The sequence below is a fragment of the Microcoleus sp. BR0-C5 genome (genome assembly GCF_036705045.1).
Lineage (GTDB): Bacteria > Cyanobacteriota > Cyanobacteriia > Cyanobacteriales > Microcoleaceae > Microcoleus.
The window spans coordinates 1-40,790 of record NZ_JAUBTR010000063.1 but is presented as its reverse complement, the minus strand read 5'-3'; the positions used below and the strand labels follow the sequence as shown (position 1 = coordinate 40,790).

General features: G+C 45.2%; 35 protein-coding genes, 1 tRNA gene and 2 pseudogenes. 19 read left to right on the top strand and 19 right to left on the bottom strand.

Annotated elements, in window-relative coordinates:
* Positions 1-72 precede the first annotated feature (72 nt).
* Together QUB08_RS24335 and QUB08_RS24330 are read left to right on the top strand one after the other, a co-directional pair.
* Positions 73-768, top strand: a pseudogene (locus QUB08_RS24335) (ISKra4 family transposase); the annotation flags it as partial.
* A gap of 269 nt (positions 769-1,037) precedes the next feature.
* Positions 1,038-1,109: transfer RNA gene (locus QUB08_RS24330), tRNA-Leu, on the top strand.
* 456 nt (positions 1,110-1,565) lie between these two features.
* Here the strand turns inward: QUB08_RS24330 and QUB08_RS24325 are convergent.
* The 6 genes from QUB08_RS24325 to QUB08_RS24300 form a co-directional block, all read right to left on the bottom strand.
* Positions 1,566-2,624 (bottom strand): potassium channel protein, encoded by a 1,059-nt coding sequence (locus QUB08_RS24325; protein ID WP_333227858.1) that lies wholly within the window; start codon positions 2,622-2,624, stop codon positions 1,566-1,568.
* A 125-nt stretch (positions 2,625-2,749) separates the two neighbouring features.
* The gene (locus QUB08_RS24320; protein ID WP_333227856.1) at positions 2,750-5,563 is read right to left on the bottom strand and encodes an AAA-like domain-containing protein; all 2,814 of its coding nucleotides are present in this window, start codon (positions 5,561-5,563) and stop codon (positions 2,750-2,752) included.
* A 19-nt stretch (positions 5,564-5,582) separates the two neighbouring features.
* The gene (locus QUB08_RS24315; protein WP_333227854.1) at positions 5,583-6,125 is read right to left on the bottom strand and encodes a type IV pilin-like G/H family protein; all 543 of its coding nucleotides are present in this window, start codon (positions 6,123-6,125) and stop codon (positions 5,583-5,585) included.
* 354 nt (positions 6,126-6,479) lie between these two features.
* Positions 6,480-7,001: a type IV pilin-like G/H family protein gene (locus QUB08_RS24310; protein ID WP_333227852.1), complete on the bottom strand. Its 522-nt coding sequence runs from the start codon at positions 6,999-7,001 to the stop codon at positions 6,480-6,482.
* A gap of 113 nt (positions 7,002-7,114) precedes the next feature.
* Positions 7,115-7,675, bottom strand: a complete 561-nt coding sequence (locus tag QUB08_RS24305) for an SPFH domain-containing protein (RefSeq protein WP_333227850.1) — start codon at positions 7,673-7,675, stop codon at positions 7,115-7,117.
* Between the two features lie 145 nt (positions 7,676-7,820).
* Complete coding sequence (locus QUB08_RS24300) at positions 7,821-8,366, bottom strand: NfeD family protein (RefSeq protein ID WP_333227848.1); 546 nt, start codon at positions 8,364-8,366, stop codon at positions 7,821-7,823.
* Between the two features lie 175 nt (positions 8,367-8,541).
* On the opposite strand from QUB08_RS24300, the gene QUB08_RS24295 reads away from it, so the two are divergent.
* The 5 genes from QUB08_RS24295 to QUB08_RS24275 all read left to right on the top strand — a co-directional run bounded on the left by QUB08_RS24295 (position 8,542) and on the right by QUB08_RS24275 (position 14,132).
* Positions 8,542-10,335, top strand: a complete 1,794-nt coding sequence (locus tag QUB08_RS24295) for an AAA-like domain-containing protein (RefSeq protein ID WP_333227846.1) — start codon at positions 8,542-8,544, stop codon at positions 10,333-10,335.
* Positions 10,336-10,825: 490 nt separating this feature from the next.
* A complete protein-coding gene (locus QUB08_RS24290; protein ID WP_333227844.1) occupies positions 10,826-11,461 on the top strand; it encodes a type IV pilin-like G/H family protein in 636 nt (211 codons plus the stop codon).
* A 23-nt stretch (positions 11,462-11,484) separates the two neighbouring features.
* Positions 11,485-12,255, top strand: a complete 771-nt coding sequence (locus tag QUB08_RS24285; RefSeq protein ID WP_333227842.1) for a sterol desaturase family protein — start codon at positions 11,485-11,487, stop codon at positions 12,253-12,255.
* The gene (locus tag QUB08_RS24280) at positions 12,245-12,859 is read left to right on the top strand and encodes a rhodanese-like domain-containing protein (protein WP_333227840.1); all 615 of its coding nucleotides are present in this window, start codon (positions 12,245-12,247) and stop codon (positions 12,857-12,859) included. The genes QUB08_RS24285 and QUB08_RS24280 overlap by 11 nt, the downstream gene beginning before the upstream one ends.
* 172 nt (positions 12,860-13,031) lie before the next feature.
* Positions 13,032-14,132, top strand: a complete 1,101-nt coding sequence (locus tag QUB08_RS24275) for an iron-containing redox enzyme family protein (RefSeq protein WP_333227838.1) — start codon at positions 13,032-13,034, stop codon at positions 14,130-14,132.
* A gap of 348 nt (positions 14,133-14,480) precedes the next feature.
* Here the strand turns inward: QUB08_RS24275 and QUB08_RS24270 are convergent, their stop codons facing one another.
* Entirely contained in the window at positions 14,481-15,200 is a 720-nt protein-coding gene (locus tag QUB08_RS24270; RefSeq protein ID WP_333227836.1) for an SAM-dependent methyltransferase, read from the bottom strand.
* A 248-nt stretch (positions 15,201-15,448) separates the two neighbouring features.
* On the opposite strand from QUB08_RS24270, the gene QUB08_RS24265 reads away from it, so the two are divergent.
* On the top strand, positions 15,449-16,081 hold the full coding sequence (locus tag QUB08_RS24265; RefSeq protein WP_333227834.1) for a hypothetical protein: 633 nt from the start codon (positions 15,449-15,451) through the stop codon (positions 16,079-16,081).
* Between the two features lie 226 nt (positions 16,082-16,307).
* Here QUB08_RS24265 and QUB08_RS24260 read toward each other — a convergent pair whose 3' ends face one another.
* A complete protein-coding gene (locus QUB08_RS24260; protein WP_333227832.1) occupies positions 16,308-16,550 on the bottom strand; it encodes a ChaB family protein in 243 nt (80 codons plus the stop codon).
* Between the two features lie 1,153 nt (positions 16,551-17,703).
* On the opposite strand from QUB08_RS24260, the gene QUB08_RS24255 reads away from it, so the two are divergent.
* Entirely contained in the window at positions 17,704-18,594 is an 891-nt protein-coding gene (locus QUB08_RS24255) for a hypothetical protein (protein WP_333227830.1), read from the top strand.
* Positions 18,595-18,665: 71 nt separating this feature from the next.
* On the top strand, positions 18,666-19,460 hold the full coding sequence (locus QUB08_RS24250) for a DUF4142 domain-containing protein (protein WP_333227828.1): 795 nt from the start codon (positions 18,666-18,668) through the stop codon (positions 19,458-19,460).
* Positions 19,461-19,940: 480 nt separating this feature from the next.
* On the opposite strand, the gene QUB08_RS24245 is transcribed toward QUB08_RS24250, so the two are convergent.
* A complete protein-coding gene (locus QUB08_RS24245) occupies positions 19,941-20,309 on the bottom strand; it encodes a Lin0512 family protein (protein ID WP_333227826.1) in 369 nt (122 codons plus the stop codon).
* A 326-nt stretch (positions 20,310-20,635) separates the two neighbouring features.
* Here QUB08_RS24245 and QUB08_RS24240 point away from each other — a divergent pair, with 326 nt between their 5' ends.
* Complete coding sequence (locus QUB08_RS24240; protein WP_333227824.1) at positions 20,636-21,550, top strand: branched-chain amino acid transaminase; 915 nt, start codon at positions 20,636-20,638, stop codon at positions 21,548-21,550.
* A 338-nt stretch (positions 21,551-21,888) separates the two neighbouring features.
* Here the strand turns inward: QUB08_RS24240 and fghA are convergent, their stop codons facing one another.
* Complete coding sequence (fghA, locus tag QUB08_RS24235) at positions 21,889-22,743, bottom strand: S-formylglutathione hydrolase (protein WP_333227822.1); 855 nt, start codon at positions 22,741-22,743, stop codon at positions 21,889-21,891.
* Between the two features lie 91 nt (positions 22,744-22,834).
* Complete coding sequence (locus tag QUB08_RS24230; RefSeq protein WP_333227821.1) at positions 22,835-23,944, bottom strand: S-(hydroxymethyl)glutathione dehydrogenase/class III alcohol dehydrogenase; 1,110 nt, start codon at positions 23,942-23,944, stop codon at positions 22,835-22,837.
* Between the two features lie 77 nt (positions 23,945-24,021).
* Between QUB08_RS24230 and QUB08_RS24225 the strand changes: the two genes are divergently transcribed.
* From QUB08_RS24225 to sppA, 3 genes are all read left to right on the top strand, one after another.
* Positions 24,022-24,705, top strand: coding sequence for an SDR family NAD(P)-dependent oxidoreductase (locus QUB08_RS24225; protein ID WP_333227818.1), 684 nt, complete (start codon positions 24,022-24,024; stop codon positions 24,703-24,705).
* Between the two features lie 144 nt (positions 24,706-24,849).
* Positions 24,850-25,899 (top strand): type 2 isopentenyl-diphosphate Delta-isomerase, encoded by a 1,050-nt coding sequence (gene fni, locus QUB08_RS24220; protein WP_333227816.1) that lies wholly within the window; start codon positions 24,850-24,852, stop codon positions 25,897-25,899.
* Between the two features lie 282 nt (positions 25,900-26,181).
* Positions 26,182-28,002 (top strand): signal peptide peptidase SppA, encoded by a 1,821-nt coding sequence (gene sppA, locus QUB08_RS24215; RefSeq protein ID WP_333227814.1) that lies wholly within the window; start codon positions 26,182-26,184, stop codon positions 28,000-28,002.
* Between the two features lie 229 nt (positions 28,003-28,231).
* On the opposite strand, the gene QUB08_RS24210 is transcribed toward sppA, so the two are convergent.
* Positions 28,232-28,504 (bottom strand): GlsB/YeaQ/YmgE family stress response membrane protein, encoded by a 273-nt coding sequence (locus QUB08_RS24210; protein ID WP_333227812.1) that lies wholly within the window; start codon positions 28,502-28,504, stop codon positions 28,232-28,234.
* Positions 28,505-28,802: 298 nt separating this feature from the next.
* Between QUB08_RS24210 and QUB08_RS24205 the strand changes: the two genes are divergently transcribed.
* The gene (locus tag QUB08_RS24205) at positions 28,803-29,990 is read left to right on the top strand and encodes a tetratricopeptide repeat protein (protein WP_333227810.1); all 1,188 of its coding nucleotides are present in this window, start codon (positions 28,803-28,805) and stop codon (positions 29,988-29,990) included.
* Between the two features lie 109 nt (positions 29,991-30,099).
* On the opposite strand, the gene QUB08_RS24200 is transcribed toward QUB08_RS24205, so the two are convergent.
* Positions 30,100-30,810 (bottom strand): carbonic anhydrase, encoded by a 711-nt coding sequence (locus QUB08_RS24200; protein ID WP_333227808.1) that lies wholly within the window; start codon positions 30,808-30,810, stop codon positions 30,100-30,102.
* Positions 30,811-31,044: 234 nt separating this feature from the next.
* Here QUB08_RS24200 and QUB08_RS24195 point away from each other — a divergent pair, with 234 nt between their 5' ends.
* Positions 31,045-31,860, top strand: coding sequence for an MOSC N-terminal beta barrel domain-containing protein (locus tag QUB08_RS24195; RefSeq protein WP_333227807.1), 816 nt, complete (start codon positions 31,045-31,047; stop codon positions 31,858-31,860).
* A 19-nt stretch (positions 31,861-31,879) separates the two neighbouring features.
* Here the strand turns inward: QUB08_RS24195 and ylqF are convergent, their stop codons facing one another.
* Together ylqF and QUB08_RS24185 are read right to left on the bottom strand one after the other, a co-directional pair.
* Positions 31,880-32,734 (bottom strand): ribosome biogenesis GTPase YlqF, encoded by an 855-nt coding sequence (gene ylqF, locus QUB08_RS24190; protein ID WP_333227804.1) that lies wholly within the window; start codon positions 32,732-32,734, stop codon positions 31,880-31,882.
* Positions 32,735-32,969: 235 nt separating this feature from the next.
* Positions 32,970-33,383 carry a universal stress protein gene (locus tag QUB08_RS24185; RefSeq protein WP_333227802.1) on the bottom strand — a complete coding sequence of 138 codons (414 nt, stop codon included), beginning with the start codon at positions 33,381-33,383 and terminating at the stop codon, positions 32,970-32,972.
* A 183-nt stretch (positions 33,384-33,566) separates the two neighbouring features.
* Between QUB08_RS24185 and QUB08_RS24180 the strand changes: the two genes are divergently transcribed.
* Complete coding sequence (locus QUB08_RS24180) at positions 33,567-34,766, top strand: phosphoglycerate kinase (RefSeq protein WP_333227800.1); 1,200 nt, start codon at positions 33,567-33,569, stop codon at positions 34,764-34,766.
* 191 nt (positions 34,767-34,957) lie between these two features.
* Positions 34,958-35,674 carry a pentapeptide repeat-containing protein gene (locus tag QUB08_RS24175; RefSeq protein WP_333227798.1) on the top strand — a complete coding sequence of 239 codons (717 nt, stop codon included), beginning with the start codon at positions 34,958-34,960 and terminating at the stop codon, positions 35,672-35,674.
* Positions 35,675-35,900: 226 nt separating this feature from the next.
* Here QUB08_RS24175 and QUB08_RS24170 read toward each other — a convergent pair whose 3' ends face one another.
* Positions 35,901-36,677: a response regulator transcription factor gene (locus QUB08_RS24170; RefSeq protein WP_445300951.1), complete on the bottom strand. Its 777-nt coding sequence runs from the start codon at positions 36,675-36,677 to the stop codon at positions 35,901-35,903.
* Between the two features lie 202 nt (positions 36,678-36,879).
* Positions 36,880-37,311, bottom strand: coding sequence for an IS200/IS605 family transposase (gene tnpA / locus QUB08_RS24165; protein WP_333151877.1), 432 nt, complete (start codon positions 37,309-37,311; stop codon positions 36,880-36,882).
* A gap of 51 nt (positions 37,312-37,362) precedes the next feature.
* Between tnpA and QUB08_RS24160 the strand changes: the two are divergent.
* Positions 37,363-38,511 (top strand): annotated as a pseudogene (locus tag QUB08_RS24160) (RNA-guided endonuclease InsQ/TnpB family protein).
* Between the two features lie 42 nt (positions 38,512-38,553).
* Here QUB08_RS24160 and QUB08_RS24155 read toward each other — a convergent pair.
* Together QUB08_RS24155 and QUB08_RS24150 are read right to left on the bottom strand one after the other, a co-directional pair.
* A complete protein-coding gene (locus QUB08_RS24155; RefSeq protein ID WP_333227796.1) occupies positions 38,554-39,897 on the bottom strand; it encodes an EAL domain-containing response regulator in 1,344 nt (447 codons plus the stop codon).
* A gap of 386 nt (positions 39,898-40,283) precedes the next feature.
* On the bottom strand, positions 40,284-40,790 hold a 507-nt coding region (locus QUB08_RS24150), incomplete at its 5' end, for a transposase (RefSeq protein WP_333227793.1).

The following is a 40,790-nucleotide window of genomic DNA, read 5'->3' as shown; positions in this document are numbered from 1 at the left end:
CTAAGTATTTTTACTCACTCATGCCAGGGCGGGGTATGATACACTATGTAGTGCTTTTGAAGTGCGGAATGTGGGATAAAGATAGCGAGTAAAACGCAGCAAAGATTAGTACATCGGCAAAAATTCGAGCCAAAAACGATGGATAAACCAGTCAAAGAATTGAGTGTAGATGGAGGAAAAGTTCGGCTGAGAACGGCAAAAGGAGCAGCCTGTATCTGGCGTGATTACAAGGCAATTAACTTAGATAACAATTGTGTAGAAGCATTTTTCCAAGACAATGATGCTCTGATTAATTGGGTAAATCAACAACATCTTGATGCGGCGGTAACCTGTTTGGGAGATGGGCATGATGGGATTTGGAATATCATCAGTCGTATTGGTAAGGATAGTCAACGAATAGAGATTCTAGATTGGTATCATTTAGTCGAAAACTTAGGCAAAATTGGCGGTTCAAATCAACGGCGAGAGCAGGCATAATCATTGCTTTGGTCAGGAAAAGTAGCTGAGGCTAAAGCTTTATTTTCTGAGGACAATTCCCAGGCAGCTAAAAATTTTTGTAATTATTTAGTAAAACATCAGCATCGGATTGTTAACTACCAATATTATCAAGCTGAAGAGATTTGTTCAATTGGTTCAGGAGCAGTCGAGTCGGCAGTTAAACAAATTGGCAGACGAATTAAAATTTTGGGCGCGCAATGGCTACCAGAGAATGTGCCACAAGTCTTAGCCCATCGTTGTGCATACCTGAATGGTCTCTTCACCATTTAATTTATCTACAAAGGTGACATGCTCCCGTGTCGGCTAGCCCCAGCGTCAAATACTTGTTTTTGCCTCCGTAAAATTCGCGGGGGAGGTGAAGGCGCAGCCTTCCCTGAAAATTCTCAATACTGACGGAACCCTTAGAGGCTCTGCCCGTGAAAGCGTTTGAGTCCATAGCCGTCTTGGGTAAAAAGACACTTTTATCCTACCCATTTGTCTATGAATTGTCTATGATTTCACAAGTTTGCAGTCCACTAACAGCCTAAGACCATTGTACAGCCTTAGATATAGCTATTAGCTCAGTTCGATTACCACTCGAACGGTCGTGGGTTCAAATCCCACCATCGGCTTAGGGTTTCAGCGATTTTTGATACTACACATTGATGGGGTTGCTATCAAACTGTGATCAAAACGCAGTTTAACTGCTCAAAAATGCTCTCGGCAAAGTAGCCGAGAGCATTTTTATTGGCCCTAAATCCTTGTGTGGTGGAGATTATGAATTTTTTAAATCATATCGTTTCCGGTTGCATCGGTATTGTTCAAATGTCCAAACAGTCAGTTGTCATATCAATTCCGGTTGTATCGGAATGATGAAACCGCTCTTGACACAGAGGATACAGAGAGAGGGAAGAGAGAGATGAATAATTCCGATGCCAAGGGATTTGATCTCATATCGTTTCCGGTTGCATTGGAATAATAAAATCGAGTCAATATTTAACACTCCACAATTCAGTTTTTCGACCCAGAGTCAACAGTTAACAGTCAACAGTCAACAGGAGTGCAACCGGAATTGATATGACATCGTATTAGTTCGGGGGCCGGGGGAGGCGAAAACTCAGGGGACTGAGGATTTGATTGAGGGTACGCAGTTGTTCAGCGGTACCCAAACAAATCAGCGTATCTCCTCCTTCGATCGCAGTTTCTCCGGTAGGCCCCACAATCAAAGTCCCGCCAGCGCGCCGTACTGCTAAAACCAAAGCCCCCGATTGCGATCGCAACTTGGCATTTCTCAAAGTTTCCCCAACGTAGACACAACTATTGGGATCGACCAAAAATTCCTCCATGTAAAAAGAACTCTCGGTGCCCGTCAAAACACCATCTAAAAAATCCATAACTTGAGGCCGCAAAGCCGCCGCCGCCATGCGTTTTCCCCCGGTAATGTAGGGGGATACAACGGCATCGGCGCCGCCCCGCTGCAACTTCTTTACCGCCTCTTCTGTGGTGGCGCGGGCGATCGCCCGTACCTTCGGATTCAGAGTTTTCGCCGACATGACAGTGTATAAATTCTCGGCATCCGAAGGCAAAGCTGCTACTATGCAAATTGCGCGCTCGATCCCCACACTCAGCAAAATTTCGTCCAGCGTCGCGTCTCCTTGCACAGCCGTGTACCCCAGTGCCAAGGCTGCCTCAACCGACGGCACTGCCGAATCAATCACCACAAAAGGAATATTTTCTGCCTGAAATTCCAAAGCAATCTGACGGCCAGTGCGCCCAAAACCGCAGAGAATGTAATGCCCGATCAAAGAATCTACCAATCGTCGCTGCTGCCTAATTCTTGCTCCTTCTTGAAAATATCCTTCAATCAGCGCTTCTGTAAAGCGGTTGACGATGAAACCAATCACAATCACGCCCATCAAAATCAGGCATATGGTAAACATTCGCCCGCGTTGACCGAGGGGCTGAAGTTCACCGTAGCCGACAGTTGCTAGGGTAAATACTGTCATGTAAGCGGCATCGAGCAAAGACCATTTTTCCACCTGCCAATACCAGAGAGTACCTGTGCAGAAAATGCCGCCCAGGGCGATGACTCCGCCCGTTAAGTCTTTTTGCAGGCGCTGGTACTTTTGTTCTAGAGTTGAATACACCGATCGGGCTGACCTATTACCTATTACCTGCTACCAATTTTAACGATATCAGCCCTAGACGCAGAGGATCTCAAAAAGCCAGTTTCTGCCTAGATACTTTGCTGCCAAACTCAACATTTTGAATCTTAACCCGGTTTTTTTTTCGTGAGTTCCGACTGAGTTCCAATCCCGTCGCAGAGGTGGCGATTGTTTTGATTTGCGATCGGATTTGTCGGAAAATAATTGCGGGCTCGATCGCAACCCTGCAGCAACAAATCGTCAAGATTAAAATTCCACAGCATCACCGTACCGTCAGCACTAGCACTAGCGATCGCCTTGCCGTCTGGACTAAAACTCGCACTCCAAACAGCATCCTTATTACCTTTTAAAGTTTTGAGCAATGTACCGTCAATGTTCCACAGCCTCACCATTTTGTCTGTGCTTGCAGATAGCAACATTTGACTGTCGGGACTAAAGCTGATATTTGTCACTCCACTTGTATGCTTTAAAATACTTAGCGGTGTGCCGTCTTTGCTCCAAATTCTCGCAGTTCCCCCAGCATTTGCAGTCGCCAGCATTGCTCCGTCTGGACTGAAAGTTACACTCATAATTTTATCACTTTCCATCTGTAAAGTTCGGAGCAATTTGATATCGTTGCTTGCTTCGATTGACTGCTGTTTTTTTAACTTTTCCACAACCTTTCTCAAACTCCACAGTTTAACAGTGCCATCAGTGCCAGCCCCAGCAATTATCTGGCCGTCTGGGCTAAAAATCGTGCTGGTTATCCAACCTCGCTCCACTTTTAAAGTTGACAATTCTTCCCCGTTTATTTTCCATATTTTAACTGTCCCATCGGCACTGGCTGAAGCAATAATTTTACCATCTGGACTCAAAGAGACGGTTGTTATTTTACCGTCATGTCCTTTTAAATCATGAATTAAGTGACCATTTTTCTGCCAAATCTTGACAGTTTGGTCGTCGCTGGCCGAGACAATTATCTGGCCGCAAGGACTAAAAATTGCCCTGATAATTTTATCAGTATGCCCTGTCAATGTTGCTTGCAAAGTTCCATTATTTTGCCAAACTTTAATATAATTGTCATCGGTAGCAGTCACAATTGTTTGACTGTCGGGACTGAAACTCGCGAAAGCCAAGGTACTGGCTTGAGTCTGCAAGCGGCGGCGTTCCCGAAAGTTGTAAACTGCCTGTTCGAGGGCGATCGCCACTCGCATCTGAATATCTGAACTCACTCCGAGCGATCGTTTCATTTCTGTAACAGCTCTAATGCTTTCTAGCAAAGCTTCTTCTTTTTTATCGGCGGCAAATAGTGTTTCTGATAGCAAACTGAGAGTGAGAATTTTGTAGTTTCTTTCTTCGATTGACGGTTTTACCCAAAAAGCTACAATCAAGATTGATATTAATATGACTGCGGAGCCGGTAACTGTTTGCACTCTCAGTTGTTGCTCGCGCCAAAGTTTAACTGCAATCACTTTTTTCTGCTTTTGTGCTTCGCTTAGTTCCTCTAGTAACTTTTTTTCGCGGCGCAGTTGTTCCATTTCAGCTTGAGTTTGTTTTTCGCGATCGCGCAATTTGGCAAACTCCGCTTCTTGACTCGCACCTAAAAATTGATAATCTTGGGTGTTCAAGCTTTTATTGGCGGCCCACTGTTGGGCATCTTCCAGTGCTTGACCGCGCAACAAGCGAGATTCGTCTTGACAATTTGTAGCTACCCATGCTGTTAGGGATTCAGCATAGGGGCGCAAGTCGCCGAGCGCTTTTTCTACCCAGTTATGGCTGAATATAGCTGCGTAAATGCGGTTGGATACGGTTAATTTCCCTGCTCGTTTTACTACTAATCCGCTCAGCCGCAATTCTGTTTGTTCGGGAGTATCATCCGCCCCTATTCCCCCTACCAGGGCGGGCACGGGGGCACCGCCCCTACAATCGGGGGGTTCTGAAAGTGGCAATATTTTTTGATATAGTCCTAATAACCTACTGGCGCGGTGCGGACTTCTGAGAAGGCGATCGCGAATTGTTTTGATGTGTACCGGTTCATCGGATGATTCCCAATTATCAATAATATGAGATTGCACGATCTCGCTAATTAATAATTGATTTGTACTAAAATTTTCAGTTTTGCTTTCATCCGTTGAATCTGATATAATAGAAGCCGATGCTAAGCTTTTTACATGGTGCAAAATCAGCTTGCAAAGCTTTTGAGTCAGAAATGGCTGCCCTCCAGTCCAGTCCAAAATCTCTTTTAAAACCTCTTGAGGATTCTCTACTTTTCCCTCAAATCCCTTTGCTAAAGGCAGAGCTTCTTGTAAGTTAAAACCGTGCAATTCAATAGGTAAACCGATATTAAAGGGCGTGCGAGTTGCATCGCTAATTAAATCCGATGGCGTAGCTACTCCCAGCAAAGCAAATGTAAGGCGCTGGTATTCTGAATTGTGAGCGCGTTTATTGTAGCAACATCTAATTAATGCAAAGAAATCGTCTAGCGGTTCTTGGAAACTCAGAACGCTATCAATTTCATCAATAAAAATAACCAGGTTTTGAGAAATTTTGACCAGCAGCACTTCTTCAATTAACTCTCCTAAGCGCTGCACCGGCGACATCAACTCTCTCTCCCGCCACCAAGCCATAAACTCGACGGGGTTAAACAGGTTGAAGCTGCACAAGAGTTTGTAAGCGACGCCGCCGTACCACTTATCTAGAGAGACTTGCTGGTTGCCAATGTCGGAAAGGTCGATCGTAGCACAAGCAATCCCATCAGCCGATAGTTTTTGTACAGTTCGCACTAGCAAACTGGATTTGCCCATTTGTCGGGAATTGAGCACGTAACAAAACTCTCCGGCTTTTAGGGCTTGATAAAGTTCTGAGTCAGCTTGTCGCACTACATAAGTAGGTGCATTTTGCGGGAGACTGCCGCCGATTTGATAGTGGTAATCGACTTTCATTATATTGCCTATAATTGGATTATTTGGTCACTTCAATTGTGCCTTTTCCACAAGCAATTTTACCATTCTCATAGGTAGGTTCGGCTGGTTTAATTATACCGGGAGAATCAGCTTCGCACAATATGGCTGCTGTTCTGATTTCATTCTTAGGAGCCTTAGCATTAACTTGGCTAGCAGGAACTAAAAAAGCACCGCCGATATAACTTTTCAGTTCTTTTTGATTCTTGGAGACTCCATAATTAAATGCTGCTTGCTTGGTTGCACGAGTTGAATATTTGTAGTGTAGTGTTTCAGTTTTAAGGCCAAGCCCCAGTGCTTCAAATGAATTAGAAAAACTACTTTTATCTACCAAGTAGGTTTGCTGAGCTTTGTTCATTGAGCTAATATACTGTTTTGCTTCAGATTGCTTTGCTTTATTGGCGCTCTTCAAGAATGATGGAAGCTCGAAAGCATAATATGTTAGTAGTCTTAGTAGTGGCAAAAGAAACATCAAAAGCACTAAACATCCACAGCCAGAATAAATAGGTGAATTTCTATCTGAGTTATAATTTTCTTGACTCATGGTATTCTATCCTCATTGTTGGTAATTTTACCCAATTTTTCCGGTTAAAGTCCCTATTTCGTGACTTCCTTTGTTCCCTTACTGCAGACAGGGTAGCCTTTTTGCAGCTTGGGTAACTGGGGTTTAATAATGCCTTGTTTTTCAGCTTCACAGATGAAAGTTATACTGGTCTTTTGATTAGCAGGAGCCTTGTTATCAAAAAAAAAATTGAGGTGGAACCCGGAAGTCTCCAGCAGTAGAGCTTTTAAAAGCGTTAACCATTATATGCAATGCTAGCTGGCTTAGAATATTGTTGACTCATGGTATTGTATCCTCTCTGTTTGTAGTAAGGACTTTATCTTGCCTAGAGTTAGATTATTTGGTTACTTCAGTTGTGCCTTTACCGCAAGCAATCTTACCATTTTCATAGGTGGGTTCTGCTGGTTTACTTGTACCAGCAGAATCAGCTCGGCACAATATAGATGTGGTCGTTGTTTTATTTGTAGAAGCATTTGACTCAACTTTTGTAGCAGGAATTACAAAGACACCACCCACAAAGCTTTTAAGGTCTTTTTGCTTTGATACTCCATAATTAAATGTTGCTTTTTTTGTGGTCATAAGGGAATATTTGTAATTTTCTGTTTCGGTTTTAATGCCAATTTTTACCGCCTTAACAGAAGTGCTAAAAACACTTTTTTCGGCCAAATAGGCTTGCTGACCTTTGTTGATTGATCTAACATAATCTTTGGCTTCCGCTTGCTTTATGTTCCAAACTTTCTTGAGATATGATGGCATAGCGATCCCACCAATTACTACTACAATTCCCATTAGAAGCAATAAGCATCCGCAACCGTTATAAGCTGCATTTTTAATACTTAATTTTTGATATTTACTCATGGTGTTGTCTACTTAAATGGTATATACAATGCGAATTAAAGTCGGCGAGCCAGAGCCTCTGAATCTGCATTCCCAGGCAGAGCCTGGGAACGAAGAACGAACAATACTCATCTCTAAGCTCGCAGCTTTTGTACTTCTTTTCGGTCAATGGATGTTGGCTGAACCACTTTACTGCCGATCGCAAAATCCCGCAATTCCACTCTCGTAAACTTCACACCCCAAGGATCTGTCGTTGTATCCAACTCTTCCACTAAAGCATTATTAATCTCATGTCGAGCCGTGTAGAGTTCCTCAACAGATAATTTAGCAAGGTGAGTCCGAATTGAAAGAATCAGCATATTTAACATCGCTTCCTTGAGATTCTGCACTTTGTAAGAAGCTTTTTCTAAGTCAATGATTCGCCAGTACACAATAAAATCAACGGTGACGGCAACCCGATCGCGCGTTGTGCATTCTTGCGGTGGCAATTTTAAAATTTGCTCGCGCAGAGTTTGTTTATAGGCCACTGTTTCGACGAAGGGAATCAAAAAAGTCAAACCAGGTTCGAGTTTCTTGCGATCGTACTTTCCGAAAATTTCAACTAACGCCTCATCTCCTTGACGGACTATTTTTACACTGCTGGCTAAGGATACTCCGGTGATGGCAAGCAATACCGTCAAAAAATAGTGATACATAGTGAATCTCCTGGTAAATAGTTGACAGTTGACAGTTGACAGTTGACAGTTGACAGTGGATAGTGATTTATTAGTCTCTTAGAGAGGAACTTTGTTTGGCAAGAAGCGATTTCTATCGCCGAGTCATAAAACAGCTAACTGAGATTTAGCTGTTGATGTGAATTAATCTGTCAGGTACAACAATCAGCGTGTTTCCTTCGCGGCGCAAAACATAAACTTTTTGTCGGGGTGCGATCGCCCCTTGGGAATCTTCATTGCGGGCTTTCCACGAAGCCCCTTCATAAATCACCATTCCGGTTTCTCCGGGGAAAATTTCGGAGATAGTTGTCGCTTCCGTGGCTTCGGGAATCACAAACTTTTTGCGAACAATAAAAATTGGTCGAATCCAGATGCTCAGCGCGAGGGCTATCCCCATCCAGTAGAAGATTTGCCAGTCAAAATCTTCATACATTATGTTCGCCCAACTAAACTGAAATGCTACCGAACCTCTCCACAAAATAAATGATTCAATTAAAGCCGAAGCTCCCATCATTAGCACGTAAAACCTGTATTTCTGGGGCTGAGTTTTGATGATTAATAGCTCGATCGCACTAAGCACCATTCCAATCAGCAACCACAACATCGGGGGGGTGAAAGCGAAACCTGGTTGATTAGTGGCTGACGCCAGCGACAAAATTAGGATAGAATACACAATGCTTTTACCTCGTTTTGATGGGATTCAACCTTGTTATTTCTAATCTAATCAGGCGACTATTTGAGTTAGCGACTGAGTTATTTGAAAAATCATCGACTTTTCATCGACTTTTCATCGACTTTAGGGCCGGTTGCCATTTATGATGGTTTCAGTGTCCTGATTGTGATAAGCAATGCCACGATCGCTAAGGGTGCGCGAAGAGTGCATTCGCGCAGTTAAATCCTGTCTCCTGAGAAATGGCTTTCCCAGTCAGAAAATCCTGGCTGAGGATTTAGGGATGGCGCAATCTACTGTCAGCCATTTTCTGAATGGCAAACCTGTGGATTATGCCAATTTCATAGAAATTTGTCGCGGATTGGGGCAGGAATGGCGCGATATAGCCGATTTTGAGGCGAATTCAGAGCCAGAGGAGGTAGTGCTGGTGAGGGCAAAAGTGGCGATCGTCTTTGAGGGCTTTCCTTCGGATCGCTTCGCTAACGCCAACGCCCGATCGACCTCACACAACACCCTTTCCCAGCAGTTACACCAAGCTTTGAGTGCGGGAGGCCACGAAGTCTTCTTTATTCACAACAGTAGCGACTCAGGCTCATATTTAAAGCATTGCGATTATTTGCTGTTGCTGATTTCCGAAGAATCGGCCGCTAGCGAAATGGTATTGGAACAAGTGCAGCTAGCCAAGGAATTGCACAATCTAACTGCTCATAAACCCGCAATTTTACCGATTTTAGTTGAATTAAATACACCGCTTTCCTTTGATTTACTGAGCTATTTAGCAGGAATTCAGCCCTGGCTGTGGCGCGGTGTTGGCGACTCATTTACGTTATTATCACAAATTTTAACGATTATCAAAGAAGGTCGCACATCGTTAACTGCCGACCATGAATTAGCTGTACAATGGCACGCAATTAGTAGCACAAAACAGTCAATAAGTCAACCCCTGCCAGCAGCGCCGCCAGAATTGCCGGGAGGACAAGTTGAAATAGCTTCTCGTTTTTATATCGATCGCCCTCCCATCGAATCCCGGTGTTACGAGACGATCGCCCAACCGGGAGCGCTAATCCGCATAAAAGCACCCAGACAAATGGGCAAAACTTCCTTGATGGCAAGGATTTTGCATCACGCCGAACTGCAAGGTTCTCGCACGGTAGCGCTGAGTTTTCAGCTAGCAAATAGGAAAATATTCGCTAATTCCGATACATTTTTGCAGTGGTTTTGTGCTACCATCGGTCAAGAGTTAGGAATGCTGGAGCAGTTGCCCAAGTGTTGGGAATTAGCCGATTTGATTGGCAGCAATCAGTGCTGCAAGGCTTATTTTGAACAGTATTTGCTGTCAGAATCCTCAACACCTCTGACATTAGGCTTGGATGAGAGCGATCGCCTGTTTGAATCGCCGGAAATTGCCGACGACTTTTTTGGGTTATTGCGAGCTTTACACGAAGAAGCAAAACGGCGAGATATTTGGAAAAAATTTCGTTTAATTGTGGTGCATTCTACGGAAGTATATATCCCGCTGGATGTGAACAAATCACCCTTTAATGTGGGATTGCCGATAGACTTGCCAGAGTTTAATTCCCAGCAAGTGCAAGATTTGGCAAAGCGGCACGGATTGAATTGGAGTGGGAATGAAGTTGCAGAGTTGATGGGGTTAGTGGGCGGAAATCCTTATTTAGTGCGGCTAGGAATGTATCATATTTCGCGTCAAGATGTGACGTTAGATCGGTTAGTGAAAGAATCTGCAACTGAAGCGGGAATTTACAGCGATCATTTGCGGCGACATTTATGGAATTTAGAGAAATATTCGGAATTAATGGAGGCGATGAGAGAGATTGTTAGTGTTTCCCAGCCAGTTAGATTGAGGTCAGAATTGGGGTTTAAGTTAAATAGTATGGGGTTGGTGAAATTGGATGGAAATCATTGCATTCCGAGATGTCGGTTGTATCAGGAGTATTTTGGCGATCGGCTATAAGCCCAGAGAAACCGGGTTTCTGAGGAAAAATCTCAGGTTGATTGCCTAGTCTTGGCCAGAAACCCGGTTTCTAACCCTGGGATAACTCCCGAGAAACCGGGTTTCTGAGGAAAAATCTCAGGTTGATTGCCAAGTTTTGGCCAGAAACCCGGTTTCTGTCACAGGTGTGTGTTGCGTAAGTCCCAGAAAAGTCGATGAGAAGTCGATGAGAACTCACTCAACTTCTCAAATAGGCAGGTGATTTAATAAAAATAGAGCAGAAGCAAGGCGCAGTAGGCGAGGTTTGCAAGCCCCACCGCACTCAATGGACTGGATGAAAACGACGCTAAAAATAACTTGCTTGTGTTTCTTGGCATCGACTGTTCGATTAGGCGATATTAGACAAGCTACGCCTGCACTAGCTGTTTGACTCTAGAATCCCCATGTGTTTACGCTGGGGAGTATGTCAATCACTTGAAAACTACTCTGCTAACACATTTGGACAACTACCATGCAGCTTAAAAAAAATCCTCAACTCGATGTACTCAACAAACAAGCAGTATCGACAACAACCAACCAGCTTAAGACAAACCCTCAACTCGATGCACTCGATAAAAAAGCGGAATCTTCAGAAAAAAATATTCTCCCTGACAAAAAACGTAAATCATGGGTAGGAATCTTACTGAGGATCACTTTTATTTACTTTCCTCTGGGCAGCATAATACTTGGTGCGATCGCCCTCCCTTCTGTTGTCGGTTGTGGTGGCAAGGCGAAGCTATCAGAAGCTAAACAATATGTTAGCGCAATGAACAAAGGTCAACAAGCAATATACGTCGAGGATGGCGCATTTTCCAATTCCGTTAATGCTCTGGGTCTCGGCATTAAAACTCAGACAACCAACTATAACTATTCAACCATATCTACCAAAAATGCTGCTTTTAGTTATGGTGTAGCCCGCAGCAATAATCTTACTAGCTATGTCGGGGCTGTATTTTTAGTACCTGTTTCCCAAGCAGCTAACAAAGGGAAGACTACTGTATCCATTCTGTGTGGAGCAAATTCTCCTGGAAATACCCAACCGTCTGCTCCTATCCTTCAGAATGGTAATCCTGTCTGCGCTGCTGGTAGTAGCGACGTGCTTAAGTAAATATTGACATTAATGATAATCTCATGTTACCTGAAATTGTCAAAGGATTCATCGTCTTAGCGAGCATCTTCATTCCCCTCGAAAGAATTTTTTCCTTGCACAAGCAAAAGATATTTCGTTTCGGATGGGAAACCGATGCCACATATTTTTTTACAGGTCACTTTATTGGTAGATTATGCGCTATTGTTGTGACTGTAATTTTGTCGCTAATGACTAATTTACTAAACCCGGAATTGCAAAGCAAAGTAGCCTCTCAACCTGTATGGTTGCAGTTAGCAGAAGCAGTTATCGTTTCCGATATGGCATATTATATCGCTCACAGACTACTGCATGAAGTACCCTGGCTTTGGCAATTCCATGCAGTCCATCACAGCATTGAACATATGGACTGGTTAGCAGCAGTGCGGGTGCATCCCTGCGAGCAACTCTTTACTCAGATTTGCAAAATTATGCCTCTTTACTGGTTGGGATTTACTAAGGAGAGTTTGGTAGTTTATGCTCTTTATTCTGCGGCAATCGCTTTCTTAATTCATTCTAATATGAAATTAAAATTTGGCATTCTAAAATGGTTCGTAGCAACCCCACAATTTCATCACTGGCATCACAGTAAAATTCCCGGAATAAACAACAAAAACTTTGCTGTTCAGTTGCCACTGTTAGATTTGCTATTTGGCACTATCTATATGCCAGCGAAAAAAATGCCTCATAAATATGGAATCTCTGATTCTATACCTGCTGGATATATCGGACAAATGTTCTATCCATTTTCAAGGATGATGAAAAATGCTAGATAAAAATGCAAAACCAGGTATTAATCGCTATTCTCGCTTTTTGCTGGCAATTATGGGTTTTGGCTTGACGAGTGTGGCTTCTCTGGGTGCAGTTTCTCTATTTCATCACATGGATATCTTAACTTTTATCGCCAGTTTAAATACGAAACAAGTAACTGTTGCCCAATTCCAGCAGGGTAAGTTGAAACCAGTGATTTTGATCGATGTGCGATCGCCCGAAGAATACGCCGAAGATCGCATCGATGAAAGTCCGCTGGTTCCCCTAAGTGATATTGAGTTAGGGTTCGGTGTCAAGCAGGTGCAATCCATTGTCAAAGCAAGGGTTAAATCCGATAGACCTCAGCCGATAATTGTACTTTATTGTGCCAGAGGAGGGCGATCGGTTAAAGCATACAAAGAGTTGGAAAAAATCGCTCTGTATTCCCAAGAATCTGGAGGAAATGAGACTAATAAGATTAAGGATATTAGCCTGAATGTTGTTGTCCTTTCAGGCGGGATCAAAGCGTGGCGGCAAGCAGTGCCGGCTCCAAAAGATGCCCAGATATTAGCTCCAATTACTTTGGGGAGTTTGATAAAGTCTCCGTCAGTCACCCTGCTTTCGGAATGAATCGGGGCAGTTGTGACCAAATTGATTTCTGTCAAATCTCTATCAATGGAAGGGTGTATCGTGCTGACAGATTAGCTATCTTCAAGAAAAGTAGCCATTATCCTCAGCAATCTGCAACGGTTGGCTGTTTTGGCAGGCAGCACAATAATTAGAGTTAGCATAACTTGATTCCATGCAAAACACGATAGAGATACTTCCTTCTTCAGACTCGCGGACTCTTTCCAAAAAGCAATCCGTACTCCCAAATTACGAAGCAGCCGATCGACAATTTGTCAATTTGCTAGAAGTCGAGGATTTAGACAAGACGGTGGCGACAAAACCGTTACTTGTTAGCGATTTTGAAAGCGCGATCGCCTATGCAATTCAAGCAGCTTACCAACAGGAACCGGGCGATGAGGCCGCTCACCGCTTCTTGCAGCGCGTACTTTACCGCATCAACCGCCTCAACTTGTTTTGGTACGACGATTTGCGCCGCTACAACAATGAACGATCGCACTATTTGCGTTCTGTGCGCGATCGCATTGAGGAACCTTGGCAGCAGTGGGAACTCGCGCAAATCGACGTTGCAGCGCTGCAAAAATTGCCGGATGTCAAGCAAGCCCTGCGCGATCGCGCGGCCGCCGATGTCGATCCTCCGCTAACTGAGATCGATCGCTACCAGCGTGAACAGATGACTGAAGAGGGATACAAACACCTGCTGGCGATCGCCTCTTTCGACGGTTTAGTGGAAGCCAGCCGCCTTTCTCGCATCCTCGGCGGTGCCGGCAACGAAATTCAGTGCACCCTTACGCGGGTGCTGATTGAAGAATACGGTGGCGGTCGTCTCCCCCGCAAGCATTCGACCTTTTTTGCTCAAATGCTGGCTGAATTCGATATGAGTACAGAACCAGAAGCGTACTTCGATTTAGTGCCTTGGGAAGTGCTCGCAAGCATTAATCACAACTTCCTGCTTACCGAACGCAAGCGCCATTTTCTGCGCTACAACGGCGGACTCACTTATTTTGAGGTGGCGGGGCCCGTCGCTTACCGCAATTATCTAGCCGCCGCCCAGCGTTTGGGCCTCTCGCAGGCTGCGATGGGTTATTGGGAACTGCACATCAAAGAAGATGAACGTCACGGCCGCTGGATGTTGGATGAAGTGGCGATCCCGCTGGCTGATAGATACCCGCAGGAGGCTTGGGAATTGGTGTTGGGGTACGATCAGGAGAAGTCGATCGGCGATCGGGCTGGGGCTGCTGTGGTGCGATCGATCCAAGCCACAGAAAGGAATTAACGGCTATATAGTAGGGTACGTCAGAGACTGATGCACCCTAGATCTTGCACCGTTCTCAATAAGCCTTTTAGGAACAGGCAAGATGCCTGTTCCACAAAGAGTAGACCTCTTGCAAAAATCCTTTTCCTCAATTGGTGGGACGGGCAAGATGCCCATCCCACAAGAGTTATTTTTTCTTGTGGGATGGGCATCTTGCCCGTCCTAATTATTTTTGCAAGAGGTCTAGTGTATTTCTTGTGGAACAGGCATCTTGCCTGTTCCACAAAGAGTGTATTTCTTGTGGAACAGGCATCTTGCCTGTTCCTGACAATGGTGGAACAGGCATCTTGCACTTACCAGCGCTGTATTTTAAAATGCTGTCATTAACTGAATTAGCTCGATCGACAAATCTCTTTGCGACTTTTGGTGCTTCTTAAACAAAACTCCAGCCAGCAGATAGATATTTTCCGAATAAAAAGCCATTCCCTGTTCTCGCAGACTGGCGATCGCACTTTTCACCTTGGGTTCCGAACTATAATAGCCAAAAGTTAAAGGTGCAATCTCAAAATTCGCAACCGAGTAGCCTCGATCCAAGGCATAATCTATCAAACCCACAGGATTAGAATAGCTAGAAACCATCAGCAAAACTTCATCGCAGCCCAAAGATAAAAGTTTCTTAGCAATTGTCGAACCATCACTCCCGCCGTGCAACAGCGGCTGGTAAATCTTATCATCCACCGCCGGCAAGTAAGGGGGATTTGAGATGACACAATGCGCCGACTCGTATAAAGGCGAATCAAAAAAAGAGCAATTGTTGACAGTGTATTTTTCGCTCAGTTGATATTCTTTAATTTGAGACTGAGCAATTTTCCAAGCTACATTATTTAGCTCAAATCCCTGTATTGTCCCATCAAAATCACTTCTCAGCAAAGACTTAATAACTGGACTTCCCTCTCCTGAACCAAACTCTACGATAAGTCGAGAATTGTCACTAGCATTTAACACTAAACTTTCCAAGCAGTGCGCGTAAAAATCCGATTCTTCCGGGCAGTGGAATACCTGTTTCAGAGGATGGGATGAAGTGAGCATAAATTCTGTAACAAAGTTGACTATTTTTAACTTATCGGACAACTAATAGTGCAGCAATCTGTCGCAAGAGCTATTTTATCAACTTGTCCAATCTCTCTCTTCCTGTTTTATCTGGTGCGCTCAAATAACTATTACTGCCGATAGATTCTCAAATTAACTAGATTAATCCGATTGACAGATTGCAATTATAGCGATTGCTGGTGAGATAGTACCTAAGCAAATAATTGTAAGTTTTAATAGTGTCAGATATGACCTTTTTTAATTATTCAGTTCCGCCTCTGCGCCGGAAACCGCTTAAGATCGAGGTTCAGGATTTAGAAGGGCTTTGGCAGGTTCAGTTTCCCCTGGGCAAAGATCGATTTTATTCACAATTTTATACTTGTCTCGATCGCACTTGCCTGCTGTGGAGCTTGCTGTTGATACCCATCTTCGGCACAGCACAATTTTTTTCTGTGAGTTGGATGCTGCAAGCAGGTTTGTGGTCAGCCCTCAGCCTCGTAGGTACAGCAGCAATGGTAAGCATGACATACTCTTGGGTCAAAATAGAACGCCTGATTTGGGTGCTTTACGGTTGGGTAATACTAATGTTATTAGGATTGCTGCTGACCGATTTAGCAATTTTTCTCAGTTGGGGAAAAGTGTTGGCGAATCTCTGTCCCCTGTGGTTGGGAATGAGCGGAGTAGGGTATTTGGGGACGGGATTTGCAGTGCGATCGCGCGCGCTTTTAGCAGCAAGTTTACTTCACCTGTTGGGGATTTTGATTTTGCCTTTCACGGGCGGTTGGTCTTTCCTATTTACGGGAACCGTAATGGTATTTAGCTTGCTCGTTTTAGCCGAATTGCAATGGGATATGCGCCAGCCTATTAACAGGCTGCATTAACTGCTGTTTCACCGCGATTCCAACAGCTATCAACGTAAAGCATTAACCACAAGTGATGAGTACATTGCTAATGACTGAGGAGATCATGCCCGCTAGAATAACGTCACTGCAATTGGTTGGTAGTGAGAATTCTTCGTTCTCCAAATCAAAATTTGAGGAATGAAGGCCTCACTACACAGCGGATAGGGGTTATGTTAGCGGACACGATATTACTAATGCCTGATAACTAATTGCCACCAGACTGTACAGATTTGCGGGTTTGGTTAGTATCGTCGCCCTTGTGATGCCAATTGCCACCTTCGCCTTGAACATATTCAGATTTTACGCTGTTCCAAGCAACGCTAGTAGCACCATCGGCGCTCATTCCATCTTCACTAGCGCTCTTAAAAGCCGCCTGAAAAATTTGTTTCGCCCCTTGGGGGAGTTCTTGTGCTTCCGAAGGTAAGGTGTCAAATTGTTGTTCTGGCATAATGACCTCTAATTATTAAACATAAATTTAATCTTATATACGAGAAGCAACTACTTTCCTCTCTCTAAAAGCAAGTTTTAAACCGCATTTTTCTCATTCCTAGGACAGATGTAATATTAAATTTATTCTGAGCCGATAAGGCAATGGGCTTGCGGTTGCTGGTTGGGCAGGATTTGGGTAATTTCCTTGCTCAAACATCGATTAATCTGATTTCGGCTTTTTAACTTGCGAACTTAGAAAAAGCGATGAACATTAGATAGCCAATTCTGGCAATAATTCGATACAGCATACTTGATGTCTGCTTGTGAAATGTGTTAGGGAATAAGCGCTATCGGGCATAGTTTTGGCTTTACTATATGAGAGTTTAGCCGATCGCACTCACAAGCAATTCTCACGAGTGCGCCGCCGCTGGTTAATTTAATCTCGCGCGGGCAGGACTCGGATAGCCCTCAGTTCGCCTTGCTGTTTGAGGCAAGTCAAAGCCCCGTCAAAAGCCGTGCTGTTGCGGGGTTGTAGGCGCTCTGGGACTATGAGCGAGCGATCGGGCGTTTTGAGATAATTTAGTTTCCTGAGAAAGTTTGAGCTGTATGCTACCAGGGGCAAAATTGCCAGCAGCAAGTTAAGGAAAAATAGCGCTCAAAAAATTTTTAAACTAACTCATCTGGCGGAGTGCTAAGCCAAAATTGATGGTGACAAAATCAATAATTTCTGGCTCAAAGCACCTGCAGCCGGGGAAAATTTATAGGAAGAAGCGGCCGCTTGTCTGACAAACCCGGTTGATGCGTATATGTCTCGTTACTCAACCCCAAATTTTTCAGATCAACCCGCTTTTTATCCCCCGTACACAAATTTTGAGAGAGCTAGTCTGCCGCTCAATCAAATTTCATCCACCACCTGAAATAAAAAGCCATTTTGTCAAATATTCCTAAAGATGAATGGCGAACTTGAAGCATACGTAATAGCTTATAAACTGTTAACGTAGCGGTGTAATTAATCAGGGAAAAATCATCTAGGGAACGGGACTAAATTTGCCCCCTTACCTTCATTATCCCGCAGCAAAGGTTATAAAATTTGCACGTTACGCTGTCAAGTTGACCCGGCGGTTTTGGCATCACAAGCGATCGCAGCACTCTATGCAAAAGCAAGCATTACCATGAAATCTTCTAAATTGTTGAAAGTTGTTTTAGCAAGCGCTTGTACTTTAGGTTTAGCAACGGTTTCCTTAGCAGTGCCTGCTTCAGCCCAGTCGGGCGGTACGGGCGGCGGTGCTGGCGGCGGTGCCGGTACGACAGGTACAAGCGGTACGACAGGTACAAGCGGTACAACCGGTACAAGCGGTACGACAGGTACAAGCGGTACAACCGGTACAAGCGGTACAAGCGGTACGACTGGCACGGACACAACGGGTACAACCGGTACGACTGGCACGGATACAAGCGGTACAACGGGTACAAGCGGCACGGGTACAACGGGTACAACCGGTACAACCGGTACGAGTGGCACCGGTACAACGGGTACAAGCGGTACAACCGGTACGACTGGCACGGATACAAGCGGTACAAGCGGTACGAGTGGCACGGATACAACCGGTACAAGCGGTACGAGTGGCACGGATACAACCGGTACAAGCGGTACAAGCGGTACGACTGGCACGGGTACAAGCGGTACAACCGATACCACTGGCACCGGCACAAGCGGTACAAGCGGTACAAGCGGTACGAGTGGCACCGGTACAACGGGTACAAGCGGTACAACCGATACGACTGGCACGGGTACAACGGGTACAACCGATACGACTGGCACGGGTACAACGGGTACAACTGGTACGACTGGCACGGGTACAACGGGTACAACTGGTACGACAGGCACCGGCACAACGGGTACAACCGGTACAACCGATACCACATCGACGCCGGCTGATACTAATTCTGGAGTTTTGAGTGCTCGGCGCGATAGCCCCAACAATTTCGGGTGGCTGGGTGCCTTGGGCGCGTTTGGTTTGATCAACTTGTTTCGGAAAAACAGTACACCCTCCCATCGGTAGTTTGGGGCGATTCCCTACGGGATAGCTTCGCTTGACGTACTTTTGAAAACAACTTAGAGGCTTAGAAATTCATGACTTCACTCAATCGCAAAAGTTTGTTCAAAAAATTGGTAACAGTTGCCGGAATTGCCGGCGTTAGTTCCTTGATAGCTGTGCCAGGGTTCGCAGAATTAAACCGCCAGACTAACGGCTTCAACCAGTCGGGCGATCGAGTTTTTGAGCTTGCTGATAACGACTTAAACGATCCTAATTCTCCAGGACCTCCTGTTACAGATCAAAACAACAACAACAATCCTGGCGGTTCTCCCAACACTCCAAATACCCCCACCAACAACACTCCCGGTCGTTCTCCAAATACCCCCACCAACAACAATCCCGGCCGTTCTCCCAACACTCCAACAGGTGGCGAAACCTCGCCTAATTCTCTCAGCAGCAAAGACAGAACCTTTGTCATGCAAGCAGGTCAACTTAGTATGATGGAAGTAGAGCTCGGCAGATTGGCAGTGCAGCGCGGTTCTAGTGCTGGCGTGAAACAATACGGGCAAGAAATGGTTGAGGAACACACTCAAGCAAATAAAGAACTGATGCAGTTAGTAATGCAAAAGCAGGTTGAATTGCCAACCGAGATGAGTACCCAGAACACAGCTTTGATGGAGCGACTTTCGGGACTCTCCGGTAGAAGTTTTGACACTGCTTACAAGCAGGCTATGATCGAGAGCCACAATCAGGCTATTGCTCTGTTTCAGGCTCAATCTCAACAGGGACAAGATCCCGACTTGAAGGCTTGGGCCACCCAGAAGTTGCCGAACCTTCAAGCGCACTTGCAAATGGTTAACCAAATGTTGGCAGATACCAGTCAGCCGTAATATTAGGTAGATGAGGTAGAGTCCGATCGCCTAAAACCCGATCGGACTCTACCTTTTGTGTTCGGAGAGGGAACAGCAATAAATTCTTTGAAACCCTATAATTTTTGAGAACAATGGAAGATTTTCTCCGCAACTTGTTGGGCAGCAATATTACAGCGACGTGGCTGTTATTAATCGTAGGGTTTTGCTGGCTTGCTTACATACGCGGTCGCCTGAGAAATTAAAAATTATCAATTAAAACTTCAAAATTAACGAGGTAGGCGACAATAAATCTTAGCGTGCAACAGACCTATTCTAGGGTGCCTCAGAGCATCATATTTTCTACGGTATTTCATGCGATCTCTCCGGGGCACCCTACAACTTAGTCTAAATAAATCATTTTTTAACAGACAAGTGTTCGATCGCCCGATCGCGGAAACAAGCAAGTGCGATCGGGCGATCGAACTTCACCGCAGATTTATTCAAACAACACAAAATTAATTAGTCCTCAGTGTCCACAAAAACAGTCACAGCCGCCACCGCGATTAGCATTTCATCATTTTTATCATTCAGAGAGGCGATCGCCCTTCCTGCCACAATCATGCCCCCTTGCTCCACAATCAGAGTTTTGCTGCCAAAAGGGAGCACCGCCAACACCTCCTCTTCCCGCACTTGTTCCGGGTAAGGAACAGCCACCTTCACCTCAACAATCATCTGATTGGGGTCAGTCAAACCCGCCACTTCCCAGACGCCTAGGAGAGCATTATGGGCGATCGCATTCCGTACAGCCCTTGCACAGGCTACAGTCGGTTCCTGCCCGTGCTGGTCTATACCCATCCCCATCTCAATGATGAAACATTTACGTGCCATAGTTGCCCCTTGGTTGATTTTTATTTTTAGTCGTTAGCGAAGCCCGCCCCTACGGGGGCTACGCCAACGAAGACGATCGCACTTTTTCCCCAAACAATTATCAACCCAAATGACCGCATTTTATATTATTTTATCACTCCCTCGAATCACACAATAATCATCTCATTTAATAAAACAAGGTAATTTTAGACTACCTCCAAAATTCTATCTAATCAGTCATTGTAAATCTAAAATCTAAAATCTAAAATCTAAAATGGTATAACTTATGGTAATATAACCAAATTCACCATTCCTCGCGGACTCATTACTCATCGCCAGCTTGAATCATGGATAGTTTTCTACCAATTGCCTACTTTCAAAACCAATTTCTCCCATTTACCGACGCCAAAATTTCCATAGCAACCCACGCACTGCACTACGGAACCGGAGTTTTAGGCGGGTTACGGGGAATTCCCGACCCCCAAAATGCCGATCGAATATTGCTATTTAGATTAGACCGCCACTGTCAAAGATTAAGTCAAAGTGCCAGCTTCCTCCACTGCGATTTGCCAGCTAGCAAAATCCAACAAATAATTATTGATTTTGTCCAGAAAAACAAACCAACAAAATCATTTTATATCCGCCCTTTTATCTACACATCCAGTTTAGGAATTGCCCCCCGACTGCACAACGTAGAAACCGACTTTTTTGTCTACGGATTAGAACTTTCCGACTATTTGCCCAAAGAAGGAGTCAACTGTAGAATTAGCTCTTGGTATCGCCAAGAAGACCGCAGTTTGCCCTTAAGAGGTAAAATTAGCGGCGCATACATCACCTCAGCTTTAGCCAAAACCGAAGCAGTAGAATCCGGCTTCGACGAAGCAATTATGATGAACACTCAGGGAAAAGTCAGCGAAGCTTCAGGAATGAACATATTTGTCGCCAGAAACGGTAAATTAGTTACTCCCGGTTTCGAGCAAGATATTCTCGAAGGAATTACCAGAGACAGCGTAATCACAATCGCGAGAGACTTAGGAATTGAAGTCATAGAAAGACCAGTTGATAGATCAGAACTATTGATTGCAGACGAGATTTTCCTCTGCGGAACCGCAGCCAAAATCACGCCAATTAAGCGAGTAGAAAACTATCACTTGCCCAAAAACCGACCCATCACCGAAAAGATTTTGGACAAACTAACCGGGATTATCGAAAATCGCGACAGCAATTATAAAGAATGGGTATTTCCGATTAATCTTAATTAACCGAAAATACCTGTGCTCGTAGAAGCGAGTTCACTCGTTACCAGGCTCTGCCTGGTAAAGCAGATCAGGAGGCTCTGCCTCCACATTTTATCTGTTCTAGGGCTGCAACGAAGTAGACGCATGAAAAACCAGGTTTCTGGGCCCCCGTGCGTAATTCCTATTTTACTTGTCACTCGTTGTACTCGTTACCAGGCTCTGCCTGGTAAAGCAGATCAGGAGGCTCTGCCTCCACATTTCATGGCAGCCATTCGAGGCAGAGCCTCTGGATATCGGTTCCCAGGCAGAGCCTAAGAACCAGTTGTTGTGGAGCAGGCATCTTGCCTGCTTCCTGCTAGGAACTACCCGCACAAAACAGCCGCGTGATGCCGAATGTGATCTTCCATAAAACTAGCTATAAAATAATAGCTGTGATCGTAACCTTCCTGCATCCTTAAACTTAGCGGCTGTCCCGCTTTTGCACAAGCCTCCGCGAACACTTCCGGCAACAACTGCCCGTCAGCCAGATACGAGTCAGCAGTGCCGCAGTCAATCAGAATCGGAGAGTTGTATTGCGCCTCAAGCACCAATTCGCTAGCATCCCAAGCCTTCCACCTCTCTTTGTCGCCACCGAGGTAGTGTCCAAATATTTTTTGTCCCCAAGGGCAGCGCATTGGCGCGGAAATAGGCGCAAAAGCGGAAACTGAAAGATAGCGATATCCATTTTTCAAAGCGCAAATTAAAGCCCCGTGTCCGCCCATCGAATGACCAAAAATTCCCTGTTTTTCCGGTATCGCTGGAAAATTTTCGGCGATTAAATTCGGCAATTCATCAACCACATAACTGTACATTCGATAGTGAGCATTCCAAGGTGCGGCTGTCGCATCAACATAAAAACCCGCACCACTTCCTAAATCCCAATCGTCATCTTCGCCGGGGATACCAGTATTGCGGGGGCTAGTGTCGGGCGCAACCAGCATTAACCCGTATTTTGCCGCAAATTGTTGCGCCCCCGCTTTTGCCATAAAGTTTTCTTCCGTGCAGGTTAAACCTGATAGAAAATACAAAACTGGTACGGGTTGAGATAAAGCTTGGGGGGGCTGATAAACTGCGAATTTCATCTCGCTGTTGCAGGTTGAGGATTGATGGCTGTAAAAGCCGAGTTTGCCACCGAAACTTTTCTGTTCTTTGTGCAGTTTTAGGGATTCTGATATCATGTTAATTCTATTTCATTTTTGAATTAGATTTTTTTTAACCGCAGAGGGCGCAGAGGGCGCAGAGGAAGAGAGAAGAGAGAAAGATTTTTGTTCAAAATGTCAAAACTGTGCGAATTACTTCGCCTTTGTGCATCAAATCAAAGGCTTCATTGATTTTGTCGATCGGCATTACCTGAGTTACCAGACTGTCAATATCAATTTTACCGTCCATGTACCAATCAACAATCTTAGGAACATCAGTTCGGCCTTTGGCGCCGCCAAAAGCCGTTCCTTTCCAAACCCTGCCAGTTACTAGCTGAAACGGGCGGGTGCTAATTTCTTGACCGGCTCCCGCTACCCCGACAATTACGCTCACGCCCCAACCTTTGTGGCAGCATTCCAAAGCTTGGCGCATCACATTAATGTTGCCGATACATTCAAAACTGTAATCAGCTCCGCCTTTGGTTAAATCTACCAAATAAGGCACTAAATCGCCTTCCAATTCGCGGGGATTGACAAAGTGAGTCATGCCGAATTTTTCCGCCATATCTCGCTTGTCGGGATTCAAGTCTACACCGACAATCATGTTAGCTCCCACCATGCGAGCCGCTTGAATTACATTCAAACCCACGCCGCCCAAACCGAAAACTACCACATTAGAACCAGGCTCTACTTTCGCAGTATTGATGACAGCGCCGATGCCCGTTGTTACGCCACAGCCGATCAAACAAACTTTATCAAAAGGAGCATCTTCGCGAATTTTTGCTACTGCAATTTCTGGCAATACTGTATAATTAGCGAAGGTAGAAGTTCCCATGTAATGGTAAAGTTTCTGTCCGTCTATGGAAAACCTGCTCGTGCCGTCGGGCATAACTCCCTGGCCTTGAGTCACGCGAATTGCTTGACAGAGATTTGTTTTGCGGCTCAAACAATATTCGCAGTTGCGGCATTCAGGAATGTATAGAGGAATTACCCGATCGCCCACTTTGACACTCGTGACTCCCGGCCCCACTTCTGCGACAATCCCGGCTCCCTCGTGGCCTAAAATAGCCGGAAACAAGCCTTCAGGATCTGCGCCGGAAAGAGTGTAAGCATCAGTGTGACAAACACCCGTGGCTTTAATTTCCACCAGCACTTCTCCAGCGCGCGGCCCATCTAGATCAACCGTTTCAATGCTCAAAGGTTTGCCGGCACTGCGAGCAACTGCTGCTTTTACTTTCATGCTTTCTCCTGCGATCGATTTGTCAATTCACCAGTCAATATGTATTGTATTACTTAATGTCAAAATTCAGCAAATCTATGACAAAATTAATTGTAATTACCGGAGTCAGTCGCGGTCTCGGTCTTGCCCTGACCGAAAATTTTATTGAATTGGGACATACAGTTGTGGGATGCACCCGTTCTTCCGAAGCGGTGGAAAAACTCAACCAAAAATATAGTGCGCCCCACCATTTTACTTGTTTGGATGTCGCCAATGACGCTCAAGTAAAAGCTTGGGCAACAGAAATGCTGGCAAAAAAGGAGCCGCCAGATTTGCTCATTAACAATGCAGGTGTAACTAATTATCTCGCGCCTCTTTGGAAGGTCAGCAACGAAGAATTTTCCCAGGTAATTGATGTTAACATTAAAGGTACAGCTAATGTAATTCGCCACTTTGTCCCGGCAATGATTGCTCGAAAAAGCGGCATAATTGTCAACTTTAGTTCTGGTTGGGGAAGGTCAACTTCGCCGGAAGTCGCGCCCTATTGCGCTTCCAAGTGGGCAATAGAAGGACTTACCCGATCGCTCGCTCAAGAATTGCCCGCAGGTATGGCAGCCGTTCCTTTGAATCCGGGGATAATTCACACAGATATGCTGGACATTTGTTTCGGAGAAGATGCGGCAAATTACCCGTCAGTCAAAGCATGGGTGCAAAAAGCAGTTCCTTTTTTACTAAAATTAAAACCTTCAGATAACGGAATGCCACTGACTGTTCCTGGATAATACAGCAACCCTTACAGGATTTGCGAATATCTCTCTTTTCTTCTCCTCTGCGCCCTCTGCGCTCTCTGCGGTTCATAAAAAAAATCAAAAATGAAATAAAATTGCTATATTCCCAAATCAAAACTCTTTCCCCAAATAGCCACTGTGAACTTGCCGCTAACCTCCCCCTCGCAAACCGAAACTCGCAAAGCAGACCACCTGCGGATTTGCCTCGAAGAAGACGTACAATTTCGCGAAACTACCAGCGGCCTCGAACGCTACCGTTTTGAACACTGCTGTTTGCCAGAACTCGATCGCACCGAAATCGATTTAACCTCCACATTTCTCGGCAAAAAACTAGCCGTTCCCCTGCTAATTTCCTCCATGACCGGCGGCACAGAATTAGCCCAGACCATCAATTATCGCCTCGCCGATGTCGCTCAAGAATACAAACTAGCAATGGGAGTCGGTTCCCAGCGAATTGTTGTAGAAAATCCTCAACTCGCTCCTACATTTGCCGTCCGTCGCCGCGCTCCCGATATTCTCCTGTTTGCCAATATCGGAGCGGTTCAATTAAACTACAATTACGGTTTGGAAGAGTGCCAAAAAATTATTGATATTCTCGAAGCAGACGCACTAATTTTGCACCTCAATCCGCTGCAAGAGTGCGTTCAAACCGAAGGCGATACTAACTTTAAAGGACTGCTAGATAAAATTGCCAAATTGTGCGCTAAATTACCAGTACCAGTTATTGCTAAAGAAGTCGGCAACGGTATTTCAGGAAAAATGGCAAAGAAATTGCTCGCCGCCGGGGTAGGTGCGATCGACATTGCCGGGGCCGGAGGCACTTCTTGGGCGAAAATAGAAGGAGAGCGAGCTAAAGATGGCAAGCAGCGCAGGTTAGGCGCAACCTTTGCCGACTGGGGCATACCAACAGCCGAGTGCATTGTCAGCACCCGCGCCGCAGCGCCGGATGTTCCTCTGATTGCCTCTGGAGGCTTGCAGAATGGGTTGGATGCAGCGAAGTCGATCGCCCTTGGCGCGGATATTGCGGGACTGGCGCGGCCGTTTCTACAAGCTGCAGCGGAATCGGAATCAGCCGCAGCCCTTCTAGCTGAGGCTTTAATTGCAGAAATCGCCACCGTGATGTTCTGTACGGGCTGCGGTAATTTGGATGAGTTAAAACAATCTGGGGTTTTGGAAAGGTTAAGATAAAAGTGAGTCAGTTGGCCGTTGGCAGTTGTTAGTTGGCAGTTGGCAGTTGGCAGTTGTTAGTTGGCATTAGTCAACAGTTAACAGTTAACAGAGGCTTGTAGGGTGCGTCAGTTAGAACACTTATGCTTACAAGGGAACCACTTCTGTACTGACGCACCATACTATCGTCTTTTAAATGCCGAACAGCATCGTTAACAGTTAACTGTCAACAGTCAACAGTCAACAGTCAACAGTCAACAGTTAACGATGCCCAATTACCAATAACCAATAACCAATTATCTAATGAAAGATTTCCTAAAATATACCTGTGCAAGTTTACTGGGAACCTTCCTAGGACTGCTGCTGCTGGGCAGCATCGGATTGGGGGGACTGGTACTACTAATTGCTCTGGCGGCATCGTCGTCTAAAGATTCAGGCCCGCAAGTTCAAGATAAGTCTGTATTGGTATTAGACCTTTCTTTAAATATCACCGACAGCAAACCGAGCCGTAGCACTAGCGCGGCGATTGAAGAAGTGCTTTCGGAAGATTCCGGCGATACAGTGACGCTGCGGACTGTTTTAGACACGATCGAATATGCGAAAAAAGACCCGAAAATCGTTGGCCTTTATCTCGAAGGCAGCTCGGATTCGAGCAGCAGCGGGTTTGCCAATCTCAAAGAAGTTCGATCGGCCTTGCAGCGTTTCCGAGATGCCAAAAAACCCATTTTTGCTTACCAGATGGACTGGAATGAGCGAGATTATTACCTCGGTTCCGTTGCTAATACAATTGCAGTCAATCCTTACGGCGCTTTGGAAATCAACGGTTTTAGCAGTCAGGCAATGTTTTTCACCGGTGCTTTGGAAAAATACGGCGTGGGAGTGCAAGTAACTCGCGTCGGCAAATACAAGTCAGCCGTTGAGCCGTTTTTGCTCACAAAAATGAGTCCCGAAAATCGCCAGCAAACTCAAAAGTTGCTCGGAGATATGTGGGGAGAATACCTGCAAACTGTCGCTCCGAGCCGCAAAGTGACTGTTCCGCAACTGCAAGCGCTTGCAGATAATGGCGGAACTTTGATGGCTGACGAAGCTCTCAAAAACAAGTTAGTTGATAAAGTTGTATACTTTGACGAAATATCGACCGAACTCAAAAAACTCACCGGAACCGATCGCGAAAACAAATCTTTCAAGCAAATTAGTTTGAAAAACTACGCGAGAATTGCTGAGAATAAAAACTCAAGTCATGCTAACAAGAAAAACCAAATTGCTATACTTTACGCTGAAGGAGAGATTGTAGACGGCGAAGGGGGCCCGACTCAAGTAGGAGGCGATCGCATCGCTCAAGCAATGCGGAAGATCCGAGAAGATGACGACGTAAAAGCCGTAGTTTTGCGCGTCAACAGTCCCGGAGGCAGCGCGACGGCGGCCGAAGTCATTGGGCGCGAAGTGATGCTGACGGGGAAAAAGAAACCAGTTATTGTTTCAATGGGCAATTTAGCAGCATCCGGCGGCTATTGGATTTCGATGGGTTCCAACCGCATTTTTGCCGAACCCAATACGATTACCGGTTCTATTGGCGTTTTTGGAATGCTTTTCAACGCCGAAAAGTTGGCTGCTAACAACGGCCTAACTTGGGACGTTGTGAAAACCGCCCGCTTTGCGGATACTAACACGGTTTCCCGCCCGAAAAATCCTCAAGAATTGGCGAATATTCAGAGGAGAGTCGATCGCATTTACGATCGATTTATTACTAAAGTCGCCAACTCCCGCAAACTGCCGAAAAACAAGGTACAAGAAATTGCTCAAGGCAGGGTGTGGTCTGGTACGGCCGCGAAACAGTTGGGTTTAGTTGATGAAATTGGCGGTCTTGAAGATGCTGTCAGAGAGGCGGCGAAGCAAGCTAAACTCGGCGACGATTGGAATTTGGAAGAATATCCAAAACGCCGCACTTTGGAGGAGCGAATTTTGGAAAGACTTTCAGGCATTCACGTTTTGAAACCAGCCGCCAAACTCGACCCGCTAACGGCCGAATTTAAGAAAATGCAAGATGAATTGGCTGTGATCAAGTCGATGAATGACCCGCAGGGCGTTTACGTTCGCTTGCCTTTCAATTTGCGGATTGATTAATTAATACCAAGTCCGGGATTTTTACCCCTTTATTCTTCAGTCCCCCTCTGTGCGGACGAAAGTTTTGCTCTTGAACTGTTGCAAGCGCTGAGTCTGATAGGGGTTTTTAACGCGGATTTGGTAAAAGTAGGCTGACGCATCCTACCAACAACTGAAAAACCCGGTTTCTGGAAGAAACCGGGTTTATGAATACCCTAAAAGTCGATCGACTGGGAATTGGCAATATTTATTATGCTGCACGCTGAGTTAACAATCCCCAGACGAAAAGTAGAACGATCGCACCTACGACTGCAAAAGCTATGCTGGGTAGAGTTATTGCTCCGAAGGAAGCTCCCGCGCTCGTCCCCAGCAACTGTTGACCTAGAAAACCTCCCACTAGCGCGCCCAAAATTCCTAAACCTGTTGTTGCCAGAAAACCGCCGCCTTGAGTTCCCGGATAAATGGCTTTGGCGATCGCACCAGCAATGAGTCCTAAAACAATCCAAGCAATAATACCGCCCATGTCTTTTTCTCCTGAATACTTAACTTCTCTCGTGCCTTGTCTTATGTTCTTAGAATAACAACCCCTATCCCGCCCTTACCTCTACCGCAGGGATGAACCGAAAGTGGTAGGATTTCTCATGAATCGTCGGAGTTTGAGGCTTTTTAATATCTCAAAAGACTTAACCCACTTTTTCTAGGGAAGAAAGGTACTTATGCTCAAAGCCAAAGGGAAATAGGAGAATCTTTTCTGGGACTTTTTGTGTTTTACTGGTAAAAAAATTACAATATTTCTGTGAAATGAGGAAAGCTTGCGCCCGATGAATCTGACTCTGTGCATGATTGTGAAGAATGAAGAGGCAACACTGTCGCGGACTTTGGACAGCGTTAAGGGTGTTGTTGACGAAATTGTGGTGGTGGATACGGGATCGGGCGATCGCACCCGTGAAATTGCCAGAGAATCCGGGGCGAGGGTTTATGACTTTGAATGGTGCGACGACTTCGCAGCGGCGCGCAATGAGTGTCTGAAGCACGCCCAGGGCGACTGGATTTTGGTATTAGATGCCGATGAGGTTTTAGTACCGGAGATTGTACCTCAAATTAAACAGGCAATTGCGAGCGATCGGCTGCTCCTAATCAATCTCATCCGTCAAGAAATCGGTGCCTCTCAATCTCCCTATTCCCTAGTGTCGCGCTTGTTTCGCAATCGCCCCGACATCCGCTTTTCTCGCCCTTATCACGCAATGGTAGACGACAGCGTGGCTGAGATTTTGCAGAGGGAACCAAAATGGACAATAGCTTCTCTCCCCGATGTGGCGATTTTGCACTCTGGTTATCAAAAAGATGCGATCGCAGCAAAAGGTAAATTCCAAAAAGCTCAAGCAGCAATGGAACGCTATATCGCTTATTATCCAAACGATGCTTATGCTTGTAGCAAATTAGGCGCTTTGTATGTAGAAACCGGGCAAATCGGGCGGGGAATTAATTTATTAACCAAAGGCTTGACTGCTGCGGCAATTAATGATTCTATTCTTTACGAACTCAACTATCATTTGGGAATTGCTTATCGCCAGCAGCAGCAATTTGTTAAAGCAAAAGAACACTATCAAGCGGCAATTAATAAAGATGTGTTACCAGCGCTCAAGTTGGGTGCTTACAATAATTTGGGCAATTTGCTCAAAGATGAAGGAGATTTGAAATCTGCTGAAAAAGCTTACAAAGCAGCTTTAAAAATTGACCCTAATTTTGGAGTAGGTCACTACAATTTGGGATTGACGCTGAAGGCAGCCGGAAATTTAGCAGATGCGATCGCCTATTACCGACAAGCCATTAAAATCGATCCTGAACACGCGGAAGCTCATCAAAACTTGGCAGTAGCCTTGCTCAAAATTGGCAAAATGCCAGAAAGTTTAGCAGAATTCAAAAGAGCGATCGCCCTTCACGAACAGCGCCGCCCCTTTGAAGCAGAACGCCTGCGCCGGGGCCTGCAAGAAATGGGTTTGATCTAAACTTGTTACCAAATAATTTGTAGGGGCAATCCCCCCGTAGTTGCCCCTCGAACCGGACGGGGTAAGCACGGGGCATTACCCCTACAAACTGTAAAAATTACCAGCACAATCAAGCAATTATCTCTACTTTGCCGCTATCCAAATCGTAGCGGCCCCCAACAACTTTAAGCTTGCCCGCTTTGACTGCTTTAGCTAAAATAGGCGAGGAGGATTGTAACTTATTTACATTCATTTTCACGTTAGCTCTGACGGCGTTATCCCAGGCATCGCCTTTTTGACCTTTGGTCGAATCAACTGCAGGTTTAATCGCCGCCACCAAAGTGCTAATGTGACCCGGAACAGCTTTACCATCTAAAGCTGCTTTGACAGCACCGCAGCGTTCGTGACCCAGAATTACTAATAGCGGCACCCCTAATTCTAAAGTGGCATATTCTATATTACCGAGAACCACATCGTCGAGAAAATTTCCAGCTACTCGAATATCAAATAAGTCCCCTAATCCTTGGTCGAAAATAATTTCGGGAGCAACCCTCGAATCAGAACAAGCCAGGATGGTTGCAAACGGATGTTGACCCTTTGCTACTTCTACAACTCGCGATCGAGCTTGGTCGGGAAATGTCCGTTTTTGCTGAATGTAGCGTTGATTACCCCCCATCAATTTCTTGAGAGCACCGTCGGGAGTAATGCCAGAGATTGCCTCTGCCTTTGCTGCTTCGGCTTGTAAAAACGCAGGTGCCAAGCTTGCCGCCAGCATCCCTGCACCAGCCCTCAACATTAAATTGCGTCGCGAAATCATGCTTCTACTTCCGCTTTCAGTCATTGCTTAAAACTCGGTTCAATTTTTTCTATTTTATACCATAATATCTACCACAAGCTCAGTCAGACTTCTGTGATTTTTCTGTACAAGCTGCTCCGGCACAATGTAAACTTCAAAAAAGTGGCCACTTTTTATTTCCTTCATATCTTATTTTGTAAAGTCAACTGCCGTCATCCTTCTACCGGCAGGGGATGCTATAATGTATCTAAAACGACAATTATTTATCAATGGCTCGAAATGTCCTACGTCGCCAGCATTCATATCTATCCGGTAAAGTCCCTTGACGGCATAGCAGTCAGTCAAGCAACTATTCTAGCCAGCGGAGCTCTAGAAGGCGATCGCTCTTTTGCAATCTGCGATGCAGCAGGAGAATTGGTTAACACTAAGCACAACAGCGGAGTCCGTTTTCTACGCTTATCCTTTGACATCAAAAAGAGAATTGCCGGCCTGAAAATTCAAGGCACCGAACAAGAAATATTTTTTCATGTAGATAGAGAACGCTTGGCAATAGAATCTTGGTTGAGCAACTACTTCGGTTTCCCTGTCAAATTAATTGAAAACTTGCTGACAGGTTTTCCCGACAATACCGCTGCACCAGGGCCAAGCATTATCAGTACCGAAACAATTGCCGAAGTTGCATCTTGGTTTCCGAGAGTTTGCGTTAACGAGATGCGCCATTGCTTGCGAGCTAATATTGAAATAGGAGATGTTCCGGCTTTTTGGGAAGACCAACTTTTACCACAAGCCGATGAAATTGTGAGGTTGAAAATAGGAACAGTAATATTTGAAGCTATTAATCCCGGTCAGCCATGTCTCTTATCTACGCGAAATTATGCGACGCAAGCAAGCGATATAAATTTTAAAAATATACTAGCAGCCAAGCAGAAGGAAATCATGCCTGACCTGGTAAAAAAAGGGCATTTAAATCACTTTAGTCGGCTGATAGTTAACACGCGACTCGCACCTCAAGCAGCAGAAAAAATATTACACATAGGAGACGAAGTTGACATTATCAGCGTCAGCAACTCTCTATTGAATACCATTTCTGATTAGTTGTAGGTTACGAGTCTGATCAAGCCGGCGGCAACTCCAAAGTAAGTTGACCCAAAACACCAGTTCTAAAATCGTTTAACATCTGCCGCGCCGTTCGTTCGACATCTCCTTTATACCTATCTTTTGCTACCTCGTGCAAATAATCTTCACCATTATTAGAGGCTGCATCTAATTTATACCTGGATTTGAAACCAGATAGTGATATCAACGTGTCATCAGCCGCCTCCAGCCCTTGGAGCAAATCTACCATAGCCGCGGCTACTACTTGATTGTCGTAAGCTGCTTCGCCAATATCTTCGCAAATAGCTAATTTTATGGCATTTTCTTGATTGTTAATTCGGGTTGGGATCACTCCGGGGGCGTCTAATAATTCAATTTCGTCAGAAATGCGAATCCATCGCAGCGATTTAGTTACTCCAGCTCTGCGGGCACTGTCTACCACTCTCCGCCCTAACAGCCGATTAATTAAAGCAGATTTTCCCACATTGGGAAATCCCATTACCACTGCCCGGACTGGACGGGGCAGCATACCTCGATCGAACCTTCTTTTATTTAGCTGCACTCCAGCATTCTGCACCGCATCCGCCACAGCGTCTACTCCGTGACCGTGCTCGGCATTAGTAAAATACGCAGTTTCCCCCTGGGCCTCAAACCATGTTTCCCACGCCTCGCGCGATCGAGGAGTAATCATATCCATGCGGTTGACGACCAATACTCGTGGCTTGCCGCCCACCCAACTCGGCATTTGGGGGTGATAAGTAGCCAATGGAATGCGGGCATCTCGGACTTCTAGTACCACATCTACCCGCTTTAGCTGTTCTTTTAATGCCCGTTCAGCTTTGGCAATGTGACCGGGATACCATTGAATTTTCATAATAGGAAGGAAGAAGGAAGAAGGAATAAGGAAGAAGCAAGAGGTAAGAAGCAAGAAATAATCAGGGAACGGATGAGTGTAACGGATTTAAGGGCACGAAGGAAGGAGGGAATCAGGAAAATGGCAGAAGTAAGCTGTTGGGCATCTAACTTACACTACTGGAAATAAGTAATAAGAAAGAGTTTTCCTTCTTCCTTCTTCCTTCTTCCTTCTTCCTTCTTCCTTCCTTCCTTCCTTAAGGCACAATCAAAACTGCACAAGGAGACAGATTGATCACCCGATTGGTAACGCTGTCAGACGCCCCATCATCGGTTAAACCCATCCCCCGACAGCCCATCACAATCAAATCGGCCCCAATTTCGTCAGCCACATCGCAAATCGTGAAAGCAGGTTTGCCTTCCCGTTCGATGATTTCAGCTTCAATTCCCTGCTGGGAAAACATCGATTGGGCCTCAGAAAGAAGTTTGGCGACTGCTTCGGGGGAAGTCATCACCTCTGACGGTGGGGCGGCGCCCTCCTCGGCGGGAGGTTCGACTACCGACAGAATAACTAAACGAGCACCGTAGGTTTTCACAATATTGACAACCTTTTCGGCAGCTTCGCGGGCTTCTCGGCTTTGATCTACAGGAAATAAGACTGTCTTGAACATACTGCACATCTCCGGGACACGGACTCCGATAAAATGTTTAGGTTAAGCCAATCAGTGCCGTTTGTTCCATCTTCCGTTTTTTGTACGGGCGCGGTTGAATGCGTCCGAGGCCGGGGTGCAAGTTACCAGTGCCGCCATTTCAACGGAATTCGACAAAAACACACATATTAGGAGGTTAATCCTGTGACAAAAAAAACTGTAGCAAATTTATCGGCATCGGACTTATCGGGCAAACGGGTATTGGTGCGGGCGGACTTTAACGTGCCGCTCGACAACGGCAATATCACCGATGATACTCGCATCCGGGCGGCTCTGCCGACAATTCAAGATTTAGCGTCCAAGGGCGCTAAGGTGATTTTGTGCAGCCACTTCGGCCGTCCCAAGGGTGTGACGGAGAAGTTGCGCTTGACGCCGGTTGCTGTTCGCCTGTCGGAATTGTTGGGCAAAGAAGTCAAAAAGACTGACGACTGCATCGGTGATGAAGTCGCTGCTACAGTCGCCGCGATGCAAGATGGCGATGTGCTGTTGCTGGAAAATGTCCGCTTCTACCCAGAGGAGGAGGCAAACGACCCAGAATTTGCTAAAAAGTTAGCTTCTGTGGCCGATTTGTATGTCAATGATGCTTTTGGTACGGCTCACCGGGCTCACGCTTCTACTGAGGGCGTTACTAAGTATCTGAGTCCTTCTGTGGCTGGGTTTTTGATGGAGAAGGAACTGCAATATCTCGGCAGTGCGATCGACAATCCTCAGCGTCCTTTAGCTGCTATAATCGGCGGTTCTAAGGTTTCCAGCAAAATTGGAGTCATTGAAAAACTGCTCGAAAAGTGCGACAAACTGCTGTTGGGCGGTGGTATGGTTTTCACGTTCTACAAAGCTCGTGGCTTGAACGTGGGCAAGTCTTTGGTGGAAGATGACAAGCTGGAACTGGCTAAGTCTTTGGAAGCTAAAGCGAAGGAACGGGGAGTTACTTTTCTGTTACCTACTGATGTGGTAGTTGCTGACAAGTTTGCTGCTGATGCTAACACTCAAACTGTCCCTGTTGAAAGCATCCCCGACGGTTGGATGGGTTTGGATATCGGCCCGGATTCAGTAAAAACTTTCCAAGATGCTTTGGCCGATTGCAAAACTGTAATCTGGAACGGGCCGATGGGCGTGTTTGAGATGGAGAAGTTTGCTGCTGGAACTGAAGGTATTGCTCATTCTTTGGCTGGACTTACTAAAACTGGTACTACCACAATTATCGGTGGTGGTGACTCGGTGGCGGCTGTTGAACAGTTGAATTTAGGCGAACAAATGAGCCACATTTCTACTGGTGGCGGTGCTAGTTTGGAGCTGCTAGAAGGTAAGGAATTGCCTGGTGTTGCTGCTTTAGATGAAGCTTAATTAAGTTAAGTAGGGCGGGCTTTGCCCGCCTTGCTGGAAGCTGGTATAAATCCTGGGCTGCGAATCATTTTTTTGAAGATTTACCGCAGAGGGCGCAGAGAACGCAGAACAAGAGAAAAGAGAGAAGGATATCGGTTTAAAGTCTACAGTTTGCTAGTATAATTTGTTTGAAGTAGCAGTGAGGTTTGTTTGTGAAACTTAAACTCTTGGCAACTGTAACGGCAAGTTTAGCTTTGTTTGGGCTGGCAGCTCCCGTTAAAGCTCAAAATCCAGATCATGTTAGGCAATTGCTGGAAAGTAATGAGTGCGAGGGCTGTGACTTGAGAAATGCTGATTTGTTCAAGGCTAGCTTGTACAGAGCTAATTTAAGAGGAGCCGATTTAAGCGGAGCAAATCTCTATGAAGCTAATTTGCTAGAAGCGGATTTAAGTGATGCTAATTTGGCAAATGCTAACTTAGTTAATGCGGAGATGTACGGGGCTGAATTGAATGGTGCTAATCTGCGAAATGCGGATTTGTCTAATGCTTTTTTGGGGCGAGCGAATCTGACGAGTGCTGATTTGCGCGGTGCTAAACTTTTTAATGCGAATCTGGGCGAAGCTTATCTGTTGCAAGCTAATTTGTCGAATGCCGATTTGAGGCGATCGCTGCTGTTTAGAGTTAATTTGAATCGTGCGAATTTAAGCGGAGCGAATATGTCTTCGGCGGATGTGCGCGATAGTAATTTGCAGAATGCTATTTTGTCAAATACTAGGCTTCCTAATGCTCTATTGAGCGGTACAAATATCGATGCGGCTAATAACGTGCGGCAGGGTGATTTGGAACGTGCCAACTTTCGGGGTACGAATTTGGGGCCTGGAGTTTGCGTGATAACTACTTTTCCTTATTGTGTTTTGAATTTGGAATAATCAGCCTGCTGAGTGCGTCAGCCGCGATTAATTTTGCAGCTACGGGAGTTTTTGACTGGCTGGCGCGCCCTAGCTTTATATCATGTCCGCCTAAATGCCAGTCATTGCAAAGTTTACGACAGCAGAGGTAAGCAATCTTAAGCTCGTGGGATTGCTTCACTTCACTTGGTTCCGTTCTCTTGGGACATATCGTAAGTAATGTGCCGGACATGATATCAGAGCTGAGCTAAGTGTGCGGTGGTTTGTATCCGTTTTCTAGGGCAAATCTCACAAGCTGGGCCCGATTTTCTAGTTGTAATTTACTGAAAATGCTACCTAAATGAGCTTGCACAGTCCGGGGGCTAATAAACAGCCGATCGCTAATTTGTTTGTTAGTATAACCCTGGATCACTTCCCAAAAAACTCTTTCCTCGGCTGGTGTTAAAGGCAAAGGTGCAGGTGCTGGCAATACTGCCACAACTTGTGGTTCCACCGCCCTACCGCTAGAAGTTTGAAGCAGTCGTACAATCTCGGCGTGAATTCGGTGAGAGCGCTCTAACTGCGCCTTTACCTTAGCTAAGATTTCTTCAGACTGAAAAGGTTTTACCAGATAATCGTCAGCTCCGATCGAATGACCTTCAACTTTTGACTCCAACTCGCCTTGACCCGACAAAAATATAAAGGGGACTAACTGTCCCAAACGGGTAGTTCGCAAACGGCGACAAAACTCAAACCCGTCCATTTCCGGCATCATGACATCTGAAATTACCAAATCTGGGGGGGCATTTTCAAAAATCGAGAGCGCCTCAACCCCTGAATTAGCGCATTCCACCCGATATCCTTGACTTTCCAGGTACATTGCTAAGACTGTTTGACAGTCTGCTTCGTCGTCCACCACTAATATTCTTTCCATGACAGGCTTGCACCAATTCCAGTTGGACAGTTCTTGAAACTGCCAGTCCCAAAGTAGGAACTTAATTGAGTTTACCTCCTGCAACTTGATAAAAGCTCGCAATTTCAACACGCCACACTTTCTCAAATAATCCAATTAGGGGTGCCTAGGGCATAAAAGGGGAAGCAGTAGAGCAATATGGAGAACAATCTCCTTCTTTGACTCGCCTATCATCAAAAGCTACAAATTTTTATGAGGAAGCGTCCACTTTTCTGCAGAATATAGAAGGTAAAAGAAAGAATTTTATCCTATAAAACAGAAATTTTGGTGACATTTACCAGAAACTTGGGTTTAAAGCCCCTTCTTCAGTGGCCGGCTTTTCTTGATTTCTAATATACTCCTTTAAGACTTCTAAAGGCGCAGCCCCTACAGAAACAGCAAAATAGCTAGGACTCCACAAGGCCTCTTTATGAGGTTTTTTGTGTCCAGCTTGTCCGTACCTGCGACTAGAAACACCCTTTAATGCGTTCACGATTTGAGAAATTGAAAGTTTAGGTGGATATTCAATCAGCGCGTGAATGTGATTGTCTTCACCATTAAACTCAAGCACTTGAAAATTCATTTTTTCGGCAACCTCTCGAAACGTTTTTTCAATCAAATCAAGACTTTCTCCCGTAAATACAGACCGACGGTACTTTGTCACGCAGACCAAGTGTGTTTTGAGTTCTGTAACAGAATGGCGTTCCTTGCGGTAAATAGTTGTCATTGCCTGTAAACCAATATATAATCGAGTAACAGACCAATTATAGCACAAGTCATGAAAGCAAGATTTCGCTACAGATTTTACCCGACCAACCAACAACAGCAGAGCCTAGCTCGGTTGTTTGGCTGCGTTCGCGTAGTCTGGAACGACGCTCTTGCCATCTGCAAGCAATCTGAAAAAAAGCCAAAATCAGCAGAACTTCAAAAAACAGTAATCACTCAGGCAAAAAAGACTGAAGAAAGGGCATGGTTGGGGGAAGTCTCGGCAATTCCTCTACAACAGTCGATCTCGGACTTGGAAACAGCATTTAAGAACTTTTTCGAGTCCTGTAAAGGAAACAGAAAGGGTCGTAAGGCTGGCTATCCAAAGTTCAAGAAACGCACAAATAGTCAATCAGCAAGATTGACGCGCAATGGGTTTTCAATCAAAGCAGAATGTGTCTATTTAGCACAAATTGGCATTGTCAAACCAATTTTGTATAGAGAATTGCCGTCAGATCCCAGTTCTGCAACCGTAATCAAAGATTGCGCTAACCGCTATTTTCTCAGCTTTGTTGTAGAGATTAATCCCGATATTGTCGAAGCCAAAAACCACAGCATCGGCATCGATCTGGGCATTAAAACCTTTGCAGTAATGAGCAACGGTGAAACAGCCGAAAGTCCAAACTACAAACAGTTAGACCGAAAGATTCGCAAACTACAGCGCAAGCTGTCACGGCAACCCAAAGACTCTAAACGCCGAAATAAGACTCGGATTTAGATAGCCAAATTGCACAACCAAATTGCAGATACCCGTGAAGACTTCTTGCACAAACTGTCAACCAAAATAGTTAACGAAAACCAAGTAATTGTTTTGGAAGATTTGAACGTGTCTGGCATGGTCAAAAACCGCAAGCTCTCAAGAGTGATTAGCCAGCAAGGATGGTATGAGTTTAGGGTGTTGTGTGAGGCTAAATCTGAAAAACTAGGTAGGGAATTCAGGGTAATTAGTCGCTCTTCGCCAACCAGTCAAGTCTGTTCGGACTGCGGGTTTAAATGGGGCAAAATAGACCTCTCTATTCGTTCGCTGCTGTGCCTTAATTGTGGCACTCAGCAAGATAGAGATTTGAACGCTGCGAAAAATATACTTCAAGTCGGGATAGGGCATTGCCACGACTCTAAATGTACGCAGAGAGAAGGTAAGACCACTTGTGGCACATCTTGATGAAGCGTAAAGAATCCCCGCGCGTTTACGCTGGGGAGTATGTCAAACTATTCCTAGACCCGACATTGAAAGGTTTTTAGATTTTTCGGGTTCGGACACAGGTACAAAAGGGACAACGCGACCAGGTGCTGCTGGGGGCGGCCCGAACAAACTCGGGGCTGCCACCAACATACTTTCAATTATCGCTGCTGGTTCGGGGCGACTGAACAGATACCCCTGCATGATATCGCACTGATGTTGTTTCAAAAAATCTAGTTCTGCTTCTGTTTCCACTCCCTCAGCAATTACAGTCATATTCAAACTGTGACCCAGTAAAATTACTGCTGTAGTAATAGCAGCATTTTGAGTATCTTCGTTGGCATTACGGACGAAAATTCTATCGATCTTTAAACTGTCAAAAGCAAATTGCTTAAGATATCCTAAAGTAGCGTAACCGGTGCCGAAGTCGTCAATAGCAATCCGAATTCCTAGAGCTTTAAGTTGGTTTAAAGTAGCGCCTGCTACTGTCGCATTTTCCACCAAAGCGCTTTCGGTCATTTCTAATTCTAAATTAGCAGGCTCTAAACCTGTAGTTTCCAATATTTGGACGATTCGCGCCTTGAGTTCCGGGTCGGACAACTGCCGGGCCGACAAGTTTACTGATATTGTAAAGGGCGAAAACCCCGCCGCCAGCCAACTAGCGGCTTGAGCGCAAGCTGAAAGCAGTACCCACTCGCCAATCTGAATAATTAAACCTGTTTCTTCTGCTAAGGGAATAAATTCGCAGGGAGAAATTATTCCTCGATCGGGATTTTGCCAGCGCACTAAAGCTTCGGCGCCGATAACTTGGCCGGTAGCAATATTCACTTGTGGCTGATAATATACCTGAAACTCACCTTGTGCCAAAGCGTGGCGCAGCAAAGCTTCGAGAGCAAACTTTTCAGGAGAGAGGGTTGTAACCTTGGTGGAGTCGTTAACTAAATCTTTGAGTCTGGCTTCTGCTTGGCTAAGCGCGACTGTCAGCGGTTGAGTAATAGTTTGCCGTTTCAAGACGCGAGAAGCAATGGCTCCCAGCAATTCAGCCTTGGTAAACGGCTTTGTCAAGTAATCGTCGGCCCCCAATTCCATCCCCCGACGAAAATCGGTTTTGTCACTTTGAGCCGTGAGGAAAATAAATGGAATTGTTGCAGCTAGCGAGTTTTGCCGCAGCGTCCGCAACACGTCATAACCGTCGAGTTCCGGCATCTGCACATCGCACAAAATTAAATCTGGTATCTCCGAAAGTGCCATCTGCACCCCAACTCGACCGTTCTCGGCCGCAATGACCCGGTAGCTGTGAGATTCCAGGAGTTGTAGAAGAGTTTCCCGGATTAATTCGTCGTCCTCAATTACCAAAATTTTGAGCATGATACTTAGATAACAGATGGCACTATATATCTGAACCTGACTAACTCTAGCATACTCAAACTAGCAAATTAATAATTCAGCTAATTAGCCAATAAACCATTAGCCAAATGGCTGAATATTTCCCCTCGGTTCTTAAGTCACAATCAAAGAACTGTCCAAATTGGGAAGATTTCGCTCTCTTTCAAGAGCAGAAAACTGCTGCGACCGACTCGTTTGATAAACTTTTATTACAATATTCTTAATATTTCTCATAAAATAATTAGCCAACAGTTTCCGTGCCCGGATGGCGGAAATTACTCAGGCTATCACTTATATGATGTCCGGTTAATTGTTCATAATTAGGGCTTGCTGAATAAGTCCAAAAAACTCAAAAAAGTTCGATCGCGCTATTGCTCGCCCACGCTAAAATTAAGTTTTTCTTTTGGCTGTAATGCCAGGACATAACTTTTGATAATCTTGGCCGCCTTTCCAGTTGTTATTAATAAAATTTGACACAAAAAAAGCCACAATAACCGCAATAACCCTGCCACAAGGTTGATGACTAAAAAAGCAATTGCAATCGTTGTTTGGGATGTATTATCGAGTTTAGCCATCACTCGCTCGAGATTAAATCTTCTTTTTGCTTGACCAAATTTTCCTTCTATAGCTTGACGGGCTTTCTCATCTTCTTGAGCTTGCTTTTTTATTGCTTTACTCACATGGGCTGGTCGTCTTCCCAAGGGCGGATCGCTCATCCTAATTCCTCTTTCTTTACACCATGCTCTATTCGATAGAGTGCGATAAATTTGGTCAACGTGAACTGATTCTGGGTAATGTCCTGTGAATTCTTTAAATGCTTCTACTTGGGCTATTAAGTCTCCTGATTCATTGAAGTTATCCCAACTAATTCGATC

Bases quoted from the DNA above. Each gene is read 5' to 3' on its own strand.
- QUB08_RS24320 (WP_333227856.1), bottom strand. From the start codon at position 5,563: ATGAAAGTCGATTACCACTATCAAATCGGCGGCAGTCTCCCGCAAAAT.
- QUB08_RS24315 (WP_333227854.1), bottom strand. From the start codon at position 6,125: ATGAGTCAAGAAAATTATAACTCAGATAGAAATTCACCTATTTATTCT.
- QUB08_RS24310 (WP_333227852.1), bottom strand. From the start codon at position 7,001: ATGAGTAAATATCAAAAATTAAGTATTAAAAATGCAGCTTATAACGGT.
- QUB08_RS24305 (WP_333227850.1), bottom strand. From the start codon at position 7,675: ATGTATCACTATTTTTTGACGGTATTGCTTGCCATCACCGGAGTATCC.
- QUB08_RS24295 (WP_333227846.1), top strand. From the start codon at position 8,542: ATGCCACGATCGCTAAGGGTGCGCGAAGAGTGCATTCGCGCAGTTAAA.
- QUB08_RS24290 (WP_333227844.1), top strand. From the start codon at position 10,826: ATGCAGCTTAAAAAAAATCCTCAACTCGATGTACTCAACAAACAAGCA.
- QUB08_RS24285 (WP_333227842.1), top strand. From the start codon at position 11,485: ATGTTACCTGAAATTGTCAAAGGATTCATCGTCTTAGCGAGCATCTTC.
- QUB08_RS24280 (WP_333227840.1), top strand. From the start codon at position 12,245: ATGCTAGATAAAAATGCAAAACCAGGTATTAATCGCTATTCTCGCTTT.
- QUB08_RS24275 (WP_333227838.1), top strand. From the start codon at position 13,032: ATGCAAAACACGATAGAGATACTTCCTTCTTCAGACTCGCGGACTCTT.
- QUB08_RS24270 (WP_333227836.1), bottom strand. From the start codon at position 15,200: ATGCTCACTTCATCCCATCCTCTGAAACAGGTATTCCACTGCCCGGAA.
- QUB08_RS24265 (WP_333227834.1), top strand. From the start codon at position 15,449: ATGACCTTTTTTAATTATTCAGTTCCGCCTCTGCGCCGGAAACCGCTT.
- QUB08_RS24260 (WP_333227832.1), bottom strand. From the start codon at position 16,550: ATGCCAGAACAACAATTTGACACCTTACCTTCGGAAGCACAAGAACTC.
- QUB08_RS24255 (WP_333227830.1), top strand. From the start codon at position 17,704: ATGAAATCTTCTAAATTGTTGAAAGTTGTTTTAGCAAGCGCTTGTACT.
- QUB08_RS24250 (WP_333227828.1), top strand. From the start codon at position 18,666: ATGACTTCACTCAATCGCAAAAGTTTGTTCAAAAAATTGGTAACAGTT.
- QUB08_RS24245 (WP_333227826.1), bottom strand. From the start codon at position 20,309: ATGGCACGTAAATGTTTCATCATTGAGATGGGGATGGGTATAGACCAG.
- QUB08_RS24240 (WP_333227824.1), top strand. From the start codon at position 20,636: ATGGATAGTTTTCTACCAATTGCCTACTTTCAAAACCAATTTCTCCCA.
- fghA (WP_333227822.1), bottom strand. From the start codon at position 22,743: ATGATATCAGAATCCCTAAAACTGCACAAAGAACAGAAAAGTTTCGGT.
- QUB08_RS24230 (WP_333227821.1), bottom strand. From the start codon at position 23,944: ATGAAAGTAAAAGCAGCAGTTGCTCGCAGTGCCGGCAAACCTTTGAGC.
- QUB08_RS24225 (WP_333227818.1), top strand. From the start codon at position 24,022: ATGACAAAATTAATTGTAATTACCGGAGTCAGTCGCGGTCTCGGTCTT.
- sppA (WP_333227814.1), top strand. From the start codon at position 26,182: ATGAAAGATTTCCTAAAATATACCTGTGCAAGTTTACTGGGAACCTTC.
- QUB08_RS24210 (WP_333227812.1), bottom strand. From the start codon at position 28,504: ATGGGCGGTATTATTGCTTGGATTGTTTTAGGACTCATTGCTGGTGCG.
- QUB08_RS24205 (WP_333227810.1), top strand. From the start codon at position 28,803: ATGAATCTGACTCTGTGCATGATTGTGAAGAATGAAGAGGCAACACTG.
- QUB08_RS24200 (WP_333227808.1), bottom strand. From the start codon at position 30,810: ATGACTGAAAGCGGAAGTAGAAGCATGATTTCGCGACGCAATTTAATG.
- QUB08_RS24195 (WP_333227807.1), top strand. From the start codon at position 31,045: ATGTCCTACGTCGCCAGCATTCATATCTATCCGGTAAAGTCCCTTGAC.
- ylqF (WP_333227804.1), bottom strand. From the start codon at position 32,734: ATGAAAATTCAATGGTATCCCGGTCACATTGCCAAAGCTGAACGGGCA.
- QUB08_RS24185 (WP_333227802.1), bottom strand. From the start codon at position 33,383: ATGTTCAAGACAGTCTTATTTCCTGTAGATCAAAGCCGAGAAGCCCGC.
- tnpA (WP_333151877.1), bottom strand. From the start codon at position 37,311: ATGACAACTATTTACCGCAAGGAACGCCATTCTGTTACAGAACTCAAA.
- QUB08_RS24155 (WP_333227796.1), bottom strand. From the start codon at position 39,897: ATGCTCAAAATTTTGGTAATTGAGGACGACGAATTAATCCGGGAAACT.